This window comes from Streptomyces zinciresistens K42 (assembly GCF_000225525.1).
GTDB classification, from domain to species: domain Bacteria; phylum Actinomycetota; class Actinomycetes; order Streptomycetales; family Streptomycetaceae; genus Streptomyces; species Streptomyces zinciresistens.
Map to the genome: position 1 here is coordinate 1 of NZ_AGBF01000030.1, position 54,347 is coordinate 54,347.

At 72.1% G+C, this 54,347-nt stretch carries 59 protein-coding genes (1 of these 59 running past the window's edge); 31 read left to right on the forward strand and 28 right to left on the reverse strand.

The window, feature by feature from the left end; genetic code table 11:
• Both SZN_RS12375 and SZN_RS12380 read right to left on the reverse strand, forming a co-directional pair.
• A partial coding sequence (locus SZN_RS12375; protein WP_007494795.1) for a putative RNA methyltransferase occupies window positions 1–780 on the reverse strand: 780 nt, incomplete at its 3' end.
• A 682-nt stretch (window positions 781–1,462) separates the two neighbouring features.
• A complete protein-coding gene (locus tag SZN_RS12380; RefSeq protein WP_007494797.1) occupies window positions 1,463–1,993 on the reverse strand; it encodes an HAD domain-containing protein in 531 nt (176 codons plus the stop codon).
• 222 nt (window positions 1,994–2,215) lie between these two features.
• On the opposite strand from SZN_RS12380, the gene SZN_RS12385 reads away from it, so the two are divergent.
• Window positions 2,216–3,064, forward strand: a complete 849-nt coding sequence (locus tag SZN_RS12385) for a nitroreductase/quinone reductase family protein (RefSeq protein WP_007494799.1) — start codon at window positions 2,216–2,218, stop codon at window positions 3,062–3,064.
• A 110-nt stretch (window positions 3,065–3,174) separates the two neighbouring features.
• Here SZN_RS12385 and SZN_RS12390 read toward each other — a convergent pair whose 3' ends face one another.
• Together SZN_RS12390 and SZN_RS12395 are read right to left on the reverse strand one after the other, a co-directional pair.
• Window positions 3,175–5,343: an aminoglycoside phosphotransferase family protein gene (locus tag SZN_RS12390; RefSeq protein ID WP_167546300.1), complete on the reverse strand. Its 2,169-nt coding sequence runs from the start codon at window positions 5,341–5,343 to the stop codon at window positions 3,175–3,177.
• 100 nt (window positions 5,344–5,443) lie between these two features.
• Window positions 5,444–6,520: an aminoglycoside phosphotransferase family protein gene (locus tag SZN_RS12395; protein ID WP_007494803.1), complete on the reverse strand. Its 1,077-nt coding sequence runs from the start codon at window positions 6,518–6,520 to the stop codon at window positions 5,444–5,446.
• A gap of 255 nt (window positions 6,521–6,775) precedes the next feature.
• Here SZN_RS12395 and SZN_RS12400 point away from each other — a divergent pair, with 255 nt between their 5' ends.
• Window positions 6,776–7,513 (forward strand): HAD family hydrolase, encoded by a 738-nt coding sequence (locus tag SZN_RS12400; RefSeq protein ID WP_007494805.1) that lies wholly within the window; start codon window positions 6,776–6,778, stop codon window positions 7,511–7,513.
• A 16-nt stretch (window positions 7,514–7,529) separates the two neighbouring features.
• On the opposite strand, the gene SZN_RS12405 is transcribed toward SZN_RS12400, so the two are convergent.
• Complete coding sequence (locus SZN_RS12405; RefSeq protein WP_007494807.1) at window positions 7,530–8,399, reverse strand: GntR family transcriptional regulator; 870 nt, start codon at window positions 8,397–8,399, stop codon at window positions 7,530–7,532.
• 177 nt (window positions 8,400–8,576) lie between these two features.
• Between SZN_RS12405 and SZN_RS12410 the strand changes: the two genes are divergently transcribed.
• Entirely contained in the window at window positions 8,577–8,759 is a 183-nt protein-coding gene (locus SZN_RS12410) for a hypothetical protein (protein ID WP_043730270.1), read from the forward strand.
• Here SZN_RS12410 and SZN_RS12415 read toward each other — a convergent pair.
• Both SZN_RS12415 and SZN_RS12420 read right to left on the reverse strand, forming a co-directional pair.
• On the reverse strand, window positions 8,750–9,469 hold the full coding sequence (locus tag SZN_RS12415) for an HAD family hydrolase (protein WP_007494811.1): 720 nt from the start codon (window positions 9,467–9,469) through the stop codon (window positions 8,750–8,752). The two genes, SZN_RS12410 and SZN_RS12415, sit on opposite strands and share 10 nt — an antisense overlap.
• Window positions 9,470–9,501: 32 nt before the next feature.
• The gene (locus tag SZN_RS12420) at window positions 9,502–10,380 is read right to left on the reverse strand and encodes a winged helix-turn-helix domain-containing protein (RefSeq protein ID WP_078508549.1); all 879 of its coding nucleotides are present in this window, start codon (window positions 10,378–10,380) and stop codon (window positions 9,502–9,504) included.
• Between the two features lie 153 nt (window positions 10,381–10,533).
• Here SZN_RS12420 and SZN_RS12425 point away from each other — a divergent pair, with 153 nt between their 5' ends.
• Window positions 10,534–10,722: a hypothetical protein gene (locus SZN_RS12425; RefSeq protein ID WP_007494815.1), complete on the forward strand. Its 189-nt coding sequence runs from the start codon at window positions 10,534–10,536 to the stop codon at window positions 10,720–10,722.
• An 84-nt stretch (window positions 10,723–10,806) separates the two neighbouring features.
• Here SZN_RS12425 and SZN_RS12430 read toward each other — a convergent pair whose 3' ends face one another.
• Window positions 10,807–11,649 (reverse strand): winged helix-turn-helix domain-containing protein, encoded by an 843-nt coding sequence (locus SZN_RS12430; protein ID WP_007494817.1) that lies wholly within the window; start codon window positions 11,647–11,649, stop codon window positions 10,807–10,809.
• 249 nt (window positions 11,650–11,898) lie between these two features.
• Between SZN_RS12430 and SZN_RS12435 the strand changes: the two genes are divergently transcribed.
• A complete protein-coding gene (locus SZN_RS12435) occupies window positions 11,899–12,078 on the forward strand; it encodes a hypothetical protein (RefSeq protein WP_007494819.1) in 180 nt (59 codons plus the stop codon).
• Between the two features lie 207 nt (window positions 12,079–12,285).
• On the opposite strand, the gene SZN_RS12440 is transcribed toward SZN_RS12435, so the two are convergent.
• Complete coding sequence (locus tag SZN_RS12440) at window positions 12,286–13,545, reverse strand: GNAT family N-acetyltransferase (protein WP_007494822.1); 1,260 nt, start codon at window positions 13,543–13,545, stop codon at window positions 12,286–12,288.
• Window positions 13,546–13,660: 115 nt separating this feature from the next.
• Entirely contained in the window at window positions 13,661–14,284 is a 624-nt protein-coding gene (locus tag SZN_RS12445) for an RsiG family protein (protein ID WP_043730244.1), read from the reverse strand.
• Window positions 14,285–14,443: 159 nt separating this feature from the next.
• On the opposite strand from SZN_RS12445, the gene dtd reads away from it, so the two are divergent.
• Window positions 14,444–14,869, forward strand: coding sequence for a D-aminoacyl-tRNA deacylase (gene dtd / locus SZN_RS12450; protein WP_043730247.1), 426 nt, complete (start codon window positions 14,444–14,446; stop codon window positions 14,867–14,869).
• A gap of 78 nt (window positions 14,870–14,947) precedes the next feature.
• On the opposite strand, the gene ygfZ is transcribed toward dtd, so the two are convergent.
• The 3 genes from ygfZ to SZN_RS12465 are packed head-to-tail and all read right to left on the reverse strand — an operon-like array spanning window position 14,948 to window position 16,968.
• Window positions 14,948–15,913 (reverse strand): CAF17-like 4Fe-4S cluster assembly/insertion protein YgfZ, encoded by a 966-nt coding sequence (gene ygfZ / locus SZN_RS12455; RefSeq protein WP_007494828.1) that lies wholly within the window; start codon window positions 15,911–15,913, stop codon window positions 14,948–14,950.
• Window positions 15,914–15,923: 10 nt separating this feature from the next.
• Complete coding sequence (locus tag SZN_RS12460) at window positions 15,924–16,376, reverse strand: Fur family transcriptional regulator (protein ID WP_007494830.1); 453 nt, start codon at window positions 16,374–16,376, stop codon at window positions 15,924–15,926.
• A 16-nt stretch (window positions 16,377–16,392) separates the two neighbouring features.
• Complete coding sequence (locus tag SZN_RS12465; RefSeq protein WP_007494832.1) at window positions 16,393–16,968, reverse strand: heme-binding beta-barrel domain-containing protein; 576 nt, start codon at window positions 16,966–16,968, stop codon at window positions 16,393–16,395.
• 297 nt (window positions 16,969–17,265) lie between these two features.
• Here SZN_RS12465 and SZN_RS12475 point away from each other — a divergent pair, with 297 nt between their 5' ends.
• A complete protein-coding gene (locus tag SZN_RS12475; RefSeq protein ID WP_007494836.1) occupies window positions 17,266–17,628 on the forward strand; it encodes a DsrE family protein in 363 nt (120 codons plus the stop codon).
• A 97-nt stretch (window positions 17,629–17,725) separates the two neighbouring features.
• Here the strand turns inward: SZN_RS12475 and SZN_RS12480 are convergent, their stop codons facing one another.
• The 8 genes from SZN_RS12480 to SZN_RS12510 form a co-directional block, all read right to left on the reverse strand.
• Window positions 17,726–17,989 carry a DUF3099 domain-containing protein gene (locus SZN_RS12480; protein WP_007494837.1) on the reverse strand — a complete coding sequence of 88 codons (264 nt, stop codon included), beginning with the start codon at window positions 17,987–17,989 and terminating at the stop codon, window positions 17,726–17,728.
• A 98-nt stretch (window positions 17,990–18,087) separates the two neighbouring features.
• A complete protein-coding gene (locus SZN_RS12485; RefSeq protein ID WP_007494839.1) occupies window positions 18,088–18,375 on the reverse strand; it encodes a DUF1416 domain-containing protein in 288 nt (95 codons plus the stop codon).
• Between the two features lie 59 nt (window positions 18,376–18,434).
• Window positions 18,435–19,280 (reverse strand): sulfurtransferase, encoded by an 846-nt coding sequence (locus tag SZN_RS12490; RefSeq protein ID WP_007494840.1) that lies wholly within the window; start codon window positions 19,278–19,280, stop codon window positions 18,435–18,437.
• 147 nt (window positions 19,281–19,427) lie between these two features.
• Complete coding sequence (locus SZN_RS43475) at window positions 19,428–19,508, reverse strand: Ms5788A family Cys-rich leader peptide (protein WP_350751515.1); 81 nt, start codon at window positions 19,506–19,508, stop codon at window positions 19,428–19,430.
• Between the two features lie 309 nt (window positions 19,509–19,817).
• Window positions 19,818–20,555, reverse strand: coding sequence for an LmeA family phospholipid-binding protein (locus tag SZN_RS12495; protein ID WP_007494841.1), 738 nt, complete (start codon window positions 20,553–20,555; stop codon window positions 19,818–19,820).
• 220 nt (window positions 20,556–20,775) lie between these two features.
• Entirely contained in the window at window positions 20,776–22,137 is a 1,362-nt protein-coding gene (locus SZN_RS12500; RefSeq protein ID WP_007494842.1) for a hypothetical protein, read from the reverse strand.
• Between the two features lie 2 nt (window positions 22,138–22,139).
• The gene (locus tag SZN_RS12505) at window positions 22,140–22,394 is read right to left on the reverse strand and encodes a MoaD/ThiS family protein (RefSeq protein WP_007494843.1); all 255 of its coding nucleotides are present in this window, start codon (window positions 22,392–22,394) and stop codon (window positions 22,140–22,142) included.
• Window positions 22,395–22,431: 37 nt separating this feature from the next.
• Window positions 22,432–23,295, reverse strand: coding sequence for an alpha/beta hydrolase (locus tag SZN_RS12510; RefSeq protein ID WP_007494844.1), 864 nt, complete (start codon window positions 23,293–23,295; stop codon window positions 22,432–22,434).
• 171 nt (window positions 23,296–23,466) lie between these two features.
• Between SZN_RS12510 and SZN_RS12515 the strand changes: the two genes are divergently transcribed.
• The 6 genes from SZN_RS12515 to SZN_RS12540 all read left to right on the forward strand — a co-directional run bounded on the left by SZN_RS12515 (window position 23,467) and on the right by SZN_RS12540 (window position 29,298).
• Window positions 23,467–24,255: a winged helix-turn-helix transcriptional regulator gene (locus SZN_RS12515; RefSeq protein WP_007494845.1), complete on the forward strand. Its 789-nt coding sequence runs from the start codon at window positions 23,467–23,469 to the stop codon at window positions 24,253–24,255.
• A gap of 126 nt (window positions 24,256–24,381) precedes the next feature.
• A complete protein-coding gene (locus SZN_RS12520) occupies window positions 24,382–25,404 on the forward strand; it encodes a LacI family DNA-binding transcriptional regulator (protein WP_007494846.1) in 1,023 nt (340 codons plus the stop codon).
• A gap of 265 nt (window positions 25,405–25,669) precedes the next feature.
• On the forward strand, window positions 25,670–26,797 hold the full coding sequence (locus SZN_RS12525; RefSeq protein WP_007494847.1) for a S1C family serine protease: 1,128 nt from the start codon (window positions 25,670–25,672) through the stop codon (window positions 26,795–26,797).
• A 17-nt stretch (window positions 26,798–26,814) separates the two neighbouring features.
• Window positions 26,815–27,003, forward strand: a complete 189-nt coding sequence (locus tag SZN_RS12530) for a hypothetical protein (RefSeq protein ID WP_007494848.1) — start codon at window positions 26,815–26,817, stop codon at window positions 27,001–27,003.
• A 79-nt stretch (window positions 27,004–27,082) separates the two neighbouring features.
• A complete protein-coding gene (locus SZN_RS12535) occupies window positions 27,083–27,817 on the forward strand; it encodes a response regulator transcription factor (RefSeq protein ID WP_007494849.1) in 735 nt (244 codons plus the stop codon).
• On the forward strand, window positions 27,814–29,298 hold the full coding sequence (locus SZN_RS12540) for a HAMP domain-containing sensor histidine kinase (protein ID WP_043730257.1): 1,485 nt from the start codon (window positions 27,814–27,816) through the stop codon (window positions 29,296–29,298). The genes SZN_RS12535 and SZN_RS12540 overlap by 4 nt, the downstream gene beginning before the upstream one ends.
• 205 nt (window positions 29,299–29,503) lie before the next feature.
• Here the strand turns inward: SZN_RS12540 and SZN_RS12545 are convergent, their stop codons facing one another.
• Window positions 29,504–31,312, reverse strand: a complete 1,809-nt coding sequence (locus SZN_RS12545; RefSeq protein WP_007494853.1) for a bifunctional metallophosphatase/5'-nucleotidase — start codon at window positions 31,310–31,312, stop codon at window positions 29,504–29,506.
• Between the two features lie 145 nt (window positions 31,313–31,457).
• Here SZN_RS12545 and mshD point away from each other — a divergent pair, with 145 nt between their 5' ends.
• The 11 genes from mshD (at window position 31,458) to pstB (ending at window position 43,320) form a co-directional block, all read left to right on the forward strand.
• Entirely contained in the window at window positions 31,458–32,384 is a 927-nt protein-coding gene (mshD, locus tag SZN_RS12550; RefSeq protein ID WP_007494854.1) for a mycothiol synthase, read from the forward strand.
• A 195-nt stretch (window positions 32,385–32,579) separates the two neighbouring features.
• Window positions 32,580–32,966 carry a GntR family transcriptional regulator gene (locus SZN_RS12555; RefSeq protein WP_007494856.1) on the forward strand — a complete coding sequence of 129 codons (387 nt, stop codon included), beginning with the start codon at window positions 32,580–32,582 and terminating at the stop codon, window positions 32,964–32,966.
• Window positions 32,963–33,850 carry an ATP-binding cassette domain-containing protein gene (locus SZN_RS12560; protein ID WP_007494857.1) on the forward strand — a complete coding sequence of 296 codons (888 nt, stop codon included), beginning with the start codon at window positions 32,963–32,965 and terminating at the stop codon, window positions 33,848–33,850. Before SZN_RS12555 ends, SZN_RS12560 begins: the two co-directional genes overlap by 4 nt.
• Complete coding sequence (locus tag SZN_RS12565; RefSeq protein ID WP_007494859.1) at window positions 33,847–34,836, forward strand: hypothetical protein; 990 nt, start codon at window positions 33,847–33,849, stop codon at window positions 34,834–34,836. Before SZN_RS12560 ends, SZN_RS12565 begins: the two co-directional genes overlap by 4 nt.
• Before the next feature lie 138 nt (window positions 34,837–34,974).
• Complete coding sequence (locus tag SZN_RS12570) at window positions 34,975–37,341, forward strand: RNA degradosome polyphosphate kinase (RefSeq protein WP_208865790.1); 2,367 nt, start codon at window positions 34,975–34,977, stop codon at window positions 37,339–37,341.
• Window positions 37,322–38,365 (forward strand): CHAD domain-containing protein, encoded by a 1,044-nt coding sequence (locus SZN_RS12575; protein WP_007494864.1) that lies wholly within the window; start codon window positions 37,322–37,324, stop codon window positions 38,363–38,365. Before SZN_RS12570 ends, SZN_RS12575 begins: the two co-directional genes overlap by 20 nt.
• A 31-nt stretch (window positions 38,366–38,396) precedes the next feature.
• Complete coding sequence (locus SZN_RS12580) at window positions 38,397–38,819, forward strand: NUDIX hydrolase (protein ID WP_007494866.1); 423 nt, start codon at window positions 38,397–38,399, stop codon at window positions 38,817–38,819.
• A gap of 360 nt (window positions 38,820–39,179) precedes the next feature.
• Window positions 39,180–40,307, forward strand: a complete 1,128-nt coding sequence (gene pstS, locus SZN_RS12585; RefSeq protein ID WP_007494869.1) for a phosphate ABC transporter substrate-binding protein PstS — start codon at window positions 39,180–39,182, stop codon at window positions 40,305–40,307.
• A 127-nt stretch (window positions 40,308–40,434) separates the two neighbouring features.
• Complete coding sequence (pstC, locus tag SZN_RS12590) at window positions 40,435–41,439, forward strand: phosphate ABC transporter permease subunit PstC (RefSeq protein WP_007494871.1); 1,005 nt, start codon at window positions 40,435–40,437, stop codon at window positions 41,437–41,439.
• Window positions 41,436–42,500, forward strand: coding sequence for a phosphate ABC transporter permease PstA (pstA, locus tag SZN_RS12595; protein ID WP_007494874.1), 1,065 nt, complete (start codon window positions 41,436–41,438; stop codon window positions 42,498–42,500). The genes pstC and pstA overlap by 4 nt, the downstream gene beginning before the upstream one ends.
• 43 nt (window positions 42,501–42,543) lie before the next feature.
• Window positions 42,544–43,320: a phosphate ABC transporter ATP-binding protein PstB gene (gene pstB / locus SZN_RS12600; RefSeq protein WP_007494876.1), complete on the forward strand. Its 777-nt coding sequence runs from the start codon at window positions 42,544–42,546 to the stop codon at window positions 43,318–43,320.
• Between the two features lie 201 nt (window positions 43,321–43,521).
• Here pstB and SZN_RS12605 read toward each other — a convergent pair whose 3' ends face one another.
• The gene (locus SZN_RS12605) at window positions 43,522–44,520 is read right to left on the reverse strand and encodes an inorganic phosphate transporter (RefSeq protein ID WP_007494877.1); all 999 of its coding nucleotides are present in this window, start codon (window positions 44,518–44,520) and stop codon (window positions 43,522–43,524) included.
• Window positions 44,521–44,528: 8 nt separating this feature from the next.
• The gene (locus SZN_RS12610) at window positions 44,529–45,149 is read right to left on the reverse strand and encodes a DUF47 domain-containing protein (protein ID WP_007494878.1); all 621 of its coding nucleotides are present in this window, start codon (window positions 45,147–45,149) and stop codon (window positions 44,529–44,531) included.
• 223 nt (window positions 45,150–45,372) lie between these two features.
• Here SZN_RS12610 and SZN_RS12615 point away from each other — a divergent pair, with 223 nt between their 5' ends.
• Entirely contained in the window at window positions 45,373–45,750 is a 378-nt protein-coding gene (locus SZN_RS12615) for a metal-sensitive transcriptional regulator (RefSeq protein ID WP_007494879.1), read from the forward strand.
• A 25-nt stretch (window positions 45,751–45,775) separates the two neighbouring features.
• Here SZN_RS12615 and SZN_RS12620 read toward each other — a convergent pair whose 3' ends face one another.
• Window positions 45,776–45,955, reverse strand: a complete 180-nt coding sequence (locus SZN_RS12620; protein ID WP_007494880.1) for a hypothetical protein — start codon at window positions 45,953–45,955, stop codon at window positions 45,776–45,778.
• Between the two features lie 107 nt (window positions 45,956–46,062).
• Complete coding sequence (locus SZN_RS12625; protein ID WP_043730261.1) at window positions 46,063–46,902, reverse strand: SCO4651 family lipoprotein; 840 nt, start codon at window positions 46,900–46,902, stop codon at window positions 46,063–46,065.
• A 126-nt stretch (window positions 46,903–47,028) separates the two neighbouring features.
• On the opposite strand from SZN_RS12625, the gene SZN_RS42485 reads away from it, so the two are divergent.
• Both SZN_RS42485 and SZN_RS12630 read left to right on the forward strand, forming a co-directional pair.
• Window positions 47,029–47,208, forward strand: coding sequence for a hypothetical protein (locus tag SZN_RS42485; RefSeq protein ID WP_078508552.1), 180 nt, complete (start codon window positions 47,029–47,031; stop codon window positions 47,206–47,208).
• A gap of 241 nt (window positions 47,209–47,449) precedes the next feature.
• The gene (locus tag SZN_RS12630; protein WP_007494882.1) at window positions 47,450–49,042 is read left to right on the forward strand and encodes an FAD-binding oxidoreductase; all 1,593 of its coding nucleotides are present in this window, start codon (window positions 47,450–47,452) and stop codon (window positions 49,040–49,042) included.
• Window positions 49,043–49,157: 115 nt separating this feature from the next.
• Here SZN_RS12630 and SZN_RS12635 read toward each other — a convergent pair whose 3' ends face one another.
• Both SZN_RS12635 and SZN_RS12640 read right to left on the reverse strand, forming a co-directional pair.
• On the reverse strand, window positions 49,158–49,859 hold the full coding sequence (locus SZN_RS12635) for a phosphatase PAP2 family protein (protein WP_007494884.1): 702 nt from the start codon (window positions 49,857–49,859) through the stop codon (window positions 49,158–49,160).
• A gap of 196 nt (window positions 49,860–50,055) precedes the next feature.
• Entirely contained in the window at window positions 50,056–51,063 is a 1,008-nt protein-coding gene (locus tag SZN_RS12640) for a C40 family peptidase (protein ID WP_043730266.1), read from the reverse strand.
• 174 nt (window positions 51,064–51,237) lie between these two features.
• On the opposite strand from SZN_RS12640, the gene SZN_RS12645 reads away from it, so the two are divergent.
• From SZN_RS12645 to SZN_RS12660, 4 genes are all read left to right on the forward strand, one after another.
• Window positions 51,238–51,624 (forward strand): DUF1330 domain-containing protein, encoded by a 387-nt coding sequence (locus tag SZN_RS12645; protein WP_043730275.1) that lies wholly within the window; start codon window positions 51,238–51,240, stop codon window positions 51,622–51,624.
• A 325-nt stretch (window positions 51,625–51,949) separates the two neighbouring features.
• Window positions 51,950–52,258 (forward strand): hypothetical protein, encoded by a 309-nt coding sequence (locus SZN_RS12650; RefSeq protein ID WP_007494892.1) that lies wholly within the window; start codon window positions 51,950–51,952, stop codon window positions 52,256–52,258.
• A gap of 185 nt (window positions 52,259–52,443) precedes the next feature.
• On the forward strand, window positions 52,444–53,274 hold the full coding sequence (locus tag SZN_RS12655) for a DUF8175 domain-containg protein (RefSeq protein WP_007494894.1): 831 nt from the start codon (window positions 52,444–52,446) through the stop codon (window positions 53,272–53,274).
• A protein-coding gene (locus SZN_RS12660; RefSeq protein WP_043730268.1) for an energy-coupling factor transporter transmembrane component T family protein crosses the window boundary here: on the forward strand, window positions 53,264–54,347 show its 5' portion. 233 nt of this gene lie beyond the right edge of the window; the window shows 1,084 of its 1,317 coding nt (coding positions 1–1,084); its start codon is at window positions 53,264–53,266; the stop codon falls past the right edge of the window. The genes SZN_RS12655 and SZN_RS12660 overlap by 11 nt, the downstream gene beginning before the upstream one ends.

Genomic DNA, 54,347 nt, shown 5'->3' on the forward strand with positions numbered 1-54,347 from the left:
CAGGTCCGCGGGGGCCAGGTGGCGTGCGCTCGGCGTCATCCCCACCAGGTCGATGGCTTCTTGCCTGGTCAGGGGCGTGGTGTATTCGACTTGCTGGGTACCGTCGGCCCGGAAGTAGGGGTCCAGCGCCTGTTGCAGGCGCTGTTCCTTGTCCGGGTCGATCGTGACCATCGCGGGGATCTGGCCCCGCAGCTCGGCCAGGTGCCGCTCGACGGGCCGCACCACGATCAACCGGCCGGTCGGACGGAGCACTCGGTGGAACTCGGACGGGTTGCGCGGGGCGAACACGTCCAGCACGACATCGACCCCCTGGTCCACCAAGGGGAAGGGGCGGAAGACGTCCCAGCTCGCCGCAGCGACTCGCGGATGGGCTCGGGCCGCTGAGCGCAGGGCGCGTGCTGACGTGTCCAGCCCCAGGCCGCGGGTGCCGGGCAGCTGATCGAGTACGCCCGCCAGGTAGTAGCCGGTGCCGCATCCGATGTCCACGACCGTGCCTTGACCAGGCAGGGCGTCGGCTGTCATACGAGTCAGGGTCTGGTGGACAGGGGCGTACCTGCCGGTGGACAGGAACCGGTTTCGGGCCTGAACCATGGCTGCGTCGTCACCGCTGGTGGCGCGGATGCCCGTCAGCAGGCTGACGTAGCCCTGACGGGCGATGTCGAAGGTGTGGCCCTCCGGGCAGCGCAGTGAGCCACGGTCGGGTCGGAGACAGGCGCGGCACACCGGGCAGCGCAGCAAGTCGAGAAATAGTTCGAGGGCAGGGGGAAGCAACGCAGGCACGAGGCACTCCAGGCGACGGAGAAAGGAAGGGACCGTGCCTGCACGCGCTCTCAAAGCCGCCGCCCTAAGAAGGACGGGGCCAGGCATCTCGCCGCCTCGGTGTGGGCGGCACAAGGGAGATGGACCACGTGAACAGGCACGCCAAGGAGGGCGACGCCCTACGGCATCGCCCTCAACGCCTCGTGATTACAGAGCCTGGATGTGCTGGGTCCACATGCCTACACCTTACGAGCCTTACCAGAAGCCCGTCCCCTCGCCTCAGCAGTCAAGAGATGCGGCCCGGCGGTGGGGGATCGCGCCGGACTGCGTAGCCACCCGGACGACGGGTTTGGTCCCGTTTAAGCTGCACAGTCCCTACGGGTCTGCAAAGTGGCATACATGGGGCTGGGTGTGCTGGAGGGGATGAAGCCGTCACAAGTAGACGGCTTCGAGGTCGGCTGGCGGGACGACCAGGGTGAACATCGGCTGCCCTCCCCGTTTGGCGAGCGCGACGGGCGCCTCGCCGGTGGGTGAACTTAACTGACTCCCTGGGACGATCACTGATGCTGGTGACGACGCCGGGCGACTACGACGCCCTACGGGATGAGTCCCACCAGAACTGATCCCACCAGAACTGAACTGCCAGACACCAGGCCACGGCGGTACCGTCCGACAGAACAAATGGGACCGTCTCAGCTCGCGCTCAAGCAGGCGCATCGCGGGTCGCCCGGGGGCGCTCGGCGCTGATCCACTCCTCCAGGACCGTGAAGTCGCGGTCGGTGAGTCCGTGCCGGTGGTCGACGCGGTGCAGCAGGGCGGTGGCCGGGTGGTGGGCGGCCACCCAGGTGCGGTCGGCGGCGGTGATCTCGTCGTCCACCCAGAGGAAGGGGCGGCCGCCGGCCCAGTCCACGAGGGGCCGCGTCTTCCAGTGCGTGCCGCGGTGGCCGAGCGAGGGGGTGTCCGCCGCGTCCGGCCAGTCCACCAGGGGCAGCGGAGCCAGGTCGAGCCAGGGCGCGATGACGGCGTTCGCCACGTCCATCCAGGTCGTGGCCCATACGAGCTCGCAGCCGAGCGCGGCCAGCCGCTTCAGCCGGGTGCCCAGGGCCGGGTCGATCCGGGTGAGCAGCGGATGGGCGGCCGGTCCGGACAGGCCGCGGGGCGGGTCGTACAGCGGGTAGGGCCGCGTCGCCCCGAAGGGGAGCAGCGTGCCGTCGACGTCGAGGAAGAGAAGCATCGAAAACAGGATCTCCCCCGTCGGCGTACTGCGCTACTGTCGGCGTCATGACTGCCGGGTCGGCCTTGTGCCGTGAGCGAGTTGGGTGTTGCCCGGCCTCTGAGTGAGGTTCCCCGGGGTCCCCCGCGCTCGCAGAGCCCGGGTGCGGGCCAGGAGCCCGCCTTCTTCTCTCCGCCTCCGTGTCCGGAATCCCGCGAAGAGGAAGAGACAAGAAGACCCGACATGCACCATGACTTCCAGCAGCAGGTCATCGAGGAGTTCCGCGCCCGCAAGGGCCGCGTCGGCGGCCCCTTCGAAGGCGCCCGGCTCCTGCTCCTGACCACCACCGGAGCCCGCAGCGGGCGCCCGCACACCGTCCCCGTCGGCTACCTCCCCGACGGCGGCGCACGTGTCCTCGTCATCGCCTCGGCGGGCGGGGCTCCCAGGCACCCGGCGTGGTTCCACAATCTGCTCGCCCGTCCCCGGGTCACCGTGGAGAGCGGTGCGTTCACCTACGAGGCGCGCGCGGTCGTCCTCGACGGCGAGGAGCGGGACGCCGCCTTCGCGCGGGCGGTGGAGTCGGAACCGGGCTGGGCCGACTACCAGGCCAGGACCGCGCGGGTGATCCCGGTGGTGGCCCTGCACGAGATCGACCGGGGCGGCCCGCCGGACATCAACGCGTCCTCCATGGCCGAGGCCGTCAAGGTCGTCCATGACGCCTTCCGCCGCGAACTGGCCCTGATCCGCGCCGAGATGCGTACGGCGGCGGAGGTCGGCGCCCCCCTCGGGGCCCAACTCCGGGTGAACTGCCTGACGTTCTGCGCGGGCCTGCACAACCACCACACCGGCGAGGACGTGGCGCTCTTCCCCTTCCTCGCCGGCCGCCACCCGGGGTCCGCGCCCACGCTGGACCGGCTCCGCGAGGAGCACGAGCGGATCGCCGGGCTCGTCGGGGAACTGCGCCGGGTCCTCGGGAAGGGGGGCGCCGAGCCGACGGCCGTCCGCGCCGAGGTGGAGCGGCTGACGGCGGAGCTCGAAGCGCATCTGACGTACGAGGAGGAGCAGTTGATGCCCTTGCTCGGCGCGGGGTGAGTCCGGGGGCCGCCGCGGCTCACCCCGTGCGTCCGCGTGCTCCGGCTCACGGCGGCCCCGCTCCCGCGGGCTCGGAACGGCAAGGGCCGTGTGCCCCGCGTGCCCGGCGGCTACTGCGACAGGGCGCGCAGGAGGTAGGGGTTGTCCCGGCGCGGTTCGAGGTTCAGCTCGGCGAGGGCGGCCTGCAGCGTCCACTCGTACGACCGCAGGGCGGCCCGCACCCGGGGGACGCCCCGGTGCCGCCGGGTGACCAGGTGGTCGAGGTCCTCGTAGGCGGCGCGGACGATCTCCAGGCGCTGGTACTTGCTCCAGTCGGACAGCAGTCCCCGGGTGTAGTGAGCGGCCAGCCGCTGCTCCCAGCGGCGCTTCATGACGTGGGTGCGGCGGTCGTCGGTGCGGGCCAGGCAGGTGTGCCGGACCAGGTCGTACAGCGGGTCGCCGACCCGGGCCCGGTCCCAGCCGATGAGGCCGATGCCGTAGCGCCCGTCGGTCGCGCGGACCAGGTTCCACGGGTGGAGGTCGCCGTGCAGCAGGGTCGGTGTGCGGGGCTCGACCGTGTACTGCCCGAGGATCAGGCGCAGTTGCCGGTGGCCGGGCAGGCCCACGGTCTCGGCGAGGGCGTGCACGTCGTCGGGCAGGGCTTCGACCATGGCGGCGAGTTCGGTCGTCAGCCGCTCGTAGAAGCCGGTGGCCGAGGCCGTGGGGTCGAGCGCCAGGTAGTCGACCGAGGTCAGCTCGCGCAGCTGGTCGACCAGGCTCTCGGCCTCGTGCGGACGCAGTCCGTCCGCGGGGTGTTCGGGAGCCGACCCGTCGTCGGGGCCGAGGTACGTGTGCACGGCGAACGGGCCGGGCTCGCGGCCGCCGTGCCCCAGGGCGAGCAGACGCGGCGCGCAGACCTTCGTGCTCCCCTGTTCCAGGACGCGCAGCACGGTGTGCTCGTCGAGTCGGCCCGGTTGTTCGGCGCCCGCGCCCGGCCGTGCGGTCGGGCGCCGTACGAGCACGGGCGCGTCGGCCTCGGCGACCCTGGCCCGCACCACGGTGTTGACGTGGGCGGTGCCGCGCAGCCGGCGGCTCTCGGGCTCCAGGCACTCGGCGGCCAGCGCGCTGTCGACGCCCGCGGCGCGGAAGTCCGGCCGGCGTGGATGCGCGCGGTCCGGGCGCCACCGTACGGGCACGCGGCGCACGTCGTGGATCGTGTGGCCGTGGGCGTACTGCGTCCACCGCGTCAGGAGGCCGTGGACGGCGGTCTCGGAGGGCGGGCTGAGTCCGAGCAGCCCGGCGGCGGCCTCCAGCGCGGCGCCGACCCGGCGGGTGGCGGCGGTCAGGCCCTGCTCGTCGGGCAGGCTCTCCTCCAGGGCGTGCAGTTCGCGCATGACGTCGGGGTAGAGCGAGAGGGTCTGCTCGAAGGCGATGTAGTGGCCGAGGTCGTCGGCCAGGCCGTCCGCGGCCCGCGGACTCCACCGCTGGACACCTCTCGTCCAGGCCGCGACGGCCACGTCCCGCTGGGCCGGTGTGTGGCCGGTGCGTACGAGATGGACCGCCAGGTCCCACAACGGGTCGCCGAACGAGGCGAGTTCCCAGTCGACGAAGACCAGCGGGATGCGGCCGTCGCCGGTGACGATCACATTGCCGGCGTGCAGGTCGCCGTGGAGGAGGCTGAAGGGTCGCGGAGTCATCCGCGGCACCCGGTCGGCCAGCCGCGCCAGCGCCCCCTCGTCCACGCCGAGGCGCTCGAAGATCCCCCGGAAGCGCGGCCAGTTGGGCCGTCGCACCTCCCGCTCGGTCAGTTCCACGACCTTGCGCAGGAAGTCGTCGCTGCGCGGCGAGCGGGGCCAGCCCGTCGGGAGCGGTGGCACCGCGTCCTCGTCCACCCGGGTCAGTCCGGCGAGTCCTTCCGCCATGGCCTCGATGAGCGCGCGGTCGATCGAGCCGACGTCCTCGGCGGCGGACAGCGCCACCCCGGGCACGAACGTGTGGACGGCCGAGCGCTTCCAGTCCTCGGCGAGGCAGACCGGGGCGTTGGCCACCTCGCCCCGGATCGCGTCGAGGATGCGGGGCTCCTCCTGCCAGGTCCTGAAGACGACACGCAAGGTGTCGGGGCGGGATATGCGGACCAGTACGTGCTTGTCGACCGGCTGTCGCAGCAGGGCCGCCATGGCGGGGGTCAGGCGTGCGAGGTAGTTCATGTTGTGGTGGCCGTGGAGGAGACTCCCCGACTGCCTCGCGTACCGGACGAACCTCTCGTACACGGTGGGCGGGCGACCGCGTGGTGCGTTCAAATGGCGTTCCTGTGCTGCGCGTTCCTGCATGAGGGAGAACAGGTAGTCGAGACTGTAGAGCACGTGGGGGTGCGGTGCGGCCGAAGTCGCCGTGTCGGCCTCACGGGGTCCGCGCGCCGTTCCGCCGGTGCCACTCCCGCAGCGAGACGGCGACGGTGCGCAGTCCCGGTACGTCCTTCAGGCCCAGCGGCGCGGCGGCCCGTGCCAGGACCCGCTGGACCTTGGCGGCCTCGGTCGGCCAGCGGCGCCAGTTGAACGTTCCTCCGGTGTCGAGGATCCGGGTCGCCCTGATGACGTCCGTGAAGGCGCTCTGGGCCCGCTTGAAGTCCAGCAGTTTCGGCAGGTCGTCCTGCCAGCCGTCGGTCGCGCGCGGGCCGGCCTTCTCCCGGACCACCCGCGCCCAGCGGCGGATCACCCGCTCCCGCTGGTCCGCGGGGTAGGCCATGAGATGGAGGTGGGTGGCGAGGTCGTACAACGGGTCGCCGAACATGGCCAGTTCCCAGTCGATGGTCCACAGGTCGCCGCGGTGGTCGAGGATCAGGTTCTCGCGGTGCAGATCGGCGTGGAGCAGGTGGAACGGCCGTGCGGCCAGACCGGGGACGACGACGTGCTTGCGCAGTGAGCGGAAGGAGTCCTCGTCGATGCCCAGTACGGCGAAGAGCGCCTCGAAGGACTCCAGGTCGGCCTGGTAGACGCGCTCCTCGGCGAACCGTACGAGGCCCTCCAGGAAGCCCGCGCAGTCCCCGTCCTCGGCGCGGTCACGCGGCAGGCAGCGCCGGTCCGCCTCCAGCGAGCCGGGGGCGATCGCGGCCAACTCGCCGAACAGGTGCAGGATCTGGTGGAGCGCCGGCTCGGGGACCCTGCGGCCGGCGCCGTGGCGCGAGCCCAGCGTGTGTCCCTCGACGAACCGCTGCATCGGCATGTCACCGACGTGGATCAGCGCCGGGATGCGGGAGATCCGGCCCTGGAGCAGTCCCACCAACTCCTCCTCGGAGGCGAAGCAGCGCCGGTCGAACCAGAGCAACCGGTCGCGCGGGGCACGGCACTTGACGCGGACCGGCTCGGCCTCCTCGTCGTCCTCGCCGTCGCCCTCCGTGCCGGGCATCGGGATCACGTAGGTCTCGTGGTGGTAGCCCTTGAGCGGCCCCTCGACCACATTCGCGTCACCGCCGCTCATCTGGACGGCTCTTTCCCGTGTCGGGGACACCCGTTCGGCTGACATCGCACGCTCTCTCGACTGACCCCCCGCGGCAGTGGCGGGGGGATGTTGCCCGGCATCCCCCTGTGAGGGGGCATCGTGCCAGAAGAGAGGGCCCCGTTCGCGCCGAACACCGGGACGGGGCGATCGGGTGTTGACCCGAACGGGGCGCCGGGGGGTGACACCGGGGCGGGCACGGTCGCGCCGCCGGGCGGGCCGCCGCAGACTTGCCGGGTGACGACGACAAGCTCCCCCGGCGGCGAGGACCTGCGCGCCGTCCTCGGCCGGGCCGAGGCGGTACTGCTCGACTTCGACGGACCCCTGTGCGACCTGTTCGGCGGTACCTGCACGGCCGGCATCGCGGACGAGATCAAGGAGCGTGCCCGCCGGGAGTGGGGCCGGCTGGACCCGCCGGTCGAGTCCTGCGCCGACTCGCACGGGATCCTGCTCCGCCTGGCCGACATGGCGGCACGGCGAGGCGGTCCCGGCCCGATCCGGCTGGACTGGGCCGACGCGATCGTCACCCGCCACGAGTACGCGGCCGTGCACCGGGCCGTAGCCACCCCCGGTGCGCGGAGGCTGGTGGACGCCCTGAGGTCGGCCGGGAAGACCCTGCTCGTGGTGACCAACAACGCCGAGGGCCCGGTCCGCGAGTACCTGGAACGGCGGGACCTGCTGGGGCACTTCACCGCGGTGTACGGGCGCGACCCGCACGATCCGCGGCTGATGAAGCCGCACCCGGGCGTCGTCGGCCGCGCGCTGGCGGCGCTCGGCGGGACGGCCCCCTCCCGGACCCTGCTGATCGGGGACCAGCTCACCGACCTGGCGGCGGCACGGGCCGCGGGCGTGCCGTTCCTGGGCTTCACCCGGCACCCGGAGCGGGCCGAGCGGATGCGGCGGCTGGGCGCCCGCGGGGTGGTCGGCTCGTACCCGCCCGTGCTGCGGGAGCTGTCGGCCCAGCGGGTGGGCTGAGCCCGCCGGCCGCCGCTCATGCCACGGTCAGCAGCCGCCAGACGGAGTCGAACCACGCCTGGCGCGAGGAGACGAACACGGACGCCGGCGCGTCCGGGTCCTCCTCCGCCACGAAGTGTTCGAGTACGGCGCCGAGGCCGACCACGTCGACGGCGGAGATCGTCTCGTCCTCCAGCACGATGGGCCGTTCGACCACCTCGTACATGCCGTGCAGCGCCTCGGTGCCGTTGAAGAGGTAGAGCTTGAAGGCCGGGGTGATCGGCACCGTGCGCACCTGGACGTCGACGTCCGCGACGAGCCCCTCGGCCCGCAGTTCCTCCAGGGTGATCCGCAGCGCCTCGGTGTTGCGCCGGGTGATGGCGTGCAGCCGCTGCATCGGCCGGGGGTCGTCGGGCTCCGCCAGGGCGCGGGGATAGGGCAGCGGCAGGTCCTGCGACGGCAGCAGCATGCGCAGGGCGATCCGCTCGGGGGCGATCACCCGGGTGCGGATGCGCTCGGCCTGGAACCAGATGTGCGCGGCCAGGGACTCGGAGGTGAAGGTGAAGACGTCCAGCCGCACCGCGCTCTGCTCGAACGCCCTGTCGATGTGCGGTCTGAGGGTCGTCCGGCCGGTGTGCCGCACCCGGCCGCCCGCCGATGGCGGGGGCGGCGATCCGATCACCCGGGACCCGCTGCCCTGCCGTGACTCCACGAGCCCGCGGTCGACGAGTTCCCTGAGCACCCGCTGCACGGTGTCACGGGAGACGTTCAGCTCGGCGGCCAGCTCGCGCTGCGGCGGGAGCGGGGAGCCCGGGGAGTAGGTCCCCTCGGACATACGGAGGAGGAGCGCCTCCAGCACGCGCTCGAACTCCTTGCCGCCGGTCTCGGCGGGGCGCTGTCCACCCACTCTGCGACCGTACCGCTTCCCGCCCGGCGACACACATATTTCAGTCAGGTTGACAGTCCAACCACCGGTCCAGTTAAGGGATCTAGCCGTCAGGGAAAACCAATCTCAGGCCAACCAGCCCAATTGGTAAGGGAATTGGGCGGCTCTCCGAGGCGAAGAGGAATGGCGGTGGGGGACATGGTGCTGGTGCAGGCGCTGTCCGCGGTGGTCGAGACGGCCCTGGGCCTGATGGCGCAGGCGAGGCTGGGGGTGGTGGGGTTGGTGGTGCTGACCGCCGCGTTCGTCGGCATCCGGGCGCGGCACAGCCGGCTGGCCGTGGGGGCGGTGGTGGTGTTCGTCCTGCTGATGAGTCAGGCCTGATCCCGCACCGCGCGCAGCAGGGGCAGCAGGGAGGCCACCACGTGGGCGGCGCCGGCCTGGCGGAGGCGCTTTTCCTTGGTCTCGTTGCGCGCGTAGCCCAGGAAGGGGACGCCGGCCTCGCGGGCGGCCTGCCAGTCGGTGGGGGTGTCGCCGATGAACAGGGCTCCGGCGGGGGCGACGCCCATCGCGCTCAGGGCCCGGTTGAGGTAGTGCGGGTGGGGCTTGAGGTACTGGAGCTCCTGCGTGCGGCCGTATATGTGGGGCAGGAAGCACTCCAGCAGGCCGCGGCCGCCCAGGTAGGCGCGGACCACCTGCGGCGAGTTGTTGGTCGCGACGGCGAGCCGCGCGCCGACCGCGTTCCAGGTCCGGATCAGCGGGTCGGCGTACATCGTGGGCATCGCGGAGCCCGCGGCGCGCAGTTCCTCCTGGGTGAGGCGCTCCTCCAGCTCGGCGACCAGATCACTGCCGGGGTGGCGGCGGTCGACGGCGCGCAGCACGACGTGCGGGTCGAGGGACCGGCGCTCCTCCTCGCTCAGCAGGCCCCGCAGTCCGCGCCCCTCCAGCCAGGACACCAGGTCGGCGGCGACGCGCTCGGCCCGGTGCCGGGCGAACAGGCGGCAGATCGGGCCGTCGAAGTCCCAGAGCACGACACGGGCGGGTCCGATCAGGTCCCGGAGCTGCTCCCACCGGATCTCGGCCTCTGCGGTCACCGTCTCAGTCTGCTGCTTCGTCTCAGGAGTCACTAGGAGAGTGTCAGGTCCGTGGTGATGGTTTCCCAGAGGGCGTCGAACCACTTCTGGGACTCGGCCACGAACGCGGCGTCGCGCTGTCCGGCCTGCTGGACGAAGGAGAACAGCAGGGAGGCGGAGCCCAGGGCGTCGTACATGTTCAGCGTCCGGCTCTCGTACTCGTCCTGGCGCTCGGTGAGGACGTAGTAGCCGATCAGGGCCTCGGCGCCGTTGAGCAGGTACAGCTTGACCGGCGGGGTGAACGGCAGGGCGCGGAACGTGACGCGCACGGAGATGCCGAGGGTGGAGCGCAGCGCCTGGAGGTTGTGGCGCAGCACCTGCGCCTGCGCGTTGCGCATCTCCAGCCAGCGCTTGTGGACCGAGTCGTCGCCCTCGCCGCCCTCGACCAGGACCGGGAAGGCGAGGTCGATGTCGCGGGACGGGAGCAGGATGCGGACGTCGATCGACTCCGGGCGGATCGCGCCCTCGTGGATCAGGCGCAGGGGCTCGCCCAGGGCCACCATCAGGGTCTCCGAGGTGTGGCAGACGACGTCCACCTCGACGCGGGGCGCGGCGAACGCCTCGGTCAGGCGGGGGGCCAGGCCGACCATGGTCGGCTGGGGGGCGTCGCGGGTGGGCGGCGGGAGGGCGATCCGCGGCGGACTGCCCTTGCTGACGTTGGTGAGGAGGCCGTCCTCCTGGAGGGCGCGCAGTGCCTGGCGTACGGTGCCCCGCTCCACGCCGAACTCCTCGGCCAGCTCGGCCTGCGTGGGCAGGCGGTCGCCCGCCTTGAGCTCTCCGACGCGGATCCGTTCCCGCAGGATGTCGGCGATCTCCTGCGGCGAGAGTCTCCTGCTGCCGTTCACTGCCACGTTCTCCTGAGTCACGACCAAACGCTACAACTCACTCCTATCTAACGGGAGTTGTTTGTAGCTTGTTTCAAGGTGGGGGCCAAGTGGGGACAACTCAATCAGAGTTGGCATTAAGTTGGTCGAGTTGGCGGAAGTAATCCTTCCATTCCCGGATGTCCTGAGGAGGAAACACCGATGCCCGTTCTCGCGCTCCTCGCCGCCGTCTTCGTCGTCGGCGTCGAACAGACCCTCCAGTGGAGGTACGGTGCCACCGGCATCGTCGGCCTGCTGCTGCTCACCATAGGCATCAAGGCCAAGAGCCCGGCGATCAGTTCGATCGGGGCCGTCGTCCTGGCCGTCCTGGTGTCGGGGCCCGCCCTGTGATCCACGCGTGCCCCGCGGGACGCGGGCCGCGCCGCGACGGTGCCGGACGCACACGTCACCCTTGTCACACACGGCGGGGGACGATCAGCTCGTGAGCACGAGCTCCGAACTGATCGTCTCCCACAGTGCGTCGAACCACACGTGCGACTGCTCCACGAAGGTCGCGTCGCGCAGCCCCGCCCCCTGCTCGAAGGCGAACAGCGGCGACTGGATGCCCGGGGCGTCGTACATCTGGAGCTGCCGCTGCCCGATCTCGACCTCGCTGCGCACCAGCGTGTAGTAGGCGAACAGCGCCTCGCCGCCGTTGAGCAGGTAGAGCTTGACCGGCGGGGTGAAGGGCAGCGCCCGGAAGCTCACCCGCACCTCGACGCCGTGCGTGGAGCGCAGCGCCCGCAGGTTGTGCCGCAGCACCTGGCCCTGCGCGTTGCGCTGGGCGAGCCAGCGCCGGCGCAGCTGGAGGTCGGCGTCGTCGGCCGACTCCTCCACCGGCGTCGGGAAGGCGAGCGGGATGTCCCGGCTGGGCAGCAGGACGCGGACGTCGACCTTGGCCGGTTTCAGCTGTCCGGTGTGGATGCGCCGCAGCGGTTCGCCGATCGCGAGGGTGAGGGAGACCGAGGTGAGGCACAGCGCGTCGATCTCGACGTGCGGCGCCGCGAAGGCCGCCGCGATGCGCGGGGCGAGGGCGACCATGGTGGGCTGCGGCGGCGCCCCGGGCCCGGTGAGCGCTCTGGCCAGGTCGGGGGCGACGGTGGCCGGGGCCCCCTTGGACACGTTGGTGAGCAGGTGCTCGGACTGCAGGATGTGCAGGGCCTGCCGGACCGCTCCGCGCTCGACGCCGAACTCGTCCGCCAGCTTGGCCTGCGTGGGCATGCGCTGGCCGGGCCGCAGGGCGCCCGAGGTGATCCGGGCACGCAGTTCGTCGGCCACGTCCCGATGTGACTTCTGTGGCCGCAGTGAACTCTTCCGTCCCTGGACGGAGATGTGTTTCGGCTCCACCACCGAACCGTACAACTTCCCGCCATCTTTGGGCAGTTCCATGAATGATGGTTATGAGACGCGTCCAAGCGGTCATAACTACAGTGAAGTTGGTCGCCAACTTAGGCAACATGGTCAAACTTCAGGGAGGTTGGCCACAAGAGCCGGAACTGTCGACCGCCGTCCCGGAGGGAGACCGGCATGCCGCTCGTCTACCTCGCCGTCGCCGCACTCGTCATCGGGTTCGAGCAGTTCGTCCAGTGGACGTACGGGCCGATGGGGATCATCGCCTTCCTGGCGCTGTCCCTCGGCCTCAAGGCACGCAACGGCCTGCTCGGCGGCATCGGCGCGGTGATCCTCGTCATGCTGCTCGCCCCGTAGGGACCCCGCGCCCGACCGCGGGGGACGCAGGGCCAGGGGACCAGGTTCGGCCGTCCGGGCTCCCTTCCGGAGGGGAGCCGGGAGCCCGGCCGGTCAGCACAGCCACAACTTCACACCGACAACCGAAGAGCGCACGCACCGCCACAACTCAACAGCTCAAACAGCTCACCTACGGATGAACACGTCCGCCGCAGCCGGGGAGAGGAGTCAGAACCCGTCCGGGCACCAGGGCCGCCTGGACGTACGCAGCAGGGCGTCGGCCAGCCGGGCGGCGCCCGCTCGTTCTTCCCGGACCCGGCCGAGCGCCGCGAGCCGTGCGACGGACTCGTCGCCGAGCCACAGCCGCCCCAGGTCCGCCACGTCGAGGGTGAGGTCGGCCGAGGCCGCGGTCGGCGCGCAGGACGCCCCCTCCGGCGCCGCCCGCAGCAGATAGCGGCCGCCGGCCGGGCCGGACGCGTCCGCCACCTCCAGCACCAGTTCGCCCTCCCCCTCGTACGTCCGCGCCTCCAGGGCCCGTACGACGTCCAGGACCCGTACCCACAGCCAGTCCGCCAGCGTGGTGACCCTGGCCGCCCTGGGATCGGGGAGGTACAGCGGGAGCAGGTCGTCGGGGGCCCGGTAGCCGCTCCTGACCGTGGTGATCCAGTCGATCGAGCAGAGGTAGTGCCACAGGGCGCGCTCGGACGCGGGGTTCGCCGCGGCGAGCCAGTCGACCGTCGCGGTGTTCAACGGCTGCTTGCCGTCCCCCCACCGGTCGTCCGCGCGGTAGGACACCATGCCCTCGACCTCGCCGCCGGGTCCGCGGTGCACGGCGTGGAAGGGTTCGGTCCACGTGTCGCGCACCTGGCGCACGGCGCCCGTGGCCACCTGCCACCAGCGCTCGTCGCGGTTGACGGCGCCGGGCTGGGCCCGCCGCACCCGCTCGAACAGCTCCGGGCCGAGCTTGCGCACGTCCGCGCCGTCCACCAGGTCGACACGGCCGCCGTCCTCGGGGCCGGACCAGCGCGGGTCCAGACCGGCGCGGGGCACGTCCACGGTCCACTGGGCGGAGCTGGTGGCCGGGCCGAAGCCGTAGCGGCCGTAGATCGGGTACTCGGCGGCGATCAGGGTCGCGACGACGTCGCCGCGCTCCTTCGCGGCGGCCAGGTCGTGGGCCATCATCCGGGTCAGCAGGCCGCGGCGGCGGTGGGTGGGGGACACGGTGACGTTGGAGATGGCGTCGGCGGGCACCACCGCGCCGCCGACGGCGGTCAGTTCCTGGGCGAAGGAGCGGAAGGTGGCCACGCAGCGGCCGGCGTCGAACGCGCCGAGCGTGCGCGCCGGGACGACGTAGGAGGCGCGGTCGGCGACCTCCGCCTCGGAGACGTCGGGGGTGCGCAGGAAGCCGGTGTTCAGGGCCCGGGTCCAGTCGGGGATGTCAGCCTCGCTGATCGGGCGGACGTCGATGTGGGATGCGGGACGGCTCATGGGATCACCGTAGGGGGGCGCACGCGGCGGTGTCCTCGCCTTTTCCGCGCCCCCGGGTGCTCCGGTCTCTCGCCCCCGGGTGCTCCGGTCCGCGGCCGGCCCCGCGGTCACGGCATCAGGTCAGCAGGTCGTCCACCTGGGCCTCGCCGTCGCGGTAGCGGCGGGTGATCTCCGCGCTGCAGTCGTCCGCGGTGCGCTGGAGCTTCTGGCGGCGCCGTGAGACCTGCCGCTCGTAGCCGACGAGGCGGGCCATGGCGGCGTCCAGCTCCGCGTCGGTGCGCGCCTGGAGGTCGGAGAGCTCCACCTCGGCCAGCATCTCGGCCGCCAGCCGCCGGTACTCCTCGCTCTGCGGTGTGCCCAGCGTCACATGGCGGGCGGAGGAGCGGTGGCGGGCCGGGGCGTCGGTCAGGATCTCGCCGAGCCGCTCGACGACGGAGGCCGCGCCGATCGGGGAGCGGCGCGCCGACTCGGCCCGCAGGATGTCGATCCGGCCCTGGAGCAGCCGCCGTACGTAGCTGAGATCCGCCTCGTCGCTCTGCGCGTCCCGGCGCAGCGCGCGCAGTTCGGGCAGGCTGAGGGCGGTCAGGTCCCGCGCCGAGGGCTCGGCGGGCAGCGGGGCGTGCGGGCCGGGGCCCGGATCCTCGGCGGTGCGCTGTGTCGGTGGCCGCAGCCCGGCGGGCGGGCCCGCGTGGGTCGTCACGACAGCCCCGGGCGGCTGCCCGCTACTCGGTGTGCTCATGTGCCTCTACCGTCCCCTCGACCGGCGCGTGGGAAGCATGGTGCCATCCCGCGTGGCCGCTATGGGACCGAGTGCCCGCGAACAGCCCCGGATGGGGGGTTGAGGAGCATAAAAGAAGCACCGTACGAGACACTCGCCCCCGCACGGCATGATGGCGGCATGCGAGCTGTGGTGCAGAGGGTCGACGGGGCGAGCGTGGTCGTCGACGGGGAGACGGTGGGCGGGATCACCGGTGAGGGGCTGTGCGTGCTCGTCGGCGTCACGCACGAGGACACCGCGGAGAAGGCGGACCGGCTCGCCCGCAAACTCTGGTCGATCCGGATGCTGGAGGGTGAGAAGTCGTGCAGCGACATCGACGCCCCGCTCCTGGTCGTCAGCCAGTTCACCCTTTACGGCGACGCGCGCAAGGGCCGCAGGCCCACGTGGAACGCCGCCGCCCCCGGCGAGGTGGCCGAGCCGCTGGTGGCCGAGGTCGTCGCCCGGCTGCGCGCGCTGGGCGCGACGGTGGCGACGGGCCGGTTCGGCGCCAGGATGCGGGTGTCCCTGACGAACGACGGCCCGTTCACCGTGCTGATCGAGGTCTAGGGCGGTGGCCGGGAGGGTTTGCCGGACGCCGCACGAGCCTCCGGCAAACCCTCCCGGCCACCGCACTGGCGGCAGGAGCTACGGCTGGACGACCGTCTCCTGGGCCGCCGCCGTGTCCCCCGCCATCAGCGGGGCGTCCGCCGGAACGTTCCGCTTGACGAGCGCGAGCGCGACCGGGCCCAGCTCGTGGTGGCGTACGGACGTCGTGATGAAACCGATCCGGCGCCCGTCGGGGCCCTCGTCGGCCAGCCGGATACCGGTGCCCTGCGGCGGCAGGTGGACCTCGCTGCCGTCCAGGTGCAGGAAGACCAGGCGGCGCGGGGGCTTGCCCAGGTTCTGGACCCGGGCGACGGTCTCCTGGCCGCGGTAGCAGCCCTTCTGCAGATGCACCGCGGTGCCGATCCAGCCGAGTTCGTGCGGGATGGTGCGGTGGTCGGTCTCGAAGCCGAGCCGCGGCCGGTGGTGCTCCACCCGCAGCGCCTCGTGGGCGAGGATCCCTGCGGGCGGTCCCGCCTCGGCCGCGTACGACTCCAGGTCCGCGCGCGGGAGGAAGAGGTCGCGGCCGTACGGGGTCTCCCGGACGACGACGCCGGCGGGCACCCCGGCGATCGAGCCGGCGGGCAGGTGGACGACCGCGAAGTCGGCGGTGCGGTCGGCGACTTCGGCCCGGTAGAAGAACTTCATCGACTCCAGGTAGGCGACCAGCGCGTCCTGGGTGCCGGGCTCGACGTGGGCCCAGACCGTGGCGCCGTCGTCGACCAGGTACAGCGCGTGCTCGACGTGGCCGTTCGCCGACAGGATCAGCGCCTCGGCGGCCTCGCCCGCGGGCAGCTCGCTGACGTGCTGGGTGAGCAGCAGATGCAGCCAGGTCAGCCGGTCCTCGCCGGAGACGGTGACGACGGCGCGGTGCGAGAGGTCGACGAAACCGGTGCCGTCGGCCAGGGCGCGCTGCTCACGGAACAGATCGCCGTAATGGGCGGCGACACCGTCGTCCACGCCCTCGGCGGGCACGGCGCCGGGCAGGCTCAGCAGGGGGCTCTTCATGCCCCCCAGCCTACGACTCGGTGGTTGACGTCCTGGCGTTCGCTGCCGTGAGCGAACAGTCCGCGCACCGGCCGAAGATCGCGAAGTGCTTCATGTCCGTCTCGAAGCCGAAGGTCCGGCGCAGCTTGCCGGTGAACTCCTCGGCCACCGACACGTCGGCCTCGATGACGGCCGTGCAGTCCCGGCACACCAGGTGGATGTGGTGGTGGCGGTCCGCGAGGTGGTACGTCGGCGCCCCGTGCCCGAGGTGGGCGTGGCTGACCAGCCCGAGCTCCTCCAGGAGCTCCAGGGTGCGGTAGACGGTGGAGATGTTGACCCCCGACGCCGTCCTCCTCACTTCCACGAGGATGTCGTCGGGGGTCGCGTGCTCCAGGGTGTCCACGGCTTCGAGCACGAGTTGCCGCTGCGGCGTCAGCCGGTAGCCGCGCTGCCTGAGGTCGCTCTTCCAGTCGGTGTTCACCACACCGACGAGTCTAGGACTACTTGAAGAACGCGATGCCGTCGTCCGGCAGGTCGTCCGGGAGGGCCTTCGCCCAGCGCTCGACGTCCTCCGGGGAGACGACCTTCTTCAGGTGGGCGGACATGTACGGGCGCAGCTCGACCTCGGGGGTCTGCTTCTCGCCGACCCACATCAGGTCGCTCTTGACGTAGCCGTACAGCCGCTTGCCGCCGCTGTAGGGGCGGGCGGCGGCGGTGCGGGCGACGGCGTCCGTGACCAGGTCGATCTGGGGCTTCCTGTCGGCGAGTTCGCCGTACCAGATCTCGATGACGCCGTCGTCGCGGGTCATCGTCACCTCGACCTTGCGGTCGGCGTCGACGCGCCAGAAGCCGTGTTCGGACTCCAGCGGGCGCACCTTGGCGCCCTGGTCGTCCAGCACCCAGGTGTGGGAGTGGTACTCCAGGAAGTCGCGGCCGTCGTGCGTGAAGGTGACCTCCTGTCCGAAGTTGCACTTCTCGGAGCCGGGGAAGTCGTGCACGCCCGCGCCTGCCCAGTTGCCGAGCAGGAAGGCGAGCGGGACGAGGTCCTTGTGGAGGTCGGACGGGATCTCGATCATGAGCAGCTCAGACGTCTCGTGCGGATGGTGGGGTCAGCGCTGGCCCTGGTACAGCTTCTTCACGGTCAGGCCGGCGAAGGCGAGGACGCCGACGCAGACCAGGACGAGCAGGGCTTCGAAGAAGATCGCCACGGGGTGCTCCTCGATTGAGCAGGTTGAGCGGTGGGTACGCAGGGCCGCCCCCAGCTTAGTCGGCCGGGGCCCGGCCCTCCGTACGAGGTGCTCCCCCGGGGGCCGGCCGCCGGGGCGGGGTCGGCCCGGGGGCCGCCGCCGGGCCGCGTTGACTACGATGCGGCCATGGCGAAGAAGCTCGTGATCAAGGTGACGGCGGGGGCCGACGCTCCCGAGCGCTGCTCGCAGGCGTTCACGGTCGCGGCGGTCGCCGTGGCCAGCGGGGTCGACGTCTCGCTGTGGCTGACCGGTGAGTCCGCGTGGTTCGCGCTGCCGGGCCGGGCCGCCGAGTTCGAGCTCCCCCACGCGGCCCCGCTGCCCGACCTGCTCGACTCGGTGCTGGCCGCGGGCCGGCTCACCCTGTGCACGCAGTGCGCGGCCCGCCGGGACATCACGCAGGACGACGTGATCGCGGGCGTGCGGATCGCGGGCGCTCAGGTGTTCGTGCAGGAGGCGATGGCGGACGGGACGCAGGCGCTCGTCTACTGAGCCCGGCTCGCCTGCCGGGCCCGGGGGAACGGGCGGGGACACACTCTGACGGACGGGCCGTACGCGGGGCCGCGGGGCTCCTGCCGACCGCCGCGGGCTACTGGTGCGGTTTCTTCTTGCCGTCCAGCTCGTCCCACCACGTGTCGGACTCGGGGTCCCCGGACGGGTCGTCCCACCAGCGGTCCTCCGGGCCCCGCCGGTTGGCGACCATCGCGGCCACCGGCGGGATGACCATGGCCACCACGCACATGCCGACCGCCACCGGTACCGACCACAGGCGCACGACGCCCCACGCCAGGACGAAGAGCGTGATGCAGGTCCCCATCATGGCGAAGTACAGATGGCGCCGCCGTGCGTACACACCTCCAGGGTATGCCCGCGGCCGGACATGCCGCAGGGCCGCGTCCCAGGTGTCCAACCCGGGGGACGCGGCCCCGCGGACGTCCGTCCGCCGCCCGCTCAGACGGCGATCGCGACCTCGGAGAGCCCGCCCCGCTGCGCCACGACCGTACGGTCGGCGGTGCCGCCGGGGACGAGCGCGCGCACGGTCCAGGTGCCCTCGGCCGCGTAGAAGCGGAACTGGCCCGTGGCGGAGGTCGGGACCTCCGCGGTGAACTCGCCGGTCGAGTCCAGCAGCCGGACGTAGCCCGTCACCGGCTCTCCGTCACGGGTCACCTGACCCTGGATCGTGGTCTCGCCGGGCTTGATCGTCGAGGCGTCGGGGCCGCCGGCCTTCGCTCCGCACATGTCTTAACTCCAGGTTGGGGTCTGACCGGAGGGAAGGCCGGTCGGGATGGCTGGCTGGGTTACTTGGCGGGGCCGAGCTCGATCGGCACGCCCACGAGGGAGCCGTACTCGGTCCAGGAGCCGTCGTAGTTCTTGACGTTCTCCACGCCGAGCAGCTCGTGCAGCACGAACCAGGTCAGCGCGGAGCGCTCACCGATACGGCAGTAGGCGATGGTGTCCTTGGCCAGGTCCACCTGCTCGTCGGTGTAGAGCTCCTTGAGCTCGTCGTCCGACTTGAAGGTGCCGTCGTCGTTGGCGTTCTTGGACCACGGGATGTTGCGGGCGGACGGGACGTGGCCCGGACGCTGCGACTGCTCCTGCGGCAGGTGCGCGGGGGCGAGCAGCTTGCCGGAGAACTCGTCGGGCGAGCGCACGTCGACCAGGTTCTGCGCGCCGATGGCCGCCACGACGTCGTCGCGGAAGGCACGGATCGCGGTGTTCTGCGCCTTGGCCCGGTAGTCGGTGGCGGCGCGCTGCGGCACGTCCTCGCCGTCGACCAGCTCGCGGGCGTCCAGCTCCCACTTCTTGCGGCCGCCGTCGAGGAGCTTGACGCCCTCGTGGCCGTAGAGCTTGAAGTACCAGTAGGCGTAGGAGGCGAACCAGTTGTTGTTGCCGCCGTAGAGGATCACCAGGGTGTCGTTGCCGATGCCCTTCGCCGAGAGGAGCTTCTCGAAGCCCTCCTGGTCGATGAAGTCGCGGCGGACCGGGTCCTGGAGGTCCTTGGTCCAGTCGATGCGGATCGCGTTCTTGATGTGGTTCTTCTCGTAGGCGGACGTGTCTTCGTCCACCTCCACGATCGCGATGTTCTCGTCGTCGAGGTGCTGCTCCAGCCAGTCGGCGTCGACCAGGACGTCGCTGCGGCTCATGCTTTCTCCTCCGGGGCAGTTGCGGCGGGGCGTGCGGGGGTGCGGGGGTGCGGTCCGCCTCCGGCCGGGTGCCGGGGCGCGCACGGGTGCCCAGGGCAGGGCGGCTGAGAATGCGGGTGGGCCGCCGGCCGGTGCCGGGGCGTCCGCTCAGAAGGGGCGACAGAGCATGGCGGCAACGCGGCACAGGTCGACTGCCCGCCGCTTGGTGAGATCCGCCTGTCGCTTCATGGCATCGATCGTAGGGACGGAGATGCGGGCGTGTCACCGGTGTGTCGCATAGTGAGACGAGATGGTCCGGAATGCGGGAAGAGCGCGGGGGCGAGCCGGGCCCCGCACGGCCTCCGGAGGGGTGTATCGCCGCTCACATCTGCGCTGCGGACGCGGGCGTCTCGCCAGTCGGACACCCGTAGACCGACCCGTAGACCGACGACCTGTAGACCGGTCCGCGGCCCGGCCGCCTCCCGTCCGTGCCCGCCGGCCGGGTCCCGGCCCTCTCCCGGCCGGCGCGCGGCGGGGCCTCGCGGGCCGTCCGCCGTCCTACCCGGCGAGACGGACGCCGGAACCCTTGACCGTGATCTCGACGCCGGCGCGCCCCGCCTGGACCTTGTCGAGCTTGATGCCGCCCGGCAGCCCGTCGATCCGCTGCTCGAAGTCGGTGATGGTGCGGACCCGGGTCTCGGCGATCTGGGCGCCGCCGAACTTCGGCATGGCGTCCGCCTTCACCCGCACGGTGTCGCCCTGGGCGGAGACCGTGCTGAGGACGAAGACGGGGCTCGGCAGCTTGGCGCCGAGGACGGTCGCCTCGACGGCGACCTTGATCTTGCCGTTGCCGCCGTCGGCGAGGCCGACCACGTTCGCGGTGACGCCGGGGGCGACCTGGGTGGGCGCGGACTTCGCGGTCTTCAGCAGCTCGGCGTAGGTGATGGAGGCGGTGCCGGTGGCGGTGGCCGCGGTGGCGGAGCTGAAGTTCCCGGAGAACGCGACGCCCTTCATGCTCGCCGTGAGGTCGTCGATCCGGATCGTCCGGCCCTCGGTGCCGGTGGCGGCCTCGTAGCCGCTGATGCCGACCTCGACGTCGTCCAGCGTGCCGCTCACCACCTGGGTGAGGAAGGGGAAGCCCTTGATGGACACGTCCGGGGCCACCGCGAGGTTCTCGGCGGCCTGGAGCCTGCCGGCCGCCTTGTCCTCGGCGAACCCGACCGCGAGCCGGTCGGCGAGCACGAAGAGGCCCCCGAACATGACGGTGACGATCAGCAGGATCCGTAGGGCGCGCATGTTGTGGTGTTCCCCCCACCTCGGCGGTCATCGGGACGACGCTCGCTCACTGACGACCGGGTGGCCGCCTTGCGCGAGGGTAACCCCGCCGTGACGCACCACCGCCGGATTGTCGATCACCTGTGACGTGACGGACGGTCCCCCGGGCGCGACGGGGGCGAGCCGGGCCCCGCGAGAGGCCAGGCTCGCGGCGCTCCGGCGGCGGCCCGGACGGCCGGGGTCAGCCCAGGGCCCGGCCCAGCAGGTAGGCGACCGGGGCGGTGGCCGCCAGCGGCAGGGCCACCCCCGCCGTGAAGTGGACGAAGCGCGAGGGGTAGTCGTAGCTCGCCGCCCGGTGGCCGGCCAGCGCGGTCACCGCGGCGCCCGCGCCGAGCAGGGCGCCGCCCGCCCCGATGTCCGTCATCAGGCCGACGACGGCTCCCGCTCCCGCGCCCGCGAGCAGCGCCGCCACCGCGGACGCCGGGGCCGGCAGCGGCGCGGCGCGGACCAGCACCGCGAGGCCCACCGCGACCCCGGCGACGCTCACCGCGTCGGCCCCGGCCGCGAGATAGCCCGAGGCGATGATCGTCAGCGCGGCCGAGGCCACCGTCGCCATCAGGCCGTACATCCGCTCGTCCGGGTCCGCGTGCGAGCGGAGCTGGAGCACCAGGGTCAGCAGGACCCAGACGCCCAGGGTGCCGACGATCGCGGCGGGCGAGCGGCCGGAGACCAGCAGCGCGACGTCCGCGGTCAGCCCGCCCGCGAAGGCGAGGGCGATGCCCTGCCGGGCGGGCCACATGCCGTTGAGCCGGAACCATCCCGCCGCGGTCACCGCCTGGAGCGCCACGAGGGGCACCAGCAGGCCGTACGACCCGATCGCCGCTCCCGCCGCGAGCAGCAGGCCCAGCAGCGCGGTGAGCGCGGCCGGCTGGATTCCCGGCTCGATGATCGGCGAGCGGCCCTCCTGCCGGGCCCGCTGGGCGTCGGTGACGCGGGTGTTGCCGGCCAGGGTCGCGGGACCGTAGCCCGGTCCGTCCGCCTCGCCCGGCCCGTGCCCGGCGGCGGGACCCGGCTGCGGCTGCCCGCCCGGGAAGGGCGAGGGTGCGGGCTGCCCGCCCGGGAAGGGCGAGGGCTGCCCGCCCTGCACGGGCGCGTGCGGCGGCTGCGGCTGCCCGCCCCGGAAGGACCCGGGTGCGGGCTGCCCGCCCGGGAAGGGGGTGTACGGGGGCTGCCCGCCCTGCGGAACCCGACCGTGCGGGGCGTGCGGGTACTGACCGGAGCCGTTCCAGCCGTCCGCGCCGTATCCGGCCGCGCTGCCGTAGGGGTCGTGGCCCTGCGGCGGCAGGTAGGCGGTCTCGTCGGCCGCCGGGGCCACCGGCGGCTGCACCTGGGTCTCCCAGGTCTGCCCCTGCCACTGCTGGGTGTACTGCTGGGCGGCCCGCGGGTCCTCGTAGCCCTGCGGGTCCCCGTAGCCCTGCTGCTCCCCGTGGCCCTGCTGCTGAGCGGGCCACTCCTGCGGCGCGGGCCTGCGGTACGGGTCGTACCCGTCGTGCCCGTCGTAGCGGTCGTGCCCGTCGTATCCCTGATACGGCTGGTCGGTCATCGTCACCCTCCTGCGAACGGCGGGAGCACCTCGACCGTGCCGCCGTCGGCCAGCCGTACCGTCTCATGTCCGCGGGTGCCCACGGGGTCGCCGTCGACGAGGAACGAGCACCGCAGCAGGACGCGCGTCAGCTCTCCCGGGTGCCGCGCGCGCACGGAGTCCAGCGCCTCGGCGAGCGTGCCCGCCTCGAACGGCTCCTCGGCCACCCCGGCCGCGGCCTTCGCGGCGGCCCAGTAGCGCACCGTGACCTTTGACATCCGGTCCCTCACTCGTCGGACTGTGTACACGGTCAGGCTAGCCGCCCCGGGCGCGCGCCCAGTCCCCGATACGGGCCAGCAGCTCGTCGCCGGCCGCGTTCTCGGCGTGCCCCATGCCCGGCTCCAGCCAGAGTTCGGCGTGCTCACCGGACGCCTCGGCCAGTGTGCGGGGGTGGTCGAGCGGGAAGTAGCCGTCCCGGTCGCCGTGCACGATGAGCAGCGGTGTGGGCGCGATCAGGGGCACCGCCTGCACCGGGGACATCGGCACCGGGTCCCAGCCGCGGTGGTGGATGCGGGTGCGGAATCCGTAGCGGCCCACCGCCCGGCCCGCGGGCCGGGTCACCATCCAGTGCAGCTTCCGCATGGGCGCGGTGCCCCGGTAGTACCAGCGGGCGGGCGCGCTCACCGACACCACCGCGTCGGTGCGGGCGTCCGGGGAGGCCGGCCCGTCCGGCCGGTACAGCGCCGCGTGCCGCAGCACCACCGAGCCGCCCATGGAGAAGCCGACGGTCACCACGCGCGCGTGCCCGAGGCCGCGGGCCCGGCGCACGGCGGCCGCCAGGTCCAGCACCTCGCGGTCGCCGACGGTGGAGCGCCCGCCGGACGCCCCGTGCCCGCGGAAGGAGAAGGTGACGACGGCGCCGTACCGGGTGAGGACGTCCACCACCCGTCGCACATGCGGCCGGTCCGCGTCGCCGGTGAAGCCGTGCGCGACGACGAACACCAGGTCACCGGAGGGTGGCCGGGAGGCGTCGTGCACGAGCGGACCCGGGTCGTACACGAAATCGATGCGCACGCCGTCGTCGGTGTGCAGGAACGTCCGGAAAGGTGCGCCTCCGGCCGTCTCGGAGTTCGGACGAACCGTGGATCGTGCCACATGACCTGCCGGACCGTTGCCCATGTCGGCTATTCTGCTGGGCAGAGGACTCGGGCGACGTAGCCCCCGGGTCCTTTTGTGCTTTCGGAAGCGTTGTATACGAAGCGGGAAACCGCAGGTGTACGGGGCCTTCGGGATCGCAGAGCAGATCCGTACCGCCCACGTCCTCGCGGGGACCGAGGAGGAACCAGACGTATGAGTTCTCTGCTGCTCCTGACCAACGCCCTCCAGCCCTCGACGGAGGTGCTCCCGGCCCTGGGCCTGCTGCTGCACCACGTGCGCGTGGCCCCGGCCGAGGGCCCCGCCCTCATCGACACCCCGGGCGCCGACGTCATCCTGGTCGACGGCCGCCGCGACCTGCCCCAGGTGCGCAGCCTGTGCCAGCTGCTGCGGTCCACCGGGCCCGGCTGTCCGCTCGTCCTCGTCGTCACCGAGGGCGGCCTCGCCGCCGTGACCGCCGACTGGGGCATAGACGACGTCCTGCTGGACACCGCGGGCCCCGCGGAGGTGGAGGCCCGGCTGCGGCTCGCCATGGGCCGCCAGCAGATCGTCAACGACGACTCCCCGATGGAGATCCGCAACGGCGACCTCTCGGTCGACGAGGCCACCTACAGCGCCAAGCTCAAGGGCCGGGTCCTCGACCTCACCTTCAAGGAGTTCGAGCTCCTGAAGTACCTGGCGCAGCACCCCGGCCGGGTCTTCACCCGGGCCCAGCTGCTCCAGGAGGTCTGGGGCTACGACTACTTCGGGGGCACCCGGACCGTGGACGTGCACGTGCGGCGGCTGCGCGCCAAGCTCGGGCCCGAGCACGAGTCGCTGATCGGCACCGTACGGAACGTCGGTTATCGATTCGTTACGCCGGAGAAGCCGGAGAAGGCGGAGCGCGCCGCCGAGGAGGCGAAGGCCGCGGCGGCCCGTCCGAAACCGGATGTTGCGGACGAGGCGGCTGTTTTGGACGGGGCTGAGGTCCGGGCCGAGGCGTAGAACGGCCCGGCGGACGTCCGGGCGGACCGGGCCCGCGTTGCTTTCGCACAGCGGAGCGGGCCGCGGAGGCCGGACAAGCTCGCGCACGCCCTGCCCACGGCGGGTCCATCCGCGTAGACTCCGCGCGTGGCCAAGGTGACTCGCGATGACGTTGCTCGGCTGGCAGGAACCTCCACTGCCGTCGTCAGCTATGTCATCAACAACGGACCCCGGCCGGTCGCCCCGGCCACGCGCGAGCGCGTTCTCGCCGCGATCAAGGAACTGGGCTACCGGCCCGACCGGGTCGCCCAGGCGATGGCCTCGCGGCGCACGGACCTCATAGGACTGATCGTGCCGGACGCGCGCCAGCCCTTCTTCGGGGAGATGGCGCACGCGGTCGAGTGGGCCGCCGCCGAGCGCGGCAAGATGGTCCTCGTCGGCAACTCCGACTACGTGGCCGAGCGCGAGGTCCACTACCTGCGCGCGTTCCTCGGTATGCGGGTCTCCGGGCTCATCCTCGTCTCCCACGCGCTGAACGACCTGGCCGCCGCCGAGATCGAGGCGTGGGACGCCCGGGTCGTCCTGCTCCACGAGCGGCCCGAGGCCATCGACGACGTCGCCGTCGTCACCGACGACCTCGGCGGCGCCCAGCTCGCCGTACGCCACCTCCTGGAGCACGGCGCCCCGTACGTCGCCTGCATGGGCGGCACCGCCGACACCCCCGCGGTCGGCGACCCGGTCTCCGACCACGTCGAGGGCTGGCGGCGGGCGATGGCCGAGGCCGGGCTCCCCACCGAGGGCCGGCTCTTCGAAGCGCCGTACAACCGCTACGACGCCTACCGCATAGCGCTGGAGATCCTCGCCGGGCCGCGCCGCCCGCCCGCGATCTTCTGCTCCACCGACGACCAGGCGCTCGGCGTGCTGCGCGCCGCGCGCGAGCTGCGCATCGACGTGCCGTCCGAGCTGACCGTCGCCGGGTTCGACGACATCAAGGAGGCGGCGCTGGCGGACCCGCCGCTGACCACGGTCGCCTCCGACCGCTCCGCGATGGCGAGGGCCGCGGTCGACCTCGTCCTCGACGACGGGCTGCGGGTCGCGGGCTCGCGCCGGGAACGCCTGAAGGTCTTCCCGTCCCGGCTGGTCGCCCGCCACTCCTGCGGCTGCGTCTGAGGGTCCCGGCTTCGGCCCCGGCGTCCGCGGGTCCGGCCCACCGTGGCCGAGGGGCTCCGAGAAATTCCGAAGGGTTCCGAAGGGTTCCCAAGGGTTCCGAGGGGTTCCCAAGGGTTCCGAAGGGTTCCGCGCGGGTCGGCTGAAGGTTTCCTGAGAGCCGTCCGCTCACGGCGAGAAGGGCCTTTACATCGGGCATACGGGCTTCTGCCGGGCTTCTCAGCCGGTGCTCAGGAAGCTCTCATGGTCGGGCGACAAGCTCGTTGTCATGACCGAGAGCATCCGCCGCGACGGCGACCACGACACCCCGTACCAGGACGCCCGGCAGCACGCCTCCTCTCCCGTCGACCCCGCCTGGCCCGCCCCGCCGGCCTACCGGCCCTCGGCGCACGGGGCGCCGGACCAGGACCCGGCCGCCCCGGTGCCCGGCACCGCGCCGGGCGGCGCCGGGGACGGCGGAGCTCCCACCTCCCCGCTCGCCGAGCCGACGGCCCGGGAGCCCCGCGGCCGGCGCCGGGGCCGCGGGCCCGTCGCCCTCCTCGCGGCCGTGGCGATCGTCGCCGCGGCGGTCGGCGGCGGCACGGCGTACGGCATACAGGAGCTGACCGGTGACGGTGCCGCGACCGCCGCGAGCTCCACCAGCACCACCGTCGTCCCCTCCAGCCAGCGGGGCACGGTCTCCGGGGTGGCCAAGGCGGTCAGCCCGAGCATCGTCGAGATCAGCGCGGCCTCCAACGCGGGGTCCTCCACCGGCTCCGGCGTGATCATCACCGGCGACGGCGAGATCATCACCAACAACCACGTCGTCTCCGGCGCCTCGCAGGTCAAGGTGCGCACCAGCGACGGCACGTCGTACAGCGCCGAGGTCGTCGGGACCGACAGCGGCAAGGACCTCGCGCTGATCAAGCTCAGCGACGCCTCCGGGCTGCCGACCGCCACGCTCGGCGACTCCTCCGGGGTCCGGGTCGGCGACGAGGTCGTGGCGATCGGCTCGCCCGAGGGCCTGACCGGCACGGTCACCAGCGGCATCGTCTCCGCGCTCGACCGGGACGTGACCGTCTCCACCGGCAAGGGCCAACAGCAGCAACAGCAGCAGGGGCAACAGCAGCAGGGCGGCGGCTGGCCCTTCGAGTTCGGCGGCCGGGAGTTCAACGGCGACACCGGCTCGTCGACGACGACGTACAAGGCGATCCAGACGGACGCGTCGCTGAACCCCGGCAACTCCGGCGGCGCGCTGATCGACATGAACGGCAACATCATCGGCGTCAACTCCGCGATGTACTCGGCCTCCGGCTCGGGCTCCTCCGACGCGGGCAGCGTGGGCCTCGGCTTCGCCATCCCGGTCAACACCGTCAAGGCCGACCTGGCGAAGCTGCGCGGCGGGTCGCGGTCCTGACCCGGAGGGGACACCCCATGAGCAAGCAGCCCGGCCAGGGCGGACCCGGCACCGGGCCCGCCGACGTCACCCTCGCCCTCGCGGTCGCCGGCGCCCTGCACCCCCCGACGGGGACGGCCCGCGCCCCGCGGACGGCGGACGCCCGCCGGACCGGAGCCCGCAAGGGCACCGCGTCCCGCGGCCGCCGCCGGGCCGCCCGCGGCTGAGAAGCGCGGAAACATGCGACGCTGAAGGCGTTCAGCCGCTCAGCCCCCCGTCCCACCGCACCCGAGGAATCCCGAGCCCATGAGCCCCGCCGACGGCGACCGTGACCCCCAGCGCATCCTGATCGTCGACGACGAGCCGGCGGTGCGCGAAGCACTCCAGCGCAGCCTCGCCTTCGAGGGCTACGGCACCGAGGTCGCGGTCGACGGCGCGGACGCCCTGGAGAAGGCCGCGGCCTACCGGCCCGACCTCGTCGTCCTCGACATCCAGATGCCCCGTATGGACGGCCTGACGGCGGCCCGCCGCATCCGCGCCGGCGGCGACACCACCCCGATCCTGATGCTGACGGCCCGCGACACGGTCGGCGACCGCGTCACCGGCCTGGACGCCGGCGCCGACGACTACCTGGTCAAGCCGTTCGAGCTGGACGAGCTGTTCGCGCGGGTCCGCGCGCTGCTGCGGCGCAGCTCCTACACGGCGGGCGGGCCGGTCCCCGCCGACGAGGACGAGGTCCTGACCTTCGCCGACCTGCGCATGAACCTCGCCACCCGCGAGGTGACCCGGGGCGGGCGGCCGGTCGAGCTGACCCGTACGGAGTTCACGCTGCTGGAGATGTTCATGGCGCACCCGCGCCAGGTGCTGACGCGCGAGCAGATCCTGAAGGCGGTGTGGGGCTTCGACTTCGAGCCGTCGTCGAACTCGCTGGACGTGTACGTCATGTACCTGCGCCGCAAGACCGAGGCGGGCGGCGAGCCGCGGCTGGTGCACACGGTGCGCGGGGTGGGGTACGTCCTGCGCCAGGGCGGGGCCGAGTGAGCAGGGTGCTGCGCCGCTTCCGCGCCCTGCCGATCCGGTCCCGGCTGGCGCTGCTGGTGGCGGCGGCGGTGGCGTTCGCGGTGGCGGCGGTCTCGGTGACGTGCTGGTTCCTGGTGCGGGGGAAGCTGTACGACCAGGTCGACGCGGACCTCAGGAAGATGGCGCAGCCCCAGCTGTCCGGGCAGGTTCAGGACCTCCTGGAGGCGTGTCCGCAGAGCGTGCCCGACAAGCAGGCCGCGGGCGGCGGCCTGCGGACCCGGGGCACCTACGTGCAGCTGGTCAAGGGGGACGGCACGCCGTGCGTGTCCTCGACGTCGGCGGGCACCGTCAAGGTCACCGGAGCCGACACCCAGGTGATCAGGAACGCGCCCGGATCGGCCGGCGGGCACACCCTCGAAGGGACGTTCCGCAACGGCACCGACACCGCGGGCAGCGCGGTGCGCGTCTACACCACGCCGCTGGTCGTCAGCCAGGGCCCGCTGAGCCCGGACGAGCTCTACCCGGACACCGCGCTCCTGGTCGCGGTCCCCCTCAAGGGCACCCAGTCCACCCTCAACGACCTCGCGCTGATCCTGCTGCTCGTCTCCGGGGTCGGCGTGGTCGGCGCGGGTGCCGCCGGGCTCGCGGTGGCCCGTGCGGGACTGCGGCCCGTGGACCAGCTCACCGAGGCCGTCGAGCACGTCGCCCGCACCGAGGACCTGAGCGTGCGCATCCCCGTGGAGGAGGAGCGCGACGACGAGGTGGCCCGGCTGTCCCGGTCCTTCAACTCCATGACGTCCGCCCTGGCCAGCTCCCGCGAGCTCCAGCAGCAGCTCATCGCCGACGCCGGCCACGAGCTGCGCACCCCGCTGACCTCGCTGCGGACCAACATCGAACTCCTCACCCGCAGCGAGGAGACCGGCCGCCCGCTGCCCGAGGCGGACCGCAAGGCCCTGCTCGCCTCCGTCAAGGCGCAGATGACCGAACTGGCCGCCCTGATCGGCGACCTCCAGGAGCTGTCCCGCTCGGCGGGGCAGCGCGGGGAGCGCGTCCAGGTGGTCCCGCTGGAGGACACCGTCGGCGCGGCCCTGCGCCGCGCCCGGCTGCGCGGCCCGGAGCTGACGATCACCGCCGACCTGCGGCCCTGGTACGTCCGGGGCGAACCGGCGGCGCTGGAACGCGCGGTGGTCAACATCCTCGACAACGCGGTCAAGTTCAGCCCCGAGGGGGGCGTCGTCGACGTACGGCTGGCCGAGGGCGTGCTGAGCGTGCGCGACCGCGGCCCCGGCATCCCGGCGGACGAACTGCCCCACGTCTTCGACCGCTTCTGGCGGTCGCCCAGCGCCCGCGCGCTGCCCGGGTCGGGCCTGGGCCTGTCGATCGTGGCCCGCACCGTCGAGCAGGCGGGCGGCTCCGTCGCGCTGGCGCCCGCGGAGGGCGGCGGCACGGTGGCGACCGTACGGCTGCCGGGCGCGGCCGCCCCGCCGCCGGAGACGCCCTGAGCGGGGCGGCGGGGACGGGGACGGCCGCCTGGTGTCGTCCTTGAACGCCGGACCGGCACGAGGAACCGGTCAGGCGGACCCCCGTCCGGCCTGACCGGTTCCTCTCAGCGGCTCACCCGGGGGTGACCGGGTACCACCAGTGGCGCGGCCAGGAGGGCGGGCCGGACGCCGTGAGCCGGTGAACCTTCCCCGTCACGCCCTAGCGCTAGCGCACGACGGTGATGCGGTCGGCCGCCGGCGGTGCGATCGGGTTCGCCGCCGAGGAGTTGGCCGTCAGGTAGTCCGCGAGGACGGACAGGTCGTCGGTGCCGACCAGGTCGTTCGTGCCCTGGCCCAGCGTGGTGAAGCCGTCGCCGCCGCCCGCGAGGAAGTTGTTGGTGGCGACCCGGTAACTGGCGGCCGGGTCGATCGCCGCGCCGTTCAGCCTGATCGAGTCCGTGACCACACGGTCGGCGCCCGACTTGGTCAGGTCCAGCGTGTACGTCAGGCCCGAGGAGATCTGAAGGACCTTGGGCGACGCCGCGTTCACGCCGCTGACCTGCTCCTTGAGCACCTGGATCAGCTGCGCGCCGGTGAGGTTCTGGAGGTTCACGGTGTTGGCGAACGGCTGGACCGTGAAGCCCTCGGCGTAGGTCACCACTCCGTCGCCCTCGGTGCCCTTGGCCGTGTAGGTCAGGGGCGCGCGGATGCCGCCGGGGTTCATCAGCGCCAGGTCCGTCTCCGGGTCGAGTTTCCTGCCGTAGGCGAACTGGGCGTCGGCGATGAGGTCACCGAGCGGGGACTCCGTACCGGTGTTGGAGATGTCGGCCGAGACATAGCCGATCGGGCGGTTGCCGACGGGCGCGGCGAGGGCGTTCCACCGGGAGATCAGCTGCGTCATGTCGGGCGCCTTGGGGACGTCCCGGCTGACCACGCGGTTGGTGGACTTCACGGCCGTCCGCGCGATGTCCCCGGTGTAGCGGTCGTACTTCAGCGTCGTGTCGGTGAAGAGCCGGCCGAAGGACGCCGCCGAGGTGACCGTGCGGGGGTTGCCCGCCGGGTCGTTGATCGTGCAGGAGTAGGCGTTGTGCGTGTGGCCGGTGACCAGCGCATCGACCTGGGGCGTGACGTTCTTGGCGATGTCGACGATCGGCCCGGAGACGCCGCCGCCCGGACCCGAGGCGTTGCAGTCGTAGTTGTACGACGGCGAGGCCGGCGTGCCGCCCTCGTGGAGCAGCGCGACGATCGACTTCACGCCCTGGCGCTGGAGCTCCTTGGCGTACTTGTTGATCGTCTCGACCTCGTCCTTGAACTTCAGGCCCTTGACGCCGTCGGCGGAGACGACGCCGGGCGTGTCCTCCAGGGTGACGCCGATGAAGCCGATCTTGACGTCCTTCTTCCGCCAGACCCAGTAGGGCTTGAGGATCGGCTTGCCGGTCTTCTCGTCGAGGGTGTTCGCGGCGAGGTAGGGGAAGTCGGCGCCCTGGAACTTCTTGTCGGTGAAGCAGCCCTCGGTGGGGTGGCAGCCGCCGTTCTGCAGGCGGGTCAGCTCCTGGCGGCCCTCGTCGAACTCGTGGTTGCCGACGGAGGAGACGTCGAGGTCGAGCTTGTTCAGCGCCTCGACGGTGGGCTCGTCCTTGAAGAGACCGGAGACCAGCGGCGAGGCGCCGACCAGGTCGCCGGTGGCGGCGGTGACGGAGTACTCCTTGCCCGCGCGGGCCTGCCGCAGGTGGGTGGCGAGGTACTCGGCGCCGCCCGCGTCGACGGTCTTCGCCGTGCCGTCCGCCTGGAGTTCGCTGACCCGTCCCGCGGAGCCGGCCGGCGGCTCCAGGTTGCCGTGCAGGTCGTTGAACGACAGCAGCTGGACGTCCTGGTAGCGGCTGGGCAGGTGCCCGTGGCCGCCGTGGCCCTTGCCGGTGGACGCGGTGGCGGGCAGCGCGGCGGCCAGCGCGCCCGCGGTGGCGAGCGCGGCGGTCGTCGCGACCAGCGCGTATGTGCGGCGTCTGCGGTGCGGTCGGTGGGATGTGGCTGACATCCGCCCCCCTGTGGGTCGTGAGTGGCATGGACTCGTCGGGCCGCAGCCTAGAGTCAACGCGCGTAGCGGGACAGGGGGTTCCGGGTTACACCTTGGTTGCTTCTCTGCCGGGACTTTGTCCCTGACGCCCCTTAGGCTCATACGCATGACCAGCGACGACGCCGCACGCTCCGCCCCCTCCCGGGCCATCGGGACCCACTCCGCGCTCTCCCCCGAGCAGACCGAGGCCGTCCTCGAACTGCTCGCGCAGGCCGCCCGGAACGACGGGCAGCAGGCGGTGTCCGAGCAGGGCAGGCTCCAGCTGCGCGGCGGCGAGCGCCCCGGCGTCTCCCATCTGCTGCTGACGGTGGCCGGCGAACTCGTGGGCTACGCGCAACTGGAGGACACCGACCCGGTGGAGGCGCCCGCCGCCGAACTGGTCGTCCACCCCTCGCACCGCGGCCACGGCCACGGCCGCGCGCTGGGTTCGGCCCTGCTCGCCGCGTCCGGCAAGCGGCTGCGGGTGTGGGCCCACGGCGGCCACTCGGCCGCCCGCCATCTCGCACAGGTGCTCGGTCTCACGCTGTTCCGCGAACTGCGCCAGATGCGGCGCCCGTTGGGCGACCTGGACCTGCCCGACCCGGTGCTCCCCGAGGGTGTCGCGGTCCGCGCCTTCGTGCCCGGCCGGGACGACGCGGCCTGGCTCGCGGTCAACGCCGCCGCCTTCGCGCACCACCCGGAACAGGGCTCGCTGGCCCAGCGCGACCTGGACGACCGCAAGGCCGAGCCCTGGTTCGACCCGGCGGGCTTCTTCCTCGCGGAGCGCGACGGCGAACTCGTCGGCTTCCACTGGACGAAGGTCCACGCGGAGGAGGGCCTCGGCGAGGTCTACGTCCTCGGGGTCCGGCCGGGCGCCCAGGGCGGCGGCCTCGGCAAGGCCCTGACGACCACCGGTCTGCGCCATCTCGCGGCGCAGGGCCTGCCGACGGCGATGCTCTACGTCGACGCCGACAACAAGGCGGCGGTGTCGGTCTACGAGCGGCTGGGCTTCACGACGTACGAGACGGACCTGATGTACCGCACGGAGACATGACCCGACCGCAGCACCCCGCCCCCACCCGGGCCCGGCTCCCCGCACACGGGACCGGGCCCGTCCGTCGTTCAGGGGCCCGGGGTCCGCCGCGCCTGAGCCGTCCCCGGCGGCACTCGGAGTCGGAGCACTCTTGACTTTCGACCATCCCCTGCACCACCCTTTCACTACTTAATTAGCGAAAGGGTGGTGCAGGGGATGGTCGAGTTCCGCATCGACCGGCGTTCCGGCGTCGCCACCTACGTGCAGATCGTCCGGCAGACCAAGCAGGCGCTGCGCCTGGGGCTGCTGGAGCCCGGGGACAAGCTGCCCACGGCCCGCGAGGTCGTCGAGGCGACGGCCATCAACCCCAACACCGTCCTGAAGGCCTACCGCGAGCTGGAGCGCGAGGGCCTGGTCGAGGCGCGGCGGGGGCTCGGCACGTTCGTGCGGCGGGGGCTGAACACCGCGCCCTCCGACTCGCCGCTGCGCACCGAGCTGGAGGCATGGGCCGTACGGGCCCGCGCGGCCGGGCTGGACCGCGACGACGTGGACGCTCTGTTCACTTCGGTACTGGACACGCACTTCGAGGGGGACCCGTCATGACCGAGACCGCCATCGAGGCGGCCGCGCTGGGCAGGAGCTTCGGCCGGCGGCGCAGGCCGGCGCTGGACGGCTGCGCCTTCCGGCTCCCGGCCGGCAGCGTGTGCGCCCTCGTCGGGCCCAACGGCGCCGGCAAGTCGACCCTGCTGGCGCTGGCCGCCGGACTGCTGCCGGTGGGCGAGGGCGCCCTCACCGTCCTCGGGGGCACCCCCGCGGCGGCCCGCGAGCGGGTGGGGTACGTCGCCCAGGACAAGCCCCTGCACCCCCACCTCACCGTGGGCGAGACCCTGCGCTTCGGCCGCGAGCTCAACCCCCGCCGCTGGGACGCGCGGGCCGCCGAACGCGTCGTCGACGAGGGCGCGCTCGACCGGGGCACGAAGATCCGCGCCCTCTCGGGCGGCCGGCGCACCCTGGTCGCCCTCGCGCTGGCCCTCGGCAAGCGCCCCGAACTGCTGCTCCTGGACGAGCCGATGGCCGATCTCGACCCGCTGGCCCGGCACCGGCTGACGGCCACGCTCATGGCGGACGCGGCCGAGCACGGCACCACGGTGGTCATGTCCTCGCACGTCGTGGCCGAACTGGACGGCTGCTGCGACCATCTGCTGCTGCTCGGCGCCGGCCGGGTCCGGCTCGCCGGCCCGCTGGACGACCTGCTCGCCGCGCACCGCCTGGTCACCGGCCGGGCCGACGCGTCCCTGGCCCCGCACACCGTGGTCGAGTCCCGTACGACGGGCCGTCAACTGACCGCGCTCGTACGGCCCGAGGGCCCCCTCGGCGAAGACGTGCAGTCCGCCGCCCCGACCCTGGAGGAACTGGTCCTGGCACATCTGCGCGCCCCGCACGCGGCCGCGCTGCGCCTCGGCGGAACGCGGGAGGTCGCCGTATGACCGCGGTCACGGCCGAGAGGCCCGAGGCCGCCGCACCCGCCCCGGGACCGCGCGCCCTGGTCCGGACGGTCCTGCTGGTGCACCGCTCGGCGCTGTGGTTCTGGGCGATGCTCGTGGCCGTCGGCGCCGGCTGCATGCTGTGGGCCACGGGACCGGGCGCGGACGCGGCATGGGCGGAGTACCGGGCCATGGGGTGCTTCTCCGACCAGCCGTCCCTGGGCTGCGACATGCCGGGCCTCGCGGCCGGCCGCTACGACACCGTCGCGTCCTTCGGCTCCGCGATCCTCGGGCTCACCCCCTTCCTCGCGGCGGCCTGGGCCGGCGGGGTGCTCGTCGGGCGCGAGCTGGAGAACGGCACCGCACGGCTCGCCTGGACCCAGTCGGTCACCCCGGCCCGCTGGCTGGCCGCCAAGCTCGCCCTCCCGGCCGTCCTGCTCACCGGCGGCACGCTCCTCCTCACGCTGCTGCACCGCGTGATGTGGGCGTCCGACGGCCGGCTGTGGGCGACGATCGGCTCGCGGCAGTGGTACCAGAGCTACGTCTTCGAGGCCAACGGCACCCTCGCCACGGCGTACGCCCTGCTCGGCCTCGCCGTCGGCGCACTCGCCGGACTGCTCCTGGGCCGGACCGTCTCCGCGCTCGGCACGGCCGTCGTCGCCCTGGCCGCGCTGCTGTCCGCGCTCTCCTGGCTGCGCCCCTTCCTGTGGCCCGCCAGGACACTCGTCGCCGAGGACGGGTACCCGCCTTACCCGGGCCCGGTCGTGGACGAGGGCGCCGTCACCGCCACCGGCGCCCGCGTCGCCGACCCCCTGTGCGGGGACAGTGCCCGGTGCCTCGCCGACACGGGCGTCACCGGCTACTACCGCGACTACCACCCCTCCGCGCACTTCTGGCCGCTCCAGCTCGTGGAGACCGGCATCGTGCTCGCCCTCACCGCCGCCGCGACGCTCGCCGCGTTCCGGATGCTGCGCCGCCGCCTCCCGTAGACCGCCCCGCACGTCCCTCCACGGGGGGAGGGACGTGCGCCGCGCGGCCGGGGTCCGACGTGTGCGGGCCGCCCCCCGATATCCCGCACGCCATGTCTCCGTAACCAGCGGTTCAGACGGGCTTGCGAGGCTCAGCCAATGACGCCCGCCGTGCCAGAGGCCTCGCCGCCCCCGGAGGGGAACGCGAGGTACGGGGACGTACGACGCCTCCCCGCGACGCTCCCTTCCGCGCGTTCCGACGCGCCTGTACGGCTCGATGCGCGGAACAATGGGCGTATGAGCCAGTCCTCGAACGCCCAGGCCCAGCACGCGCAGCCCTCCGTGGGCTCCATAGCGGCCCACCGCCCGCACACGGTCACCTCGGCGGTCGTCTCCGACCTGGAGCCCGACATCGACGCCGATCTCGACGCGTACGAGGTGTCCCAGGAGGGCGCCCAACTGCCCCACGGCCGGTTCCTGGACCGCGAGCGCAGCTGGCTCGCCTTCAACGAGCGGGTGCTGGAACTCGCCGAGGACCCCGAGACCCCCCTCCTCGAACGGGCGAACTTCCTGGCCATCTTCGCCAGCAACCTGGACGAGTTCTTCATGGTCCGGGTGGCCGGGCTGAAGCGCCGGATCGCGACCGGCGTCGCCACCCGGTCGGCCTCCGGCCTCCAGCCCCGCGAGGTGCTGGAGATGATCTGGGCCCGCTCCCGCGAGCTGATGGCCCGGCACGCCGCCTGCTACCACGAGGACGTCGCGCCCGCCCTGGCGGAGGAGGGCATCCACCTGGTCCGCTGGAACGAGCTGACGGAGAAGGAGCAGGCCCGCCTGTTCACCCTGTTCCGGCACCAGATCTTCCCCGTGCTGACCCCGCTGGCCGTCGACCCGGCGCATCCGTTCCCGTACATCTCCGGCCTCTCGCTGAACCTGGCCGTACGGGTCCGCAACCCCGTCACCGGCACCCCGCACTTCGCCCGGGTGAAGGTGCCGCCGCTGCTCTCCCGCTTCCTGGAGGCCTCGCCCGGCCGGTACGTCCCGCTGGAGGACGTCATCGCCGCGCACCTGGAGGAGCTGTTCCCGGGCATGGAGGTGCTGGAGCACCACGCCTTCCGGGTGACCCGCAACGAGGACCTGGAGGTCGAGGAGGACGACGCCGAGAACCTCCTCCAGGCGCTGGAGAAGGAGCTGATGCGGCGGCGTTTCGGGCCGCCGGTCCGGCTGGAGGTCGAGGAGAGCATCAACCAGGAGGTCCTGGACCTGCTGGTGCGCGAGCTGAAGATCAGCGAGGCCGAGGTCTACCCCCTGACCGGCCCCCTGGACCTCACCGGCCTCTTCCGCATCGCCTCCATCGACCGGCCCGAGCTGAAGTACCGCAAGTTCGTCGCCGGCACCCACCGCGAGCTCGCCGAGGTCGAGTCGGCCTCCGCGCCCGACATATTCGCCGCGCTGCGCAACCGGGACGTGCTGCTGCACCACCCGTACGACTCCTTCTCGACCTCCGTGCAGGCGTTCCTGGAGCAGGCGGCGGACGACCCGGACGTCCTCGCGATCAAGCAGACGCTGTACCGGACCTCCGGCGACTCCCCCATAGTCAACGCGCTCATCGACGCCGCCGAGGCCGGCAAGCAGGTCCTGGTGCTGGTCGAGATCAAGGCCCGCTTCGACGAGCACGCCAACATCAAGTGGGCGCGCAAGCTGGAGGAGGCCGGCTGCCACGTCGTCTACGGCCTCGTCGGGCTCAAGACGCACTGCAAGCTGTCGCTGGTGGTCCGCCAGGAGGGCGAGACCCTGCGCCGCTACAGCCACGTCGGCACCGGCAACTACCACCCGAAGACGGCCCGGCTCTACGAGGACCTGGGCCTGCTGACGGCCGACCCGCAGGTGGGCGCGGACCTGTCCGACCTGTTCAACCGGCTGTCCGGCTACTCCCGCCGGGAGACCTACCGGCGGCTGCTGGTCGCGCCCAAGTCACTGCGCGACGGCCTGATCTCGCGGATCGACAAGGAGGTCCAGCACCACCGTGCCGGGCGCCCGGCCTACATCCGCATCAAGGTCAACTCCATCGTCGACGAGGCGCTCATCGACGCCTGCTACGGCGCGTCCCAGGCGGGCGTGCCGGTCGACATCTGGGTCCGCGGCATCTGCGCGGTCCGCCCCGGCGTGGCCGGACTGTCGGAGAACGTCCGCGTCCGCTCCGTCCTCGGCCGCTTCCTGGAGCACTCCCGGGTCTTCGCCTTCGGCAACGGCGGCGAGCCCGAGGTGTGGATCGGCAGCGCCGACATGATGCACCGCAACCTCGACCGCCGTATCGAAGCCCTGGTCAGGGTCACCGACCCGGCCCACCGCGCCGCGCTGAACCGGTTCCTGGAAACCGGGATGTCCGACACCACCGCGTCCTGGCACCTCGGCCCGGACGGCGAGTGGACCCGGCACGCGACGGACGCGGAGGGTCAGCCCCTGCGCAACGTCCAGGAGATGCTCATAGACGCCCGGAGGCGCAGGCGTGGCTCAGCAACACCTTGACCCGACGGACCCGGCGGCCGGGGACGCGACGGGGGACGCCCTCGCGGGCTACCTGCGCGCCCGCGCCACCGAGTTCCTCCGCGCGCTGCGCCTGCACCGGGAGTCCGGTGCGGGCGCGGGCAACGGCTCGGAGGAGACCGTCGACGCGGCGCGGGCGCTGCGGCGCTCGGCCCGCCGCATCAGCGGCAGCCTGCACACGTTCCGCCCCCTGCTGGACGCCGACTGGTCGGAGGCCATCCGTCCCGAACTGGCCTGGCTCTCGGGCACGCTGGCGATGGAGCACGCCTGCGCCGCCCGCCTGGAACGCCTGCTGCTGGCCCTGCACCGGCTGTCCGGCGCACCGGTCCTGCCGGCCCAGTCGACGGGAGCGGGGCCCCGGCACGCCGTCGCGGGCGCCGAGCGCGCCAGCCTCACGGTGGGCGCGGCCAAGGCGGGCGCCCTGCTGGACCGGCAGCTCACCCTGGCCAGGACCCGCGCGCACAGCACGGCCCTCCAGGCGCTCGGCTCCTCCCGCTTCCACGCGGTGGCCGACGGCATCGCCGTCCTGGCCAGCGAGGTCCCGCTCGTCCCGGCCGCCGCGGGGACCGGTCTGCGGCCGCTCGCCGCGGCGGCCGGGGAGCGCCTCGACGACGCGGTCACCGCACTGCCGCTGGTCACCGCCGGCCACCCGTACAACGCGGAGGCCCTGATCCACGGCCTCTCCCCGGACCCGTCCCCGCACCCCCAGGACGCGCCCTGGCACCAGGTACGGCTGCTGCTGCGCCTGCACCGCTACGCCCGCGAGGTCCTGCACGGCGGCGGCCCGCCGGACGTACGGCTGCTGGGGGCCGGCCGGGCCCTGGACCGGCACCGGGACGCCTCGGAGGCGGCGACGGCCGCGGCCCAGGCGGCCCGCACCCCGCGCATCGCCCCGGCCACGGCGTACGCCCTCGGCGTGCTGCACGCCGACCAGCGGCACGAGGTGGAGGCGGCGCGGTTCGCCTTCCAGCAGTCCTGGCAGCAGCAGACGGTGGGCACGCCCTGACGGCGGGCATCCGCGAAGGAGGCACACCCCGGTGACAGACCCCGACGACCTCACCGTCCAGGCCGCCGGCTGCGTCCTGTGGCGCCGCTCGACGGTCGCCGGAGAGCTGGAGATCTGCCTGGTCCACCGGCCGAAATACGATGATTGGTCCCACCCCAAGGGCAAGCTCAAGCGCGGTGAGGACGCTCTCGTGGGCGCGCTGCGCGAGGTCGCCGAGGAGACGGGGCACCACGCGCGGCCGGGGGCCGAGCTGCCGGCGACGCACTACGAGGCCGACGGCCGCCCCAAGCGGGTGCGTTACTGGGCGGCCGAGGCGGGGCCCGGCGCCTTCGCGCCGAACGCCGAGGTGGACCGGTTGCTGTGGCTCTCGCCCCGGGACGCGCGGCTGCGGCTGACCCAGCCGCGGGACCGGGAGCTGGTGGACGCCCTCCTCGACGCGCTGCACCGGACCTGAACGGCCGGTGAGAACGGGTGAGGCGGGTGAAGCGGGTGAGGCGGGTGAAGTCCGGGCGCGGGGGCGCAACCGCGGGGGGCCTTTCGGCGATAGACAGGCGTGGGGCCTTTCGGAGCGCCTCGCGTGCGAGACCACTGCCGGTATCACGCCGTGTCCTCGCCGTAAGCGTTCCGTTACCTCACCGCACCGTCCCCAGGGGTTCACCCGGCGTTCATTCACGCCCATCGGCGCCTTCACCTGTTCTGCCTAATTTCGGCCTTGCACGATGACGGACCGCGCCCCGGGGGGACGGTCCGCGTCACCACGACTTCGCACGCCGCCGAATTTCAGGACGGCGGCTCCCGGAAGGACATTCCTCAAGTGAAGCTTCAGCGCAAGAACCGGCGGGCACTCGCTCTCGGCGCGATCGCCGTCTCCGGCGCCCTGGCCCTCACGGCGTGCGGCTCCGACGACACCGGCACCAGCGGAAGCGGCGACTCCACGGCCACCGCCGCGGCCGGCAACATCGACTGCGGCGACGCCAAGGGCCAGCTCCAGGCGTCCGGCTCGTCCGCGCAGAAGAACGCGGTCGACGCGTGGGTCAAGCAGTACACCGCGAGCTGCAAGAACGTGCAGATCAACTACCGCCCCGACGGCTCCGGCGCCGGCATCACCGCCTTCACCCAGGGCCAGACCGCGTTCGCCGGTTCCGACTCCGCGCTCAAGCCGGAGGAGGTCACGGCGTCCAAGAAGGTCTGCTCCGGCGGCCAGGGCATCGACCTGCCGATGGTCGGCGGCCCGATCGCGGTCGGCTTCAACGTCCCGGGCGTCGACTCGCTCACCCTGGACGCGGCCACCCTCGCCAAGATCTTCGACAACAAGATCACCAACTGGAACGACAAGGCCATCGCGGCGCTGAACCCCGGCGTGAAGCTGCCCGACCTCAAGATCCAGGCGTTCCACCGCTCGGACGAGTCCGGCACCACGGACAACTTCACCAAGTACCTGAAGGCCGCCTCCCCGAACGACTGGAAGTACGAGGGCGGCAAGTCCTGGCAGGCCAAGGGCGGCCAGTCCGCCCAGGGCTCCTCCGGCCTGGCCCAGCAGGTCACCCAGACCACGGGCGCCATCTCGTACTTCGAGCTCTCCTACGCCAAGGGCGGCATCAAGACCGTCGACATCAAGACCGAGGCCGCGCAGCCGGTCAAGGCCACCGTCGAAAACGCCACCGCCGCCATCGGCGCCGCCAAGGTCGTCGGCACCGGCAAGGACCTCGCCCTGGAGCTGGACTACACGCCGTCGGCCGCGGGTGCCTACCCGATCGTGCTGGTGACGTACGAGATCGTCTGCGACTCGGGCAACAAGCCGGAGACGCTGCCCGCCACGAAGTCCTTCCTCAACTACATCGCCTCGGAGGACGGCCAGGGTCTGCTCAAGGACGCCGGCTACGCCCCGATGCCCGCCGAGATCATCACCAAGGTCCGCTCCACCATCTCGGGCCTGAACTGACCTGCGTGCGGCCGGCCCCGGACCGGGGCCGGCCGCACCGTCCGGTGCACCGCCGCCAGGAGCCTGCCGACCGACGGACGGCTCCGACCGAGCCGCCGCGGAGCGGCTCCGCAGACCGGAGAACCCGATGGACATAACGACACAGAACCCAACCGCTCCCCCCGCACCCCAGCCCGGCCGGACCGAGGACGGGCGTGCCGCCCGCGGCACCACCCGCCCCGGAGACCGGATCTTCCTCGGTCTCTCCCGCGGATCCGGCATCCTGGTGCTGGTCATCATGGCCGCCATCGCGGTCTTCCTCACCTACCGCGCGGTTCTCGCGATCGGCAAGGACGAGGCCAACTTCTTCACCACCTTCGAGTGGAACCCCAGTGGCGTGCCGCCGCAGTTCGGCATCGCGGTCCTGGCCTTCGGCACCGTCGTGTCGTCGATCATCGCCATGGCCATCGCCGTACCGATCGCGGTCGGCATCGCCCTCTTCCTCACCCACTACGCCCCGCGCCGCCTGAGCGGCCCCATCGCGTACGTGATCGACCTGCTGGCCGCCGTGCCCTCCATCGTCTACGGCCTGTGGGGCGCCCTGGTCCTCGTGCCGCAGCTCGACGGCCTCTACGGCTGGCTGGACGACTACCTCGGCTGGACCGGCGTCTTCGCGTGGAACGGCGGCGCGCCGCGCTCGCTGTTCACCGTCGGCATCCTGCTCGCGCTGATGATCCTGCCGATCATCACCAACGTGAGCCGCGAGGTCTTCCGCCAGGTCCCGCAGATGCACGAGGAGGCGGCCCTGGCGCTCGGCGCCACCCGCTGGGAGGTGATCCGCATGGCGGTCCTGCCCTTCGCCCGCTCCGGCGTGATCTCCGCCTCGATGCTGGGCCTCGGCCGCGCGCTCGGCGAGACGATGGCCGTGGCGATGGTGCTCTCCTCCAGCTTCGACATCCAGGCCACCCTGCTCGACCCGGGCGGCGGCACCTTCGCCCAGAACATCGCCAGCAAGTTCAACGAGGCCAGCGAGATGGGCCGGGACGCCCTGATCGCCTCCGGTCTGGTGCTCTTCGTCATCACGCTGCTGGTCAACGGCGCGGCCCGGCTCATCATCGCCCGCCGCAAGGAGTACTCGGGGGCCAACGCATGAGCCACGCAACCCTCTCCGGCAAGCGCCCCGGCGGCCTGCGCGGGGCGACCCTGCCCAAGTGGTTCCCCTGGGCGGTCGCGGTCGGAGCCACCGCCGCCGGCCTCGGCATCAGCGCCGCGGCCGGGCTGCAGAGCAGCATCCAGTGGGCGTTGATCGCCGCCGTGCTCTTCATCGTCGGCTCCTACGCCGTCTCGGCCCGCGTCGAGGGCCGCCGGCAGGCCAAGGACCGCACGGCCACCAGCATGGTGTGGGTCGCGTTCCTGCTCGCCGTCATCCCGCTGGCCTCCCTCGTCTGGGAGACCGTCCAGCGCGGTGTGAAGGTCCTGGACACCTACTTCCTCACCCGCTCGATGGGCGTGGTCGCCGACTCCGAGCCCGGCGGCGGCATCTACCACGCCCTGCTCGGCACGCTGGAGCAGGTCGGCCTCGCCACGCTGATGGCCGTGCCGGTCGGCGTGCTGACCGCGATCTACCTGGTCGAGTACGGCCGCGGCAACCTCGCGCGCGCGGTGACCTTCTTCGTCGACGTCATGACGGGCATCCCGTCGATCGTCGCGGGCCTGTTCGTCCTCAGCCTGTGGATCGTCATCCTGAAGATGGGCTACTCCGGCTTCGCCGGTTCGCTCGCCCTGGCGATCCTGATGATCCCCGTGATCGTCCGCTCGACGGAGGAGATGCTCAAGCTCGTCCCGAACGAGCTGCGCGAGGCGTCCCTGGCGCTGGGCGTGCCGAAGTGGCGCACCATCCTGAAGGTGGTCGTGCCGACGGCGATCGGCGGCATCACCACCGGTGTGATGCTGGCCATCGCCCGTATCACCGGTGAGACCGCGCCCGTGCTGCTGCTGGTCTGGGGTACGAACTTCATCAACGCCAACCCCTTCTCCGACCCGCAGGCCTCGCTGCCGATGTACATCTACCTCCAGTACTCGAACAGCGGTGGCGAAGGACCGGGGTACGACCGGGCCTGGGCGGCGGCCCTGACGCTCATCCTCTTCATCATGATCCTCAATCTCGTGGCCCGCGGCATCGCCCGCTGGAAGGCCCCGAAGTCCGGTCGCTGACGCGGCCATCGAAGTCAGCGACCCGAAAGAAGCAGTGATTGCCATGGCCAAGCGCATCGATGTCAGCGGCCTCAACGCCTACTACGGCTCCTTCCTCGCCATCGAGGACATCTCGATGACCGTCGAGCCCCGCTCCGTGACGGCCTTCATCGGCCCGTCCGGCTGCGGCAAGTCCACCTTCCTGCGCACCCTGAACCGCATGCACGAGGTCACCAGCGGCGGCCGGGTCGAGGGCAAGGTCATGCTCGGCGACGAGAACCTGTACGGCGCCGGGATCGACCCGGTGGCCGTACGGCGCGAGGTCGGCATGGTCTTCCAGCGGCCCAACCCCTTCCCCACGATGTCGGTGTACGACAACGTGGCGGCGGGCCTGAAGCTCAACGGCTCCTACAAGAAGGCGCAGCTGGACGACATCGTCGAGAAGTCGCTGCGCGGCGCGAACCTCTGGAACGAGGTCAAGGACCGTCTGAACAAGCCGGGCTCCGGCCTCTCGGGCGGTCAGCAGCAGCGGCTGTGCATCGCCCGCGCGATCGCGGTCGAGCCGAACGTCCTGCTGATGGACGAGCCCTGCTCCGCCCTGGACCCGATCTCCACCCTCGCCATCGAGGACCTGATCGGTGAGCTGAAGGAGCGCTTCACGATCGTCATCGTGACGCACAACATGCAGCAGGCGGCGCGGGTCTCGGACCGCACGGCCTTCTTCAACCTCGCCGCCGTCGGCCAGCCCGGCAAGCTCATCGAGATCGACGACACGGAGCGCATCTTCTCCAACCCGTCGGTCCAGGCGACCGAGGACTACATCTCGGGCCGCTTCGGCTGAGCCGCCGCCCGGCGAAGAACCCCTCGCGGTGCTGCATGGCGGTGCCACCGCGAGGCAGATAAAGGGCCCGCCCCCCGGCTTCCCGGGGGGCGGGCCCCTCTGCTGTGTCCTGCTGCTGTCTCCCGCTGCTGGGTGCCTGCTGCTCTTCCTGCTGTCGTCCCGTGCGCCGCGGCGCGGTTCACGGCCGCGGCGCGGGGGACCTCACAGGATGGCGAGGTTGATGAGTCCGAAGGCGCCGGCCGCGACGAGTGCGGCGGCCGGCATGGTGATGACCCAGCCGAGGACGATGTTCTTGGCCACGCCCCAGCGCACGGCGTTCACGCGCTTGGTGGCGCCCACGCCCATGATCGCGGACGTGATCACATGGGTCGTCGAGATCGGCGCCTTGAACAGGAACGCCGTGGTGAACATGATCGCGGCACCGGTCGTCTCCGCGGCGAAGCCCTGCGGCGGGTCCAGCTCGATGATCTTGCGGCCCAGGGTGCGCATGATGCGCCAGCCGCCGGCGTAGGTGCCCAGCGAGAGCATCACGGCACAGATGATCTTCACCCACACCGGGATGGGGTCGCCGGCGTCCTCGACATCGGCGATGACCAGCGCCATCACCACGATGCCCATGGTCTTCTGCGCGTCCTGGAGGCCGTGCCCGAGCGCCATCGCGGCGGCGGAGACCGTCTGCGCGATACGGAAGCCGCGCTTGGCCTTGTGCGGGTTGGCCCGCCGGAACATCCACATGATCGCCGTCATCACGAGATAGCCGACGACCAGGCCGACCAGCGGCGACACGAACATCGGGATGACGATCTTGTCGAGCACCCCGTCCCAGTACACCGTCGTCCCGCCGGCCAGGGCCGCCCCGACCATGCCGCCGAACAGGGCGTGCGAGGACGAGGAGGGCAGGCCGAAGTACCAGGTGATCAGGTTCCAGGTGATCGCGCCCACGAGCGCCGCGAAGAGGATGCCCATCCCCTTGGAGCCCTCGGGTGTCTGGATCAGGCCCTCACTGACGGTCTTGGCCACGCCGGAGCCGAGGAAGGCGCCGGCGAGATTCATCACGGCCGCCATCGCAAGCGCCGCCCGCGGGGTGAGCGCGCGCGTGGAGACGGACGTAGCGATCGCGTTCGCGGAGTCGTGGAAGCCGTTGGTGTACGTGAAGAAGAGCGCGACCGCGATGGTCACGACCAGGGCGAAGGTGTCCATGGACGGTCTCAGGACTCCTTGACGGCGATGGTCTCCACCGTGTTCGCCACGTGCTCGAAGGCGTCCGCCGCTTCCTCCAGCACATCCACGATCTGCTTGAGCTTGAGCACCTCGATGGCGTCGTACTTGCCGTTGAACAGGTGGGCCAGCAGCTTGCGGTGTATCTGGTCGGCCTGGTTCTCCAGGCGGTTGACCTCGATCCAGTACTCCGTGAGGTTGTCCATGGTGCGCAGGTTCGGCATGGCCTCGGCCGTCAGTTCGGCCGCCCGCGCCAGGACCTCGATCTGCTGCTCGACACCCTTGGGCAGGTCCTCGACGTTGTAGAGGACGACCAGGTCGACGGCCTCCTCCATGAAGTCCATGATGTCGTCGAGGGACGACGCGAGGGAGTAGATGTCCTCGCGGTCGAACGGCGTGATGAACGAGGAGTTCAGCTGGTGGAAGATCGCGTGCGTGGCATCGTCACCGGCGTGTTCCGCGGCCCGCATACGCTCTGCGATCTCGGCCCGGCCGGCGGTGTCCGCCCCGAGCAGTTCCATCAGGAGCTTCGAGCCCGTGACGATGTTGTCCGCGGACGCGGCGAACATGTCGTAGAAGCTCGTCTCCCGGGGGGTCAGACGAAATCGCACGTGGGGTCCTCAGGATGCATCGGTTTCGGTCAGGCTGATGCTAGGCGCATCATCCGGCCACGGCTAATGGGCCGTCCTCCAGTGTCGCCCATCGGGCAGAGTGGTCGGCACGGGGGACGGCGGGCGGCCGTCGACGGTGTCGGCCACCCGGCCTCCTACCCCGCAAAGTTCGGTACGATATACCCGGTAGGGGTATAGAAGCGGCAGCCGTCGGGAGGACGCGATGACGACCACAGAGGCCGGCGCCGGTGCGCCCTCCGCCCCCGGCGGGACCGCGGAGCCGGCCGCCGCGCAGATCGTGACGGACCACGACCGCGGCATCCACGGCTACCACCAGCAGAAGGACGAGCACCTCAAGCGGCTGCGCAGGATCGAGGGCCAGATCCGGGGCCTGCAGCGGATGGTCGACGAGGACGTCTACTGCATCGACATACTCACGCAGGTCTCCGCCTCCACCAAGGCCCTGCAGTCCTTCGCCCTGCAACTGCTGGAGGAGCACCTGCGCCACTGCGTCGCCGACGCGGCCCTCAAGGGCGGCTCGGAGATCGACGCCAAGGTGGAGGAGGCGACGAAGGCGATCGGCCGGCTGCTCAGGACCTGAGCCGGTCCGCGCGCGGGGCCCCGGCTCACCCGGCCGGGGCCTGGCGCTCCTCGGCGACGCGCAGCACCTCGTCGATGCTCTCCAGGCTGAGCCGGTCCTCCCGGGCGGCCGAGGCCGCGATGATCAGCTCGCCGCACAGCTCGATCTCGGCGAGGGCCACGTGGTCCTGAACTGCCGTACCGCCGACCGGAGCCACGTGCGTCACCTCTTCTCTGCCGATACCGGCTTCCTAGAGTAGGGAGCGCCCTACACACCGCGCATGGCACGGACGGGCTAGTCCTTGAGGTCCGCCGGACACGCGCGCACCGGTCCTCACCGCTCGGCGATCCTGCCGGCGTAGATGTCGTCGCCCGCCGGCAGCCGCACCCGGGCCGGGGTCCCGAAGTCGTACATCAGGGTCGTGGAGGTGACGGCCACGGCAGTGCTCTGCCGTCCGTTGACGAAGCTGAACCGGTGCCTGACCTTGCGGATCCGGCCCGCGTCGTCGAGGTAGACGTCGAAGGGGACGTCGGCCGTGGCGAACCCCTTCGCCGCCGCCGCGAGCGCCGCGGCGTTCCCGGCGGACGCCTCCCGCGCGGCCACGCCCAGGTCGGCGGTGCCCCGGTAGTGCCGTACGGGCGTGCCGCCGACCTCGCCCTCGCCGACGTACCGCACGGTGCGCGCCCCGCGCAGCACCTCGGCCGCGGCGAACGGATCGGTCGCGCCGCCGGTGACGAGGTTCCCGTCCGTGAGCGAACCGGTCTCCACCCGCACCCACTTGTCGGCGGGCACACCGGCACCGCGGTTCTTCATGTACAGAGCGCCCGGCGAGAGCAGTTCCAGGATCGGCCGCTGCGCGGTGCTGCCCGCGGGGTCCTGGGGCAGCAGCACCTTCAGCCGCCCCCGCCGCTCCCGGAAGTCGTAGACGCCCTCGCCCCGGATGGTGACCCGTGTCCCGCCGGTGGCCATCTCCATGGCGGTCCGCGCCCTGGCGCTGCGCTCCTCGACCAGCCGGTCGGCGGCGTGCCGGACCCTGTCCACGGCCTCGCCACCGCGCCCGTCCTGGGCCGCGGCACCGCGCTCGGCGCATCCGCTGCCCGCCAGACAGACGCAGAGCACCCCGGCCGCAACCCGTGCCCCGCGCGGAAGACCGTGCCGCTGCCGCTCCGTCATCGCCTGCCTACCCCCAGCCGGTACGTCCGTCATGGGCACCCTGTCGTCCCGGTTAACGACCGTCGGCGGCCCCTGGTCACCACACCGGAGGCGTCGGACATACTTGCCCTGGGTAACGTTGCAGCCGTGGCACAGCAGAACGGACCGGCGCCCCCCGAACCCCAGGACGCCCCGGCCCCCCACCGCACGACGACGGTGGAGCGGGGCCCCTTCTGCACAGCCCACTGCACCTGCGGCTGGCGGGGCCCGGCCAGAAGGGCCAGAAGCCTGGCCAGATCGGACGCGGAGTCCCACGCGAACGCGTGAGCGGGGGTGGCTGAAAACCCCCTCAGGCGGCACGCCCACACCGGTTTTCGGCCAGTCCGGCGCTTGGGGACGCGGCCCTCCCGGGGTCGGCGCGGGCGCCCTGGTGCGGCGGCCCCCGGGACGGACCGGGCAGGGGCGGCGGGGGCGGCCTCCCCACCTCGCCCCCACGGGCCCGCACCCCGCCCGGGGAACCCCCGTGCCCACCACCCCGTCTCGTTCCACGTAACCCCGAGGAGGCGACATGGAACGGCGCACGTTCATCGGCGGCACGGCAGCCCTCACCGCCCTGACGGCAACCGCCTGCGACAGCGGCACCGGCGACGGCACCCGCGCCGCCCGGGGCGGGAACACGGGCGCGGCAGGCGCCACGGCCACCGGCGCCACGGCGACCCGCACCACGACGACCACGTCCACCACGGCCGCCGCCGACTGGCCCGCCCTCGCCCGCGACCTAGACGGCACCCTCGTCCGACCGGGCGACGCCGCCTGGAAGACCGCGCACCAGCTCTACAACACCCGCTTCGACTCGCTGAAGCCCGCCGCGGTCGCCTACGCCGCCCACGCCGACGACATCCGCACCACCCTCGCCTACGCCCGCGCCCGCCGCCTCAAGGTCGCGATACGCAACGGCGGCCACTCCTACGCCGGCTGGTCCTCCGGCGACAACCGGCTGATCGTCGACGTCTCCCGCCTCGCCCGCGTCCGCGTCTCCGGCGGCACCGCGGTGACCGGCGCCGGTGCCAAGCTCATCGACGTCTACCGGGCCCTCGCGGCAAAGGGCGTCACCATACCCGCCGGCTCCTGCCCGACCGTCGGCGTCTCGGGCCTCACGCTCGGCGGCGGACACGGCGTCACCTCCCGTGCGTACGGCCTGACCTGCGACAGTCTCACCCGCGCCACCCTCATCACCGCGGACGGCAAGCAGCTCACCGCCGACGCCACCACCCACGAAGACCTCTTCTGGGCCCTGCGGGGCGCCGGGAACGGCAACTTCGGCGTGGTCACGGAACTCCAGTTCCACACCCACCCCGCGCCCCAGGCCGTGACGGCGTACCTGAGCTGGCCGTGGTCGAAGGCGGCGGCGCTCATCAGGGCGTGGCAGGAGTGGGGCCCGTCCCAGCCCGACGAGATCTGGTCGTCCCTGCACCTGGCCAACCGGGCGGGCGGCACCCCCACGATCTCCGTGACCGCGTTCTCCCTGGGCACGTACCGCGAGCTGCAGAACGCGGTGGACCGGCTCGCCGGCGGCCCCGGCGGACCGGGCCCCGCGCGCGCCGTCTCCCTCGAACGCCGTTCCTACGAGGAGTCGTTGGAGGTCTACGCGGGCTGCTCGTCCTTCGCCACCGACGCCCAGTGCCACCTCCCCGGGACCACCCCGGGCCGCACCCCCCAGGGCGCGCTGGGCCGCGAGACGTACGCGGCCAAGTCGGACTTCTTCGACCGTTCGATGTCCGCGGCCGGCATCCGGGCGCTCACGCGGCGGATGGAGTCGGTGGGCGGCGGCTCCGGCAGCGTCGCCCTGACGGCCCTGGGCGGGGCGGTCAACCGCGTCTCCCCGACGGCGACGGCCTTCGTGCACCGCCGCTCGCGCATGCTGGCCCAGTACGTCGCCTCCTGGCGGCCCGGCACCTCGGGCGCCACGGCCCGGTCCTGGCTGGCTTCGGCCCACGGCGCGATGCGCCCGTACGCCTCGGGCGCCGCCTACCAGAACTACACCGACCCGGACCTGAAGGACTGGCGCACGGCGTACTACGGGGACGCGGCGCCACGGCTGGCGAAGCTGAGGAAGCGGTACGACCCGGAGGGCTTCTTCAGCCACCCGCAGGCCCTCTGACGGACCGACGGGAGCCCCGTGCGGTACGGCCCGCGCGCGCGGGCGGCGCTGCGACCGGAAAGGTGCACCGGCTCGCGGCGCCCGGCCGCGGCGCCCGGCAGCCAGGTCCCGTTCCTCAGGCCGCCAGGTCCCGTTCCTCGGCGCCCGCGCTCTCCCTGCGCGCGCCCGGGATCAGGGCGCCGGCGCCGGACCTGCCCCGCGCCCGGATCAGCCACGCGCCCCGCCGCGAGCGGCCGACGGCGGTCATGAGGGGCGTGAGCAGCGCCATGGCCAACGGGGAGAGCAGCAGCGCGACGGCGGTACCCAGCGCGAACCCGCCCACGACGTCGGTCGGGTAGTGGACGCCCATGTAGACCCGGCTGAATCCGGCGAACAGCGCCAGCACGATGCCGACGAGCCCGAACTTCCGGTTGGCGACGAAGAGTCCGACGCCGAGCGCCATGGCGATGGTGGCGTGGTCGCTGACGAAGGAGTAGTCCGTCTTGCCGCCGACGAGGACCTCCAGCCCCTGATGGTCGTTGAACGGCCGGGGGCGCTCCACGAATCCCCGTATCGGCACGTTCACCAGGACCGCGACGGCGGCCGCGAGCGGTGCCCACACGAGGGCGGCCACGGACGCGGGGGCGTCCTCGCCGCCCCGCCGGCGCACGCCCCACCAGCACCACAGCACGAGCAGGGCGAGGCCGACCAGCACGCCGTACTCACCGACGTACTCCATGACCCGGTCGAACCACGGCGGGGCGTCCTTGGCGAGGCCGTTGATGTCGTAGAGCAGATCGACGTCGGGGTTCGACCCGGATTCTGCGAGTCCAGCCATGATGCCGCGGCCCCTTCGTCGTCTCCCGGCGCATCGTGCGTACGCCGCTCCGCCCACCCCCGTGGTTGTGGATCCGGCTACGTCACCAGGAACGCACGGCCCCTGTTGATACGTTCCACACTCCACTGAATGATCACGCAGACGTTATCGAAGAGAAACACGTCACCGCAGCTCAGCGGGTGGGTCCACGCAGCGCCTACACCCCTGTGGGCAGCGCTTTCGCGCCATCCTCGGTCACCCGGGTGGCCCCGAAGTAGTCCTTCGTGTCGATCGGGTCGAACCGGATCACAGCGCCCGTTCTCGGTGCGTCGATCATGTACCCGCCGCCCACATAGATCCCGACATGGTGGATGACCCGGGAGTTGGTGGGATCCTTCGAGAAGAACACCAGATCGCCGGGCAGCAGTTCGTTCCTGGCCGGATGCGGCCCCGCGTTCCACTGGTCGTTGGCGACGCGCGGCAGCGTGATCCCGACACTCTCGTACGCCGCCTTGGTGAGCCCGGAGCAGTCGAAGCGCCCCTTGGTGGCCGCGCTGCCGTCACCGCCCCACAGATACGGCGTGCCCAGCTTCTTCTGCGCGTAGTAGATGGCCCCCGCGGCCTGCTTGCTGGGGTCCACCCGGCTCACGGGCGCGGCGAAGCTCTCCTGGAGGGTCGTGATCGTCTTCACATAGTTCTGGGTCTCCTTGTAGGGCGGCACACCCCCGTGCTTGATGACCGCGTACGCCCCCGCGTTGTAGGAGGCGAGCATGTTCCTCGTCGGATCGCCGGGTACGTCCTTGACGTACGAGGCGAGCTTGCAGTCGTACGAGGCGGCCGACGGGATCGCGTCCTGGGGGTCCCAGACGTCCCGGTCGCCGTCACCGTCGCCGTCGATGCCGTTCGTGGCCCAGGTCCCGGGGATGAACTGGGCGATGCCCTGGGCCGCCGCGGGGCTGCGCGCCTTCGGGTTGAACCCGCTCTCCTGGTACAGCTGCGCGGCGAGCAGCGCCGGGTTGATGGCCGGGCAGAGGTTGCCCCACTTCTGCACGAGGGCCTGGTAGGCGGCAGGGACGGCCCCCTTGGCCAGCGTCCTGGCCCCGCCGCTCAGCCCTCCGACGACGTTCCCGGCGACGAGGTACACCCCGACGACGAGCAGCAGCACGAAGCTCAGCGCCGCCGCGACGGCGGAACCCGCCACGATCCATGCCTTACGCACCGTCAACCGCCCCTCGCCAGCCGGGAGTCCACCCGCGCCAGTCTAGGAGCTTCCCGCGCCGGAGCCGCGCCAACCGGCGGCCCGCGCGCGGACGGCATGACCTCACGGGTCATCGCCCCCGCCGGCGCCCCGTGCCAGGCTCGTGGACGGACGGGACCGGACGACGACCGGGAGGACACCATGCCCGCCTACGCGATGGCGCACCTGCGCGACGCCGCTCCGCATCCGGAGATCGCCGAGTACATCGAGCGCATCACGGCCACCTTCGAGCCGTACGGCGGCCGCTTCCTCGTGCACGGCACCCCGCACGAGACGCTGGAGGGCAGCTGGCCCGGCGGCGTCGTCCTGATCGCCTTCCCCGGACTCGCCGAGGCACGGGCCTGGTGGCACTCCCCCGCCTACCGCGAGATCGCCCCGCTGCGCTCGCGCCACATCGAGGGCGACATCATCCTCGTCGAGGGCGTCCCCACCCCCTACGACCCCGCCCGCACGGCACAGGCGGTCCGCGCGGGTCTGCCCGGACACCCGGACACCCCGGCGGACACCGACGCCGGCCAACCGGCCTGACACCCTGTCACGCGCGCGTTCACCTCACCGGGATAGCCTTCACCCGCAGAACACCGGCACGACGACTCACCCGACCGGCCGTCAGAAACGGCCCACGGCGTGAAGAGATCTAACGACGGAACCACACCTCGGGTTCCGCTCCGACTTCGTTGCCCGGCGTGACCTGCTGTGATACACAGAGTGACCGTACGAGGCATTCGTACGAATCCCGCCCACCAATGACGCCAAGTCGACATACGGAAGCGACATTGTCGGCGAGAATGAGACCTGACCTCTGCACCGCGCAGGGGGACTGCGGAACTACCCGACAGGGGCGGTGACTTACATGCTCTTCGCGGCCGACAAGGGCGACATCAACACCATCATCGGCGGGATCGCCCCTGACTGGGGTCCCTTCGGGGCGCTGGGGAACGAAGCGAAGACGATGATCCAGGTCGTCATGGCAGTCGCCATCCTGCTCTGCCTCGGCATCGCCATCTGGGGCGCGGCCAAGCAGCGCATCGGCGCCACGGCCCTGCGGGACACCTTCAGCGCCGAGCAGGGCAAGGGACTGATCGTCGCCGGCCTGACCGGCGTCTTCATCATCGGCTCCCTGGGCACGCTCTTCACCATCGTGTACGGCATGGCCGTCTAGCGCCTCACCTCGCTCCGTCCGCTCCGGGCACGCCCGGCCCCCAGTCCCCACCCGTCCGTCGTGCCCACCGGCTGAGGTTGCGTTTCCCTGATGTCGAGTCACCACACCGCGCCCGCGCGGGAACCAGCACGGCTACCGTCGTACTCCTACGTGTTTTCGTCCGACGCCGAGGGGGCGTACGCGGCATGAGTCTCGGAGACGAACGGGAGCCCTCCGGCGGCTACGGAGGCACGGGTCAGACCCGTACCCGGCTGCCGGAGAGCGGCGGCGACGTGTACGGGGGCGCGCGCAGAGGCGGACGCTCGTCGTCCCGGAGCCTGGTGACGGTCGTCGGCGTGGTGGTGCTCCTCATCGCCGCGATCGCCTTCGCGAACCGCGGAGGCGGCGACTCCGGCGGCTCCTCGGGGGACCAGAACAAGCCGAATTCCGCCCCCACGGCGGCGACGGGCACCCGCCCGGTGAAGGGCAAGGCAGCAGGCATCCCGGGCGGCTTCGCCCAGGACCAGCAGGGGGCGCAGAGCGCGGCGGCAAATTACGCAGTGACGCTGGGCTCGACAGGGATGTTCAACAAGGAAAGCCGACGCGGCATCGTGGACACCATCTACACACCCGCCGCCGCGACCAGACTCGGCAATGCCATGGACAAGGCCTACTCAGCGGACTTCCTCAGCAAGCTTGGCCTTGACGAGAACGGCAACCCTCCCGAAGGCAGCACCTTTGTGTCGCGCACTGTACCGGTGGGAACCAAGGTCGAGCAGTACGGCGCCGGTAGCGCCAAAGTCTCCGTCTGGTACATGGGTCTGATCGGTATGTCCAGTCAGCGCTCGACCGACCCTGTCAGCTCCACGTGGAAAACCTGGACGTTCGACCTGCAGTGGGCGAACGGCGACTGGAAGATCGGCGCGGACACCCAGAAGAACGGCCCGGCGCCGGTGCCAGGTGACGACAGAGCGGCCAGCTCTGACGACATCAGCAAGGCCATCGAGGAGTACGGAGGGTTCACTTATGCCCGGTAACCCGCGTCGTGTGCTCGGCCCAACGGCAATGATCGCCGCTATGCAGGCCGGTATCGTCCTGATGGCCACTCAGGCCAATGCCGCTCCCACACCGTCACCCTCGCCGAGCAAGAGCAACCAACCCTGCGACCTGCTGATCGGCCCTGCCAAGCAGTACTGCGAGAAGGACAACGGCAACTCCCGCACCACCCCCCTCACCGACCCCACCTCCGCCCTCGACCCCCTCTCCGCGCTCGCCAAGGGCTGTGCCGAAGCCGCCGCGTGGACCGTCGACAAGCTCAGCCAGGCCGTGAAGGAGACCGCGAGCGTCGACTTCACGAACATCACCTTCCTCAAGCACTACGCCGTCGTCTTCGCCGCGTCCGCGATCCTCACCCTCCTGCTGTGGCTGCTCGCCGTCGCCAAGAGGGCCGTGCGCGGCGTCCCGTTCGCCACCGCCCTGTCGGAGGCCATCGGCTTCCTCTGGCTCACCGTGCTGGCCTCGGCGTTCACCCCGCTCATCCTCTACACCGTCGTCTCGGCGACCGACGCGGTCAGCGACGTCCTCGCGAAGGCGACCGGCAACCAGACGGACACCTTCTTCGGCACGTTCTCCGAGGCGCTCGCCAAGGGCGACGACATCGGCGGCGGACCGATCATGCTGATCCTGGTGTCGCTGATCTCCATCCTCGCCGCGGGCGTGCTCTACCTGGAGCTCTACATCCGCGCCGTCCTGCTCTACGTCGGCGCCCTGCTCGGCGTCGTCGTCTACGCGGGCCTGGTCGACAAGGACCTGTGGGGCCACGTCCGCCGCTGGGCCGGCATCATGATCGCGGTCATCCTGGTCAAACCGGTCATCGTCATCGTCCTCGGCCTCGCCGGCGCCCTCGCCACCGAGGAGGGCCCCGACTCCCTCGCGGCCGTCGTCTCCGGCCTCGCCATCATCCTGCTCGCGATCTTCGCCTCGGCGATGATCTACCGCTTCGTCCCCGGCTTCGGCGACGAGATCGCGAACACCCGCAACAACCGCATCATGCGCGGCGCGGAAGGCAAGGCGGCGGCCGTCATCAGCTCCCCGGCCAGCCTCGTCGCCC

What these genes read in the sequence shown, in the direction of transcription:
- SZN_RS12555 (WP_007494856.1), top strand. Translation starts at nt 32,580, where the DNA reads ATGGTCGAGTTCCGCATCGACCGGCGTTCCGGCGTCGCCACCTACGTG.
- SZN_RS12445 (WP_043730244.1), bottom strand. Translation starts at nt 14,284, where the DNA reads ATGAGCACACCGAGTAGCGGGCAGCCGCCCGGGGCTGTCGTGACGACC.
- SZN_RS12525 (WP_007494847.1), top strand. Translation starts at nt 25,670, where the DNA reads ATGACCGAGAGCATCCGCCGCGACGGCGACCACGACACCCCGTACCAG.
- SZN_RS12410 (WP_043730270.1), top strand. Translation starts at nt 8,577, where the DNA reads ATGGTGCTGGTGCAGGCGCTGTCCGCGGTGGTCGAGACGGCCCTGGGC.
- SZN_RS12560 (WP_007494857.1), top strand. Translation starts at nt 32,963, where the DNA reads ATGACCGAGACCGCCATCGAGGCGGCCGCGCTGGGCAGGAGCTTCGGC.
- SZN_RS12495 (WP_007494841.1), bottom strand. Translation starts at nt 20,555, where the DNA reads ATGCGCGCCCTACGGATCCTGCTGATCGTCACCGTCATGTTCGGGGGC.
- SZN_RS12605 (WP_007494877.1), bottom strand. Translation starts at nt 44,520, where the DNA reads ATGGACACCTTCGCCCTGGTCGTGACCATCGCGGTCGCGCTCTTCTTC.
- SZN_RS12630 (WP_007494882.1), top strand. Translation starts at nt 47,450, where the DNA reads ATGGAACGGCGCACGTTCATCGGCGGCACGGCAGCCCTCACCGCCCTG.
- SZN_RS12465 (WP_007494832.1), bottom strand. Translation starts at nt 16,968, where the DNA reads ATGATCGAGATCCCGTCCGACCTCCACAAGGACCTCGTCCCGCTCGCC.
- pstB (WP_007494876.1), top strand. Translation starts at nt 42,544, where the DNA reads ATGGCCAAGCGCATCGATGTCAGCGGCCTCAACGCCTACTACGGCTCC.
- SZN_RS12545 (WP_007494853.1), bottom strand. Translation starts at nt 31,312, where the DNA reads ATGTCAGCCACATCCCACCGACCGCACCGCAGACGCCGCACATACGCG.
- dtd (WP_043730247.1), top strand. Translation starts at nt 14,444, where the DNA reads ATGCGAGCTGTGGTGCAGAGGGTCGACGGGGCGAGCGTGGTCGTCGAC.
- SZN_RS12500 (WP_007494842.1), bottom strand. Translation starts at nt 22,137, where the DNA reads ATGACCGACCAGCCGTATCAGGGATACGACGGGCACGACCGCTACGAC.
- pstC (WP_007494871.1), top strand. Translation starts at nt 40,435, where the DNA reads ATGGACATAACGACACAGAACCCAACCGCTCCCCCCGCACCCCAGCCC.
- SZN_RS43475 (WP_350751515.1), bottom strand. Translation starts at nt 19,508, where the DNA reads ATGAAGCGACAGGCGGATCTCACCAAGCGGCGGGCAGTCGACCTGTGC.
- SZN_RS12515 (WP_007494845.1), top strand. Translation starts at nt 23,467, where the DNA reads ATGAGTTCTCTGCTGCTCCTGACCAACGCCCTCCAGCCCTCGACGGAG.
- pstA (WP_007494874.1), top strand. Translation starts at nt 41,436, where the DNA reads ATGAGCCACGCAACCCTCTCCGGCAAGCGCCCCGGCGGCCTGCGCGGG.
- SZN_RS12655 (WP_007494894.1), top strand. Translation starts at nt 52,444, where the DNA reads ATGAGTCTCGGAGACGAACGGGAGCCCTCCGGCGGCTACGGAGGCACG.
- SZN_RS12505 (WP_007494843.1), bottom strand. Translation starts at nt 22,394, where the DNA reads ATGTCAAAGGTCACGGTGCGCTACTGGGCCGCCGCGAAGGCCGCGGCC.
- SZN_RS12425 (WP_007494815.1), top strand. Translation starts at nt 10,534, where the DNA reads ATGCCCGTTCTCGCGCTCCTCGCCGCCGTCTTCGTCGTCGGCGTCGAA.
- SZN_RS12475 (WP_007494836.1), top strand. Translation starts at nt 17,266, where the DNA reads ATGGCGAAGAAGCTCGTGATCAAGGTGACGGCGGGGGCCGACGCTCCC.
- SZN_RS12485 (WP_007494839.1), bottom strand. Translation starts at nt 18,375, where the DNA reads ATGTGCGGAGCGAAGGCCGGCGGCCCCGACGCCTCGACGATCAAGCCC.
- SZN_RS12385 (WP_007494799.1), top strand. Translation starts at nt 2,216, where the DNA reads ATGCACCATGACTTCCAGCAGCAGGTCATCGAGGAGTTCCGCGCCCGC.
- SZN_RS12615 (WP_007494879.1), top strand. Translation starts at nt 45,373, where the DNA reads ATGACGACCACAGAGGCCGGCGCCGGTGCGCCCTCCGCCCCCGGCGGG.
- SZN_RS12530 (WP_007494848.1), top strand. Translation starts at nt 26,815, where the DNA reads ATGAGCAAGCAGCCCGGCCAGGGCGGACCCGGCACCGGGCCCGCCGAC.
- SZN_RS12650 (WP_007494892.1), top strand. Translation starts at nt 51,950, where the DNA reads ATGCTCTTCGCGGCCGACAAGGGCGACATCAACACCATCATCGGCGGG.
- SZN_RS12395 (WP_007494803.1), bottom strand. Translation starts at nt 6,520, where the DNA reads ATGAGCGGCGGTGACGCGAATGTGGTCGAGGGGCCGCTCAAGGGCTAC.
- SZN_RS12440 (WP_007494822.1), bottom strand. Translation starts at nt 13,545, where the DNA reads ATGAGCCGTCCCGCATCCCACATCGACGTCCGCCCGATCAGCGAGGCT.
- SZN_RS12635 (WP_007494884.1), bottom strand. Translation starts at nt 49,859, where the DNA reads ATGGCTGGACTCGCAGAATCCGGGTCGAACCCCGACGTCGATCTGCTC.
- SZN_RS12380 (WP_007494797.1), bottom strand. Translation starts at nt 1,993, where the DNA reads ATGCTTCTCTTCCTCGACGTCGACGGCACGCTGCTCCCCTTCGGGGCG.
- SZN_RS12535 (WP_007494849.1), top strand. Translation starts at nt 27,083, where the DNA reads ATGAGCCCCGCCGACGGCGACCGTGACCCCCAGCGCATCCTGATCGTC.
- SZN_RS12510 (WP_007494844.1), bottom strand. Translation starts at nt 23,295, where the DNA reads ATGGGCAACGGTCCGGCAGGTCATGTGGCACGATCCACGGTTCGTCCG.
- ygfZ (WP_007494828.1), bottom strand. Translation starts at nt 15,913, where the DNA reads ATGAAGAGCCCCCTGCTGAGCCTGCCCGGCGCCGTGCCCGCCGAGGGC.
- SZN_RS12625 (WP_043730261.1), bottom strand. Translation starts at nt 46,902, where the DNA reads ATGACGGAGCGGCAGCGGCACGGTCTTCCGCGCGGGGCACGGGTTGCG.
- SZN_RS12565 (WP_007494859.1), top strand. Translation starts at nt 33,847, where the DNA reads ATGACCGCGGTCACGGCCGAGAGGCCCGAGGCCGCCGCACCCGCCCCG.
- SZN_RS12490 (WP_007494840.1), bottom strand. Translation starts at nt 19,280, where the DNA reads ATGAGCCGCAGCGACGTCCTGGTCGACGCCGACTGGCTGGAGCAGCAC.
- mshD (WP_007494854.1), top strand. Translation starts at nt 31,458, where the DNA reads ATGACCAGCGACGACGCCGCACGCTCCGCCCCCTCCCGGGCCATCGGG.
- SZN_RS12435 (WP_007494819.1), top strand. Translation starts at nt 11,899, where the DNA reads ATGCCGCTCGTCTACCTCGCCGTCGCCGCACTCGTCATCGGGTTCGAG.
- SZN_RS12570 (WP_208865790.1), top strand. Translation starts at nt 34,975, where the DNA reads ATGACGCCCGCCGTGCCAGAGGCCTCGCCGCCCCCGGAGGGGAACGCG.
- SZN_RS12645 (WP_043730275.1), top strand. Translation starts at nt 51,238, where the DNA reads ATGCCCGCCTACGCGATGGCGCACCTGCGCGACGCCGCTCCGCATCCG.